At 34.4% G+C, this 40,391-nt stretch carries 28 protein-coding genes and 1 riboswitch; of the genes, 8 read left to right on the top strand and 20 right to left on the bottom strand.

Annotation, left to right across the window (positions count from 1 at the left end):
- Both B3C18_RS25985 and B3C18_RS25980 read left to right on the top strand, forming a co-directional pair.
- Positions 1-163 (top strand): HU family DNA-binding protein (locus tag B3C18_RS25985; protein WP_291153865.1); only part of this gene is annotated, 163 nt, incomplete at its 5' end.
- 388 nt (positions 164-551) lie between these two features.
- The gene (locus B3C18_RS25980; RefSeq protein WP_053470125.1) at positions 552-2,096 is read left to right on the top strand and encodes an Rne/Rng family ribonuclease; all 1,545 of its coding nucleotides are present in this window, start codon (positions 552-554) and stop codon (positions 2,094-2,096) included.
- A 290-nt stretch (positions 2,097-2,386) separates the two neighbouring features.
- Here B3C18_RS25980 and pbpC read toward each other — a convergent pair whose 3' ends face one another.
- From pbpC to B3C18_RS25965, 3 genes are all read right to left on the bottom strand, one after another.
- Positions 2,387-4,762 (bottom strand): penicillin-binding protein 1C, encoded by a 2,376-nt coding sequence (gene pbpC / locus B3C18_RS25975; protein ID WP_291153862.1) that lies wholly within the window; start codon positions 4,760-4,762, stop codon positions 2,387-2,389.
- A gap of 147 nt (positions 4,763-4,909) precedes the next feature.
- Positions 4,910-10,588 carry an alpha-2-macroglobulin family protein gene (locus tag B3C18_RS25970; RefSeq protein WP_291153859.1) on the bottom strand — a complete coding sequence of 1,893 codons (5,679 nt, stop codon included), beginning with the start codon at positions 10,586-10,588 and terminating at the stop codon, positions 4,910-4,912.
- Between the two features lie 170 nt (positions 10,589-10,758).
- Entirely contained in the window at positions 10,759-11,202 is a 444-nt protein-coding gene (locus tag B3C18_RS25965) for a nucleoside deaminase (RefSeq protein ID WP_291153856.1), read from the bottom strand.
- 61 nt (positions 11,203-11,263) lie between these two features.
- Here B3C18_RS25965 and B3C18_RS25960 point away from each other — a divergent pair, with 61 nt between their 5' ends.
- From B3C18_RS25960 to B3C18_RS25945, 4 genes are read left to right on the top strand one after another with little or no spacing between them, the layout of a single operon-like run.
- A complete protein-coding gene (locus B3C18_RS25960) occupies positions 11,264-12,097 on the top strand; it encodes an energy transducer TonB (RefSeq protein WP_291153854.1) in 834 nt (277 codons plus the stop codon).
- Positions 12,097-12,972: a hypothetical protein gene (locus B3C18_RS25955; RefSeq protein ID WP_291153851.1), complete on the top strand. Its 876-nt coding sequence runs from the start codon at positions 12,097-12,099 to the stop codon at positions 12,970-12,972. Before B3C18_RS25960 ends, B3C18_RS25955 begins: the two co-directional genes overlap by 1 nt.
- Before the next feature lie 52 nt (positions 12,973-13,024).
- Positions 13,025-14,815, top strand: a complete 1,791-nt coding sequence (locus B3C18_RS25950; protein ID WP_291153849.1) for a 1-deoxy-D-xylulose-5-phosphate synthase — start codon at positions 13,025-13,027, stop codon at positions 14,813-14,815.
- Between the two features lie 36 nt (positions 14,816-14,851).
- Positions 14,852-15,853: a DUF3078 domain-containing protein gene (locus B3C18_RS25945; protein WP_291153847.1), complete on the top strand. Its 1,002-nt coding sequence runs from the start codon at positions 14,852-14,854 to the stop codon at positions 15,851-15,853.
- 72 nt (positions 15,854-15,925) lie between these two features.
- On the opposite strand, the gene B3C18_RS25940 is transcribed toward B3C18_RS25945, so the two are convergent.
- Positions 15,926-17,272 carry a deoxyguanosinetriphosphate triphosphohydrolase gene (locus tag B3C18_RS25940; protein ID WP_256636835.1) on the bottom strand — a complete coding sequence of 449 codons (1,347 nt, stop codon included), beginning with the start codon at positions 17,270-17,272 and terminating at the stop codon, positions 15,926-15,928.
- A 267-nt stretch (positions 17,273-17,539) separates the two neighbouring features.
- Positions 17,540-18,001, bottom strand: a complete 462-nt coding sequence (locus B3C18_RS25935; RefSeq protein WP_029271860.1) for an Lrp/AsnC family transcriptional regulator — start codon at positions 17,999-18,001, stop codon at positions 17,540-17,542.
- 157 nt (positions 18,002-18,158) lie between these two features.
- Between B3C18_RS25935 and metE the strand changes: the two genes are divergently transcribed.
- Positions 18,159-20,483 carry a 5-methyltetrahydropteroyltriglutamate--homocysteine S-methyltransferase gene (gene metE / locus B3C18_RS25930; protein WP_291153830.1) on the top strand — a complete coding sequence of 775 codons (2,325 nt, stop codon included), beginning with the start codon at positions 18,159-18,161 and terminating at the stop codon, positions 20,481-20,483.
- 93 nt (positions 20,484-20,576) lie between these two features.
- Here the strand turns inward: metE and B3C18_RS25925 are convergent, their stop codons facing one another.
- The 3 genes from B3C18_RS25925 to B3C18_RS25915 form a co-directional block, all read right to left on the bottom strand.
- Positions 20,577-21,032, bottom strand: coding sequence for a hypothetical protein (locus B3C18_RS25925; protein WP_291153827.1), 456 nt, complete (start codon positions 21,030-21,032; stop codon positions 20,577-20,579).
- Positions 21,033-21,103: 71 nt separating this feature from the next.
- Complete coding sequence (locus tag B3C18_RS25920) at positions 21,104-21,688, bottom strand: porin family protein (RefSeq protein ID WP_291153820.1); 585 nt, start codon at positions 21,686-21,688, stop codon at positions 21,104-21,106.
- 184 nt (positions 21,689-21,872) lie between these two features.
- Positions 21,873-22,454, bottom strand: a complete 582-nt coding sequence (locus tag B3C18_RS25915; RefSeq protein WP_291153817.1) for an outer membrane beta-barrel protein — start codon at positions 22,452-22,454, stop codon at positions 21,873-21,875.
- A 148-nt stretch (positions 22,455-22,602) separates the two neighbouring features.
- On the opposite strand from B3C18_RS25915, the gene gldA reads away from it, so the two are divergent.
- Complete coding sequence (gene gldA, locus B3C18_RS25910; RefSeq protein WP_291153814.1) at positions 22,603-23,499, top strand: gliding motility-associated ABC transporter ATP-binding subunit GldA; 897 nt, start codon at positions 22,603-22,605, stop codon at positions 23,497-23,499.
- 654 nt (positions 23,500-24,153) lie between these two features.
- Here gldA and B3C18_RS25905 read toward each other — a convergent pair.
- The 12 genes from B3C18_RS25905 to B3C18_RS25850 all read right to left on the bottom strand — a co-directional run.
- The gene (locus B3C18_RS25905) at positions 24,154-25,395 is read right to left on the bottom strand and encodes a DUF4374 domain-containing protein (protein WP_291153811.1); all 1,242 of its coding nucleotides are present in this window, start codon (positions 25,393-25,395) and stop codon (positions 24,154-24,156) included.
- A 77-nt stretch (positions 25,396-25,472) separates the two neighbouring features.
- The gene (locus tag B3C18_RS25900) at positions 25,473-27,839 is read right to left on the bottom strand and encodes a TonB-dependent receptor (protein WP_291153808.1); all 2,367 of its coding nucleotides are present in this window, start codon (positions 27,837-27,839) and stop codon (positions 25,473-25,475) included.
- A 300-nt stretch (positions 27,840-28,139) separates the two neighbouring features.
- On the bottom strand, positions 28,140-29,534 hold the full coding sequence (locus B3C18_RS25895) for a pyridoxal phosphate-dependent decarboxylase family protein (RefSeq protein ID WP_291153805.1): 1,395 nt from the start codon (positions 29,532-29,534) through the stop codon (positions 28,140-28,142).
- Positions 29,535-29,654: 120 nt separating this feature from the next.
- Positions 29,655-30,878 (bottom strand): dicarboxylate/amino acid:cation symporter, encoded by a 1,224-nt coding sequence (locus B3C18_RS25890; protein WP_291153801.1) that lies wholly within the window; start codon positions 30,876-30,878, stop codon positions 29,655-29,657.
- A 136-nt stretch (positions 30,879-31,014) separates the two neighbouring features.
- On the bottom strand, positions 31,015-31,668 hold the full coding sequence (locus B3C18_RS25885; protein WP_291153798.1) for a class I SAM-dependent methyltransferase: 654 nt from the start codon (positions 31,666-31,668) through the stop codon (positions 31,015-31,017).
- Positions 31,669-31,897: 229 nt separating this feature from the next.
- A complete protein-coding gene (gene metF, locus B3C18_RS25880; protein ID WP_291153795.1) occupies positions 31,898-32,854 on the bottom strand; it encodes a methylenetetrahydrofolate reductase [NAD(P)H] in 957 nt (318 codons plus the stop codon).
- Positions 32,855-32,946: 92 nt separating this feature from the next.
- Entirely contained in the window at positions 32,947-35,622 is a 2,676-nt protein-coding gene (gene metH, locus B3C18_RS25875; RefSeq protein WP_291153792.1) for a methionine synthase, read from the bottom strand.
- Positions 35,623-35,906: 284 nt separating this feature from the next.
- Complete coding sequence (locus B3C18_RS25870) at positions 35,907-36,341, bottom strand: hypothetical protein (RefSeq protein ID WP_291153789.1); 435 nt, start codon at positions 36,339-36,341, stop codon at positions 35,907-35,909.
- Between the two features lie 158 nt (positions 36,342-36,499).
- Positions 36,500-36,943 (bottom strand): hypothetical protein, encoded by a 444-nt coding sequence (locus B3C18_RS25865; RefSeq protein ID WP_291153786.1) that lies wholly within the window; start codon positions 36,941-36,943, stop codon positions 36,500-36,502.
- Positions 36,944-36,985: 42 nt separating this feature from the next.
- On the bottom strand, positions 36,986-37,990 hold the full coding sequence (locus tag B3C18_RS25860) for a homocysteine S-methyltransferase family protein (protein ID WP_291153783.1): 1,005 nt from the start codon (positions 37,988-37,990) through the stop codon (positions 36,986-36,988).
- 341 nt (positions 37,991-38,331) lie between these two features.
- Positions 38,332-38,448: riboswitch (SAM riboswitch) on the bottom strand.
- A gap of 331 nt (positions 38,449-38,779) precedes the next feature.
- The gene (locus B3C18_RS25855) at positions 38,780-39,832 is read right to left on the bottom strand and encodes an NAD(P)/FAD-dependent oxidoreductase (protein WP_291153780.1); all 1,053 of its coding nucleotides are present in this window, start codon (positions 39,830-39,832) and stop codon (positions 38,780-38,782) included.
- Positions 39,833-40,024: 192 nt separating this feature from the next.
- Positions 40,025-40,391: precorrin-2 dehydrogenase/sirohydrochlorin ferrochelatase family protein (locus B3C18_RS25850; protein WP_291153777.1), on the bottom strand; the 367-nt coding region annotated here is incomplete at its 5' end.

Below are 40,391 nucleotides of genomic sequence, written 5' to 3'. Positions count from 1 at the left end.
CCTAAGAGGTTTTGGTAGTTTTATTGTAAAAACCAGAGCTGAAAAAACTGGTAGAAACATCTCAAAAAACACTACAATCAAAATTCCAGCACACAACATCCCTGCGTTTAAACCTGCAAAAGTATTTGTAGAAGGAGTTAAAACTAACAACGAAGCAAAATAATATTAATTAACATAAATCTGACACGATATGCCAAGTGGTAAAAAAAGAAAGAGACATAAGGTAGCTACTCACAAACGTAAGAAAAGAGCGAGAGCTAACCGTCACAAAAAGAAAAAGTAGTTTTAAACTACTTTTTTCTTTTTAAACGTTCATTGAAATTGAAAAAAGATGAAAGAGAAAAGAAAATAGAATATAGACGTAAAGTCTATTCTCTTTGCTCTATTCTCTACTAATCTTCTTTCCCCGGGTTCAATACCTGTTAAAATATTGTTTAATCCATCTGTAGATAAGATTTTAGATTTTAGATTCCAGATTTTAGATTTTTTATTAAGTCTATACTCTTCTCTCTATATTCTATTTTCTGAAAAAACAGATAAAAATTTACAGTGTGAATAAAGAATTAATCATTAGATCTAGTTCTGAAGCCGTAGATTTTGCCTTATTAAAAGATGGAAAACTAATTGAATTACACAAAGAAGAAGAGAAAAGCAACTTTCAGGTTGGTGATATTTTTATTGCCAAAATCAGAAAACCAGTTGCCGGACTTAATGCTGCTTTTGTAAATGTAGGCTTCGAAAAAGATGCCTTTTTACATTATCACGATTTAGGTCCAAACTTAGCTTCTCAGCTGAAATTCATAAAACTTGTAAGCGCAGGTAAAATAAAAGATTTCTCCCTAAAAACCTTTCAGTTTGAAAAAGAGATTGACAAAGATGGCATCATTACTGATATTTTAAGTGCCAATCAATCTGTTTTAGTTCAAGTAGTTAAAGAACCTATATCGACCAAAGGTCCAAGAATAAGTGCTGAGCTTTCTCTTGCCGGAAGATTTATCGTTCTAGTTCCTTTTTCTGATCGTGTTTCTATTTCTCAAAAAATAGAAGACAAAAAAGAAAAGGATCGTCTAAAAAAACTTGTTCTATCGATCAAACCTAAAGGATTTGGTGTTATTGTTCGTACAGTAGCCGAAGGCAAAAACGTAGCCGAATTAGAAAAAGATTTGCAGAACCTGCTTGGCAGATGGTCTGCAATGTGTAAAAAATTACCAACTGCTCATCATCCATCAAAAGTATTAGGAGAGCTTAACAGAGCTTCTTCAATATTAAGAGATGTATTTAATGATACCTTCAGCGGTATTCAAATAGATGATGAAGAGTTGTTCCACCAAACGAAGGAATATCTGCAAGAAATTGCACCTTCGAAACAATCGATTGTTAAGTTTTATCAATCAAATGACACTCCAATTTTTGAGAAATACAATATAGAGAGACAAATCAAAACTTCTTTTGGCAGAACCGTTTCTATGAGTAAAGGGGCTTACCTTATCATCGAACACACTGAAGCTCTTCACGTTATAGACGTAAACAGCGGAAACCGTTCGAATAAAGCTACCAACCAGGAAGACACCGCCATGGAAGTGAATATGATTGCCGCAGCAGAAATCGCCAGACAACTTCGTCTGAGAGATATGGGCGGAATTATCGTAGTTGATTTTATCGATATGTCTAATCCAGAAAACAGGAAAGTTTTGTTCGACTTCTTGCGAGAAGAAATGAGCGACGATAAAGCAAAGCATAAAATATTACCGCCGAGTAAATTTGGTTTAGTCCAGATTACAAGACAGCGAGTAAGACCAGAAGTTAATATAAAAACTAGAGAAGAAGATCCAAATAAAGTTAATGGTGAAATTGAAGCGCCAATATTAATAATTGACAAGATCACCTCTGACTTAGAAAGACTTTTAAAAACCCACAATAAAGTTGTGCTTAATACACATCCGTTTGTGGCTGCATACCTCAGCAAAGGTTTTCCATCATTACGTTCAAAATGGTTTTTTGAACATAAGAAATGGGTGAAAATCATACCTCGTGACGCTTACACGTACTTAGAATACCATTTCTATGATAAAAAAGGAAATGTTATTTCAGAATAAAAATCAAAACCGCCTTTCGTGAGATTGGCGGTTTTTTTGTGTCTTTTTTTTCGCCACGAATTACACGAATTTGCACGAATAAATTTGTCTCAATAGGTGTAATTCGTGGCGGAAATTTATGTTCAAAAACTATATTTCAAAAGTAATTTGAATACTAATGTCACCCTGAGCGAAGTCGAAGGGCGCTCCAATTGGCACGTGGGCTTCGACTTCGCTCAGCCTGACATACAATACCCATAGAAGCAAATTTTGGAATTTGGAATTTAAAAATTGGAATTTATTTTCAACATTTATTCTCTAACAATTTCTATTTTTCGTCTAATTTCATTTCCAGATGCATCTACAACCGTAATATAATGTATTCCTGTTGTTGGCATAATTGGCAGTTCATGAAAAGTTTTTGTGGTGGCTTTATAAACATCATCCACATACCAAAAAAGCTCTTTATCCCTTTCAGAATAAGCTACTTTTAAAATTACGGGCTGTACTTTACTGTTAAAGTCTTTAGTTAGGTAAATTTTGCTGTTGGCTTTCGGGTAAATAAAATCCATTGTTTTGGCTTGTGTTCCCTCGCAGCCTTCTTTAAATGGCGGTAGAGGAAGATATTCAATATGCTGGCTTTTGTAATACCAAGCCATTACCGGAGGTAATACAAACCAGTTTTTAGTAACAATATTTTCGATGCTTTCGCAGCTGCTGTTTACCTGAAATTGTTCTGTTTTATCTAAATGAATGGTTTTATGATACGGACAAACCGCAGTAGATTTTCCTTTTTTAGAAACCCATTGTTTTATTTTCGGGCAGTTTTCTTTTGCCAGATATCCGCTTAAACGACAAACCTCAACTTCTTCTAAATCTTTATACGGAATATCAAACCATCTTTGTCTTGGCAGTAAATTAAAAACGTCGAATAAAATTGGGGCAGCACTTGTAACTCCGGTTAAAGTCGGTCGTCCTTCTCCGGTTGCATTTCCAACCCAAATTCCCACTACATATCTTGAATTTGTTCCAATAGCCCACGCATCACGATTTCCGAAACTTGTTCCTGTTTTCCAGGCAATTTTTAACGAGCTGTCATAAAACTTCCAGGCTTCATCTCCTTCCGGCCTGTTCACTTCTTCCATCGCGTTATACGTTAACCAAATTGATCCCGCACCCAAAATATTCTTTTGATTGGTTTCTGAGCCAAAATCGGGCTTAAAATCATTTTTATAATTTAGCTCCGTGAATTCATTTGTTCGATATTTTCCGTTGTTTTTAGTATAATAATTAACCGTAGAAGAAAGATTTGCATACGTTCGGCATAAATCCCATAAATTACTTTCGGCACCGCCTAAAATGAGCGATAAACCATAATGATCAGGAGTTTTGTTTATGTCTTTTAATTTGAATTTTTGCAGTTCTTCATAAAATTTATTGACCGTAAATTCCTGAAGCATTAATACTGCCGGAATATTTAACGAACGTGACAAAGCACGATGCGCCGGAACAGCTCCATCAAATGTTAAATTGAAATTCTGCGGTGTATAACCTGAAATCTGCGTTGGAACATCAGCTACTAAAGTGTTTGGTAAAAGTTCCCCATCATCGAGCATTGCGCCATATAAAAGCGGTTTTAAAATACTTCCGGTACTTCGCGGAGCATCAATAATATCAACATCTTTTTGATGATCTTTATCTGTTGGGGAATTTCCAACATAACTCATTACATTTCTGTTTTGAACATCAATTACCAAAATCGCCAGATTATGAACTTCATTCTGTTTATATTGATTGTAATAATATCTTGCGATTTGATTTACCCTATTTTGCAAGGCATAATCAATGGTCGTTTTTACTCGTGTTCCTTCTTCACTTTTTGCTACTCTTTGCAGTAAATGTGGTGCAATTTGAGGCAGATCATACGGTTTTTGAGGTAAAGGTTCTTCTATCGAAAGTTCATACGTCTGTTTGTCGATTATTCCTTCCTGCTGCAATTTCAGTAACAGTCGGTTTCGTTTGTTTAGTAATTTTATCTGATTTTTTCCGGGATAAATTAAACTAGGCGCATTCGGTAAAACGGCTAAAACAGCATTTTCTGCCCAAGATAATTGATTCGACTGTACTCCAAAATAACGCCACGAAGCCATTTCTAATCCCACTACATTTCCTCCAAAAGGCGCATGAGCAGCATACATTTCGAGAATTTCATTTTTAGAATATCCTAATTCTAATCGGGTTGCGAGAATAATTTCGACAAGCTTTTCAAAATAAGTTCTGTTTTTTCCTTTTCGGGAAAGTCTTATTACTTGTTGTGTTAGTGTGCTTCCTCCTCTTACCACTTTACCCGCTTTTCGGTTTTGCTTAAACGCATTTACCATTGCTCCCGGATTAAATCCCGGATGTTTGTAGAAATACTCGTCTTCAAAATAAACAATACATTTTTTGAATTTGTCAGGAACGCTGTCCTGCGCCGGAAAACGCCATTGTCCGTCTCGGGCAATTTTTGCTCCAAGTAATTCTCCTTCTTTACTTTCAATAACGGTTGAATAGGGTTCTTTGAATAAAGTTCGGGGAAGGGAAAAATAGTAAATCAGCAAGAGCACAAATGCAATTGCTGATTTTATTTTATTTCTTTTAATCCAGTTTATGATGCGTTGGAAAAACGCTATAAGTTTATTTTTCAACGTAGTAATTATTTAACCGCAAAACCGCTAAGTTATCGCAAAGTTTTTTTGCCCACAGATTTTACGGATGAAACGGGTTTTCGCAGCGTAATTTAAAAGTATCCGTGTAAACCTGTTTCATCCGTAAAACCCGTGGGCTCTATAAATTTACTTCACAACCTCAACCCAGAATCCTTTTGTTCTTGCCAGGAATGTGTTGTCGTACATGGCTTCGCATTGCAGGCCTGGTAAATAATAATTTCCTAAATACGATGCGTTTAACAGAATTCTGAACACTTTCGTTTCTCTGGATTTCATTCCGAAGTAGAAATTGGTTCTGTCATCACGGATATCAATATAATCGGCAATATTATTTACTGCGTCTCCGTAATCGGTAAAACGTGTATTTACAATTTCGAATCCAGAAGGCAGAATTTGTGATAATGCGACATTTTGAACACTTTCATTTCTTTGGTTTTTAATGGTAACCTCAGCAATAAATTCTGTTCCCTGACTAATTCTTGAAACATCAATAGTACTTCCTTTTCTGTTTTTGAAAACAATACTTGCCGAAACATCACTTTGAACAGCATTTTCATGTCCGATTGGTAAAATTCCCGTATTCAATATTCGAACATAAACCGTATTATTTTTAAGGTTTTTTAAGGTGATGCTATTTGTTCCGCTGGCAGCAGACAAACTGCGATCTGCGATAGTTTTTTGCGTATTTATAGTTTCTCCTTTACCATTTTTACTAAACTGGATATTGATTCCTTTTGGACCGTTACTTATCGCAAATTTCGACATTGAATACAAGCAGTAAGCTGTTGTCTGCGTACTCATCCACTGATTTGCCGACATTTCTTTAGCTAATTTAGTCGCCATTGTAAATGCTTTTTGTTTTTGATCTAAAAGAAGCAGCGTTTCTAAAGCCATTGCTCTATTCCTTTCATCTGAACCATAATAGTAATAATTATAGTTGTCTGAACCGTCAATACTCGTTTGAAGCAGTAAATTCTGTCCAGCTGATTTTTGTCCGGCTAAAACATACGCTGCAGCCAAACGAAGTTTACTTTCATTCGAAATTGATTTTGTTTCACGCAATCTGTTCATTGACGACAAATCGGCATTTCCGGCTAAGGCTAGAGTATATAATCTATAAGACTGAGCCAGATCGTTTCCGTATTTCGGTTCAAAACGCCATTGTTTCGCTTCTTTCTGCTGATACGAAAGCCATTTTGATTTGAAATTAATTGGCAGTACGTATCCTTTTTTCTCTGCTTCAATCAAGAAATGTCCAGCGTATGAAGTTCCCCAATCGTCTGCAATTGTACCTCCTTGCCAGTAAGGTAATCCACCATTTGATAATTGGAAATTTCCTAATCTCTGAATTCCGGCTGCAATATTTTTTTGAATAATATCTTTACGTTTCGCATCAATATCGGCAACATCACTTAAGAATAATTGCGGGAAAACTGACGACGTTGTCTGTTCTACACAACCATGCGGATATTGAATTAAATATTGCATTCTTCCATTCAAATTCATCGATGGCATTGACGAAACTTCTAATCTCGCTTTATTGCTTCCGGCAACACCAAATGTTTTCCACGAAAGTGTTTTAGTACTGTTTGGAGTCAAAATAACATCTGTAAAAGTACTCGTAACCGGATTCGGGTTCGTCATATCAATTTCAACATCATAACTTGATTTCTCATTTCCTGATGTTGCAATTACCTGAACTTTTGCAATTCCGGTTGCAGAACCTACAACTAAATTGAAATACGCCATTTTTTCGTCTGGCTGTGCAAAACTTAGTTTTTGAACCGCACTTCCCACAACTTTTAATCCGTTGCTCGTTTTGATCTGAACAGAAACATTTTTGATGTTATTTTCTGTTGCAAAAACAGTAACCGGAATTGTCACTTTTTCTGAAGGTGAAATTTTTCTCGGTAATGAAGCCAAAACCATCAAAGGACTTTTAACCGGAGTTGCTTTTTCTACACTTCCGTAAGCACTTGTCGCAGCGTCACCGGCAACAATCATAGTTCTAACTGAACCAATGTATTTTGGAAGTTTTAATTGATGTGATTTTGTTTCTCCTTTTTCTAATTTAAACGGTCCGTAATACAACACAACTGGTTTAAAACGGTTTGCTTTTTTAGCTTTTCCGCCTCCTAAATCCTGATCTCCACCAATACTGAAAATCTGGTTTATTTTTCCGCCGTAAGCGCCAATTACATCATCGTAAACGTCCCATGTTTTTACACCTAATGCTTCACGTACATAGAAACTATCCCATGCATTTGGTGTTTTAAAACGAGTTAAATCCAGTAATCCTTCATCGACAACAGCGATCGTATACGTCATTTCTTTACCTGATTTTTCACCTACTTTAACTGTAAATGGCTGTTCTGGTTTTAAAACATCAGGCATATTAATGGTTGGTGCCAAAATCGTGTTTTTATCTACGACTTCAATTGGAACGATTCCGTACATACGAATTGGTGAATCGTTTTTAGTCGAAGCGTGCGGCTGTAATAACGTGATATTGAAATACACATTTGGCGCCATTGCTCCCGTAATTGGAACTTCGACTTTTGTTTCTCCGTTTTTAGTTTCAGCCCAAAGTGTTTGTACTACTCTTGATCCATTTTCTATAGAAATCAACGCACGTCCGCCTTCACTTGAAGGGAAAGATATTTGTGCTTTTTCTCCAACGGCATAATTCTTTTTATCGGTAGAAAAAACCAACATATTTGCTGTCGAAGCATCTCTGTTTCTGGTTTTTCCAGACCAGATTGGCCAGTCGATATTTACGGTTAAAGCTGTTGCATGTCCGTCGTTTGGATCTTCAACTCTGATTAAATAACGTCCCCATTCTTCATCGGTTAAAGCAAATTGAAAACTTCCACGTCCGCTAGAATCGGTATTAATTACCGTAGATTTATAAGATGTTGTAGAGTTCGATGAATTATAATTCGATAAGTTATCGCTTGAAGAATCCCACCACCATCTCCAATCGACTTTGTAAATTCTTACTTCAAGATTTCGAACTGCTTTTGGTCTTCCGTTTTCATCAACCGTAACTACTTCAAAACGATTATTCGTTCTGGTTTCAAGCATGTTATATTTGTTCAATTCAGGCGATTTTACTCCAACATAGGTTTTATATGGAGAATACGTTGTTGAAATAACATCGGTACTAAAATCACCGCCTTCTTCATACACTTTTGTTATGAATGAAGCACGAAGCATTCCTGGTGCCTGACCTTGTAATTTTGGCTGAATGTTTACCGAGGCTTTTCCACTTTCGTTTAATTTTCCAGAGAAAACATTTATTTCTTCTGTACTAAATTGACGAACCATATCGTCAAAACTATACTTTTCATAGCCTTTAAAAGTTGTCGTTTGCTGCGAGAATTTAGCCTGCATTTCTACATTTAAATTCTTAGCAATCGCACCATGAAGCCAAGTCACTTCCAGATTATCTGTGTTTGGATAAGATGATGAAAGTGTTTTTCTGCTAAAAGTATTTTTGATTTTTAAACGATTTGGTTTGATCGTTTCTATTTTAATACTCTTATAGAATTTCGCACCACCAACGCTTACCATGGCTTCCCAGTTTCCGGTTGGCGCATCCTGATTTGTTGGAACTATAAACGCATAATGATTTAAGTCATTCGTTTTTTGAACGGTTTGATAAACGGTTTTTCCATTCGGATCATTTAATCTGAATTTTATCGGATGTAATTTTGGAAGTTTGTTCGCAGCATCATTTAAAATGAAAGACAAATACAAATTATCTCCCGGACGCCACACACCTCTTTCTCCGTAAATAAATCCTTTTAAACCTTTTTGTAAAGTCTCGCCGGCAACATCAAAATTACTAACCGATAACGAAAGTCCATCGTCTAACTTCACGTAAGTAGATTGATCGCCTAATGTTACAATTGCAAAATAGGCGAATTTATCCAGCTGAAAAGATGCAATTCCTTCGCTGCTTGTTGCTTGTGTCGAAATTTTTTGCTGTTGAAAATTGTACAAATCAACTCTTGCGTTCGAAACTGGTTCGGTCGTCACAATATTATTTACAGCAAATAGATATGATTTATTTTCACCTCTTTTGGCAATAACTCCTAAATCTGAAGCCAGAATATTCGTTGCAATTTTCGCATTATAATAATACGATCCAGAGCAAGGATCTTGGCTTTCTCTCCATTCATAATCATCATAATAGTAATCGTCGTACGAGTTTCCACTGTAGTTTACATCATTTTCGTCAACTTCTTCTTCCTCTGCTTCATCTTGATTTCCATCAGATGTTTCACATTTATACAGGGCGTATTTCTTTTTATATTCAAACTCAACTCTATAAATTGCTCCCGGTTCCGGTTTAATAATTTTAGATAAATCTAAAGCATACGTATTCCATTTCGTTAGATTTACGAGTGTGCTTTCCCTTAAATTAAGCGTTGTTTTTGCAATAGGCTGCGCTACTTTCTTTAGGTTTTGCGCACCGTTTAATTCATTATATTGAAGAAACTGCAGAATATTGTTTTTGTAAATTTTATAAACTTTTACATCAACAGCACTTAAATTTACAGCTTCAAAATTCAGTTTCAAATTGTTTGAACTTGGCAGAATTGTCCCGTTTTTAACGAAACGAACGCTTGGTTTTATTTGGTCAAAAGAGATTTTTTCAGAATAATTGGCTTCCATTTTTTTACCGTACTGGCTTTCAATTCCCTGAAAAACTTCCAGAAGCAATTCTCCAGTAATCACTTGTTCCGGCTCTTCATCGGGAACAACTTCTACTATATCTTCTTCTACCGGAGCTTCAACAACTGCGGCGGCAGAATCGACAGCAACTGCTGCAGAATCAACGGTAACTTCAGCCGTTTCTTCCTGAACAACAACTGGTGCCGGTTCCTCTTTTTTAGGAGCATTTTCGTTTGTAAAATATACTTTCAGTAAATTCCCTTGTGTAGAAAACTTTAAGTTATTGGTATTCTGAATCGAAACTAATCCTTTAAAATCCTGTCCTTTTTCTAAAGGTTCAGAAAAATTAATTGAAACCGATTGATTGCTTCCGTCCGGAACTTCAACTTTTATAATTTTAAATTCGTTTATACTTGTAATCGGGAAGTCGATTTGTCCTTTTTGATCAATATCAAAATCATTTCCGTCATATATAATCTCCAAATTCGAAGCTTCAGAAAAACGCTGAATACTGTCAATTATAAAACGAAATTCTTTAGCAGGACCAGTCGTTTTTTCAAATTTAATTTTAAGATTGCTTCCTTTTTGTTTGGCTTCAACCAATTTTTGAGCCGTTTCAAGATCAATTTTATCTGCTGTTTTTAAAACGCAGTTTAAATATTGATATTCTTTACTGTACGACTGAATATCGCCGGTATTTATGGTAAAATCCTGCTTAACTGTTTTAACCGTAAAGTTGAATTTAGAAAGGTCTTTTTCCTTTTCTTTTGGAATTGCTGTCAGCTTATCTAAGTTTAAAGTAACCTGATATTCTGTTCCCGGATTTAATTTTTTCTCAGGAATAAAAGCAATGGTATTGGTAGAAAGTGCTACCACTTTTCCGTGAACGTTTGGCGAAATATCAAACAAATCGTCGTCTAATTCCTGATTGGGTTTCCAATCATTTTTATCGAAGGCCAAAACGACTCGGATATCGGAATCGGAAGAAACGATTCCGCTGGTAAAGCTGGTTATGTACTCTTTAAATAATGAAAAATCTGAATTGAAATCTGCAGCCGATTTTCTGCCGCAAGATTGAAAAATAAAAAACACAAAAAATACGAGAACTAAACCTTTTGCTTTCACTTTTATTTAGAGTTAATTGGTTAACAAGTTAGTAATTTAACATGATTTGCTGTTTAAAGTCTTAACAGCAAAACGCAAATTAAATTACAATAAAAGTAAAGTATTTTTTGATTCTTTAAGAAGAAAATTCTTTAGTAATAATTATTTAACTTTTGTTGAAGTTTAATCTATTATTTACGCCTTTGCAGAAAAAACCGCTTCATTAAATCTGCGGCTTCATTAGCCATTACTCCAGAAACTACAGTTGTTTTTGGATGCAGTTTTGTTCCCATACTTATAAAACCTCGTTGTTCGTCGCGTGCGCCAAAAACGATTTTCGAAATCTGACTCCAATATAAAGCACCCGCACACATTTGGCAAGGTTCAAGCGTTACATAAAGTGTGCAGTCTTTTAAATATTTTCCTCCAAGGAAATTGGCTGCTGCGGTTATAGACTGCATTTCAGCATGAGCTGTAACATCATTTAATAATTCAGTCAAATTATGGCTTCTTGCAATTACTTTATCAGCCACAACAATAATAGCTCCAACAGGAATTTCGCCTTTAGCAAAAGCTTCTTCGGCTTCCTGCAGGGCTTTTTTCATGAAATATTCGTCGGTGAAAGGGTTTATCATAATTGCAAAAATAGGATTTTAGAACTTATTTTTTATTACATTTATTTTTTGATATTTGAATATGGAAGAAAAAAACAAAATAACGATTCCCAAACCTTGTGGTGAAAACTGGAACAAAATGACGCCAAATGAAAATGGTCGATTTTGTTTGAGTTGTTCTAAAACGGTTGTTGATTTTACTTCCATGCTTCCTGATGAAATTCAGCATTTTTTCATTCAAAATCAAAACGAAAGAATTTGCGGAAGATTTAAAAATTCGCAATTAGAAACCATTACAATTCAAATTCCGAGTCGGGTTTTATACACACAAACAAAATATCATAAAATGTTTTTGCTGGCTTTGTTTATCGCAATGGGAACTACTTTGTTTAGTTGTGCAGATAAAGATGGCAACAAAAACAGAATTGATAAGATCGAAATTGTTGACAATACCGCACAAAATCAAGATGAAAACGAGGATGTTTCCTCCTGTTATGGGCATGAAATCGAAGCTAAAAAAACAAAACCAAAAAAAGCCAGAGAGAGAATTACAATGGGAGCTATGATTCCTCCAAATTCTATTCAAACAGGAAGTTTTCATTATCATAGTATCTATAATTCGACCGATTTAGATGTTTCACCTGCTCCAGAAAACGGGATGAAAAAATTCCATGAGTTTTTTGCCAAAAATTATGTCGCCCCAAACAAAACAGAAAAGTTTAAGGGAAAAATATCTATCTTATTTGTTATAGAAGAAGATGGCAGTTTGAGTAATTTCAACATCGTTAATAATACTCCGAAAGAAATTGGAGAAGAAGCTATTAGAGTTTTAAAAACAGCTCCAAATTGGATACCGGGAAAACGAAATAATGCCATTGTTCGTTCGTCTTATACTTTACCAATTACAATTAAATAATGGAAAGAAAACATAAAATTACAATTCCTGAACCTTGCCATGAAGACTGGAACAAAATGACTCCAAGTGAAAATGGTCGTTTCTGTTTAAGCTGCTCTAAAACTGTAGTTGATTTTACATCAATGCTTCCTGACGAAATTCAGCATTTTTTCGTTCAAAATCAAAGTAACAAAATCTGTGGAAGATTTAGAAAATCGCAATTAGATTCTGTTACAATTCAAATTCCGAGTCGGGTTTTATATGCACAAACTAATTATTATAAAATCTTTTTGCTTGCTTTATTTGTAGCTATGGGAACTACTTTATTTAGCTGCGCAGATAAAGAAGGAAATAAGAAAAAAATTGATAAAGTTGAAGTTGTAAAAGATACCGTTACTAAAGAACGAGTTATGGTTGGAGACGTTCCAATTAATCCGAATGATTCTCATCATAACCCTTTACCGCCGCCACCTCCTCCGCCAAAAGTTGATCAGGTTAAATTTGTAAAAAATCCTGTAAATAATACTAAAAAAGAAAAATCTATAAAGATCAATTGTAAAAAGGCTGTGGAAGAAGAGGATAATTCAACATTTGTTACTGGTGCTGTTATGCAGACAAATGCAGAATTCCCTGGTGGAATTGATCAATTTTACACATTTTTTGCAAAAGAATTTAAAAAGCCAGAAGGCTCAAATATTGGAAAAACGAAAATCATTCTTGCATTTGCAGTAGAAAAAAACGGCTCTGTATCTTATCTTCAATCTCAACCTGCTGTCGACCAGCCTTTGGAGAAAGAACTTATTCGGGTTTTAAGTTTATGTCCAAAATGGGAACCTGGAGAATCGAATGGCAAAAAAATTAAAATGCAGTATTCTTTACCAATTGTATTGCAGTAGATCTCACTTATAAAATTAAATTTAAAACCGTAAATTTGCTTTTTACCTTACAATGAAAAGCAATTTACTTTCGAACATATACAATCCTGCCGATTTACGTCTTTTAAAAGAAGAGCAGCTTACTGAGGTTGCTCAGGAATTACGTCAGTTTATTATTGATGTTGTTTCTGTAAAAGAAGGGCATTTGGGTGCCAGTTTAGGTGTAATCGAACTGACAATTGCTTTGCATTATGTTTTTAATACGCCCGAAGATTTATTGGTTTGGGATGTTGGACATCAGGCTTACGGACATAAAATTTTAACCGAAAGACGAGAATTTTTCCATACTAACAGACAAATTGGAGGAATTTCGGGTTTCCCAAAAAGAGCAGAAAGCGTTTATGATACTTTTGGAGTTGGGCATTCTTCTACTTCTATTTCTGCAGCGCTCGGAATGGCGATTGCTTCTAAATTAAAAGGCGATTTCGATAAACAACATATTGCTGTTATTGGCGATGCTTCTATCGCAAGCGGAATGGCTTTTGAGGGTTTAAACCATGCCGGAGTTACCGATGCTAATATTCTTGTAATTTTAAACGATAACGCGATTGGAATTGATCCAAGTGTTGGTGCTTTAAAAAAATATCTGACTGCGGTTAAAAACGGAAAAAATCCGAAACAGAATAACATTATAAAATCGCTGAATTTTGATTATTCCGGTCCAATCGACGGACATGATTTTCCAACTTTAATCAAAGAATTAAATCGATTAAAAAAGATAAAAGGTCCAAAGTTTCTTCATATTGTAACCACTAAAGGAAAAGGTTTACAGCAAGCTGAGGAGAATCAGGTAAAATATCATGCACCCGGAAAATTTGATGCTTCAACGGGAGAAATTCATTCAAAATCTGAAGAAAATCTTCCACCAAAATATCAGGATGTTTTTGGTTTGACTATTTTAGATTTAGCCAAAAAGAACGAAAAAATAATAGGAATCACACCCGCAATGCCATCCGGAAGTTCTTTAAAATTCATGATGGATGAACTGCCGGAACGTGCTTTTGATGTGGGAATTGCAGAACAACATGCCGTAACGCTTGCTGCCGGAATGGCAACTCAGGGAATGATGGTGTATTGCAATATTTATTCTACTTTTTTACAGCGCGCTTACGATCAGGTTATTCATGATGTGGCTTTGCAAAATTTACCCGTTATTTTTTGTTTGGACAGAGCTGGTTTAGTTGGCGAAGACGGTGCAACGCATCACGGTGTTTTTGACATTGCTTATCTGCGTTCTATCCCTAACATGATTATTTATGCGCCAATTAATGAAATTGCGCTGCAAAACATTTTATACACGGCTCAATTAGGCATATTAAATCATCCTATTGCGATTCGATATCCTAGAGGACGCGGAGTCTTACAAAACTGGGAAGTAGAAAATTTCGGACATTACGAAAAAATTAATATTGGCGAAGGAAACTGCTTAAAAAAGGGCACAAAAACGGCTGTTTTATCTACAGGGGCAATTGGAAATAATGTTATTGAAGCTATAAATCAGTGTTCGAATTCAGATGAGATTGCGCATTATGACTTTTCATTTATTAAACCACTCGATATCAGTTTGTTAAATACTATTTTTTCATCTTTTAAAAATATAATTACAATTGAAGACGGAGTAAAAAAAGGCGGATTTGGAAGTGCTGTTTTGGAGTTTGCAGCAGCAAATAATTTCAAAAATGATGTCAAAATTTTGGGTATCCCTGACGAGTTTATTGAGCATGGAAGCGTGCTGCAACTACAACAATTGTGTGAAATTGACGTTAAATCTTTAATAAATCTTTTTTCAAACGGTGTAAAATAATTATTTTGCAACACCAAAAATACAAAAATAAGCCTAATGAAATTATTACGTTCTACCCTTTTGCTTCTGTTGCTTCTCTGTTCTTCAAAAAACTTTGCGCAGCTTATACAAACGACTTTAGATCCAAATCAAGTACCTAAACTGCCTTCAAACTGGACTAAAAAAAATCAAGTGGGTTTTGATATTTCAGAGATCGCTTTTGTGAATTGGAGTGCCGGGGGAACAAGTTCTATTTCTGGTTTATTTAAGGGTGAATTTGGACGAACTTTTGTAAAAGGAAATCATAAGTGGGTTAACGAACTTATTGTTAAATATGGTTTAAATAAACAAGACGGGACTGAACTTAGAAAAACAGATGATGCTGTTTTATTAAACTCAACATACGGATTTAGAAAAGATACGGTTTCAAACTGGTATTATTCTGCTAAGTTTAACTTCAATACACAATTTACAGACGGTTACAATTATCCAAACCGAGATATTGCAATTTCCAGACCTTTTGCTCCAGCTTATATATTTCTGGGAGCGGGAGCTGAGAATTCAGACAAAAAGAAAAACAGAACTTTTTACTTCTCTCCTATTACGTTAAAAACTACTTTGGTATTAGATCAATACTTGGCAAATCAAGGTTCTTTTGGTGTGAAAAAAGCGGTTTATGCACCAGATCCTTTAGATCCTAATAATCAAATTTTAATTGAAGAAGGACAAAAAGTAAAGGCGGAGTTTGGTATTCTTTTTACGGCATACATGAAAAGCGAAATCTTTAAAAACATTTTTTACGAAAACAGATTAAGTTTATATACCGATTATCTAAACAGATTTGGAAATGTCGATGTCGATTACGACACTCGTTTAGATCTTGTTGTAAATGCTTATGTGAAAGCGAATATTGGCGTTCATTTAGTTTACGATGATGATATTAAAACTAAAAAAGATGTTGTTGATCCTGTAACCGGAAGTACTTCGCAGGTTAACGACGGACCAAGAGCGCAGTTACGTCAGGTTCTTGGAGTTGGCTTAGTTTATGCTTTTCAATAAATAATAAAATTCATTCTATAAAAAAAGTGCCTGTAATATTACAGGCACTTTTTTTATAGTATAATTTGAACATTAATTCTTTTTTCTTCCCTGAATCATTTCGTATAATTCTAATGCATTTCCGTCTGTTAAAAGAGAAACGTAATGGCAGATATGAAGCAGACGCTCATATAAATTGCCTTTTTCTAAATTATGTTTTTCAGGCAGCATTTTCAAAATCAATTTATCGTAATTTGATGCTGTTCCTTCGTATTTATTATTGAATGCTGTGATAAACTTATCAAGCAACGTTTGAATAATTTGATACCCAACAATTTCTTTTTCAATAACTTCTCGGCTTTGATAGATTTTTTCAACACTTAAGTTGATAATATCATTCATTTGCGCTTTGTATTTACTTTTATCTGTTAAAGCAAAAGGGAAATTTCCGGCTAGAATTGCTTCTTCATTTTCTACAAAAACATCAACAGCATCATTAATTAAGGCTCCAATTGCTAAAGCACGCAAATAACTAATTCTGTCTTCTTTTGTTTCTAATAATTTATATTTGGCAACTCCAATATTGTCTTTTACCAATTTGATTAAGTATTCTAAAGCATAATCTTCAGAAACTAAACCAAGATTTATTCCGTCTTCAAAATCAATAATCGTGTAACAAATATCATCTGCAGCTTCAACTAAATAAGCCAGCGGATGTCTTTCAAAACCAATGTCGCCGTCTTCTTTATTTGGGATCATTCCCATATCTTCGGCAACTTCTTCAAAAAAAGCTTTATCAGACTGGAAGAAACCATATTTTTTATCAGCAATATTATTGGTTGGTTTTTTCGGAAGACTTTCTTTCGGATATTTCATAAAAGCACCTAATGTTGCGTATGAAATCCTAAGTCCGCCTTCAATTCCCGGACGGCTTGCCGTTAGTACCGAAAATCCATTGGCATTTCCTTCAAAATCAATTAAATCCTGCCATTGTTTTGCTGTTAATTTATCTTTGTATTTTAATCCTTTTCCGGTAGAGAAATATTCGCCAATTGCTTTTTCTCCTGAATGCCCAAAAGGTGGATTCCCAATATCATGCGCTAATGAAGCTGCGGCTACAATTGCCCCAAAATCATTCATATGATAACCGTGAATTTCTTTTAAATAAGGATATTTTTCGATGATTTTTTTACCTACCAAACGCCCTAAGGATCTTCCCACAACAGAAACTTCTAAACTGTGCGTTAATCTGGTATGTACGAAATCTGTTTTAGAAAGCGGAATTACCTGGGTTTTATCTTGCAGAGAACGAAATGCAGCCGAGAAAATAATTCGGTCATAATCGACTTCAAAACCTAATCGTGTATCATCTTGTTCTACACGTAATCTTTTGCTTGTATCTCCCTGACGTTTTAATGATAAAAGTTGTTCCCAGTTCATTTTTCTATTTTAGATTGTAGATTATTGATTTTAGATTGAGGATCTAAACGTCAAAAATACATTTTATTTTAGGATAATATTAAATAAAAATAGGCCGCAGATTAATTTGATTTAAAAGATTCGATGTTTTTGTTTGCCACGAATTTCACGAATTAACACAAATCAGTGCGCTTAAATTAATTCGTGAAAATTCGTGAAATTCGTGGCAAAAAACCTAACCATCAATCCTAAAAAATCATTATAATCTTTTTAATCTGTGGCAAAACATTAAAACTCTAATGCGGTGCTATGCTTTATTTCTCCCATTACAAAAATACTGTTCGTATTTCCGATGTTTTCTATTGTCGATAATTTATTCATTACAAAATCCTGATAACTAGCCATATCCTGTACCAAAATTTTCAGCATAAAATCGTAATCGCCCGCAATATTATAGCATTCTATAATTTCAGGAAGCGCTACAATATCTTTTACAAAATTACTACCCACATTTTTGGCGTGTTCTTTTAAACGAACATTGCAAAAAACCGTCATGCCGCGGTTCATTTTTTTTCTGTCAAGTAATGCCACATACTTTGTTATAAATCCGTCTCTTTCTAATCTTTTTATACGCTCATAAACTGGTGTTACGGTAAGAAATAATTTACTGGCGAGGTCTTTTGTGTTGATATTTGAGTTTTCCTGAAGATGTTTCAGGATCAGCAAATCGGTTTTATCGAGGTTTTCCATAGTTTTTTTTACGGCTAAAGGTTCATTTAAAAGATATTCACAGTAATAAAATCTTTTTAAAATCACTTTTAAAATACATTTTACTGAAATAAACATCAAATATAAGTTATAAAATCTAATACAATAAATTTGTTCAGTAAAAAACACTGAAACTAAAATGAAGACAAATAATTTAGGTTATCCAAGAATTGGAAGTAACAGAGAATTAAAAAAAGCCAGTGAATTGTATTGGGCAGGAAAAATTTCGGTAAATGAACTTATCGATGCCGGAAAAGAAATTCGTATCAAAAACTGGCATTTACAATCACAAGCCGGAGTTGATTTGATTCCGTCTAACGATTTTTCTTTTTATGATCAGGTTTTGGATTTGACTTTAACAGTTGGTGCAATTCCTCAGCGTTACCACGGATTCGCAAGAAAAAATTCAGCTCTTGACTTGTATTTTGCAATGGCAAGAGGTGCACAAAAAGAAGGCCAGGATGTTGTAGCAATGGAAATGACAAAATGGTTCGACACCAACTATCATTATATTGTTCCTGAATTTACAAAGAACCAAAAATTTGAATTGTTTTCAGAAAAAATAATCAATGAATTTAAAGAAGCAAATGCTTTAGGAATTACAACAAAACCAGTTTTAATTGGGCCAATTTCGTATTTACTTTTAGGAAAAGAAAAGGAAGAAGGTTTTAACCGAATTGATCTTATTGATGCTTTGCTTCCTGTTTACTTCGAAATTTTCGAAAAATTACAAGCAGAAAATGCAGAATATATTCAGCTTGACGAACCTTTTTTAGCTTTAAATTTAACGGATAAAGAAAGAAATACATTTACGCAGGTTTACAACGAAATCAACATTCGTTTTCCAAAGCTTAAAATCATTCTAGCAAATTATTTTGACTGTTTTGGAGAAAATTTGGAAACGGCTTTGGCTCTTCCAGTTGATACTTTCCATTTAGATTTAGTTCGTTGTCCGCTTCAATTAGATGATATTTTAGAATCCGGGAAACTGGCTTCAAACGTAAATCTTTCTTTGGGAGTTGTTGACGGGAGAAATATCTGGAAAAATGATTTCAAAAAGTCTTTAGAAATAATCAAAAAAGCTGTTGATGCTTTAGGCGAAAGCCGAATTTTAGTAGCGCCTTCTTGTTCTTTAATTCACAGTCCGTGCGACTTAGATTTAGAAACAAATGACGAAACTTTAACACCAGAAATCAAACAATGGCTTGCTTTTGCGAAGCAAAAAATCAATGAAGTTGTAGTTTTAAAACAATTGTCGGCTTCAAACGAAATTGACATTAAAAACTCAATTGATTACGAAAGAAATATAATCGCAAATGAAAACCGTAAAACTTCAAAATTAATTCATAACAACGATGTTAAAGCGCGTGTTGCCGGAATTACAGCTTCTGATGACAAGCGTAAAAGTGCTTTTACAACAAGAAGAAAAAGCCAGATTGAAGCTTTAAATCTTCCGTTATTCCCAACCACAACAATTGGTTCTTTCCCTCAAACGACTGAAGTGAGAAGCTGGAGAGCGAAATTCAAAAAAGGGGAACTAACTACGGAGCAATACAATGCTTTAATCGAAAAAGAAACCGAAGCTACGATTCGTTTTCAGGAAGAAACCGGAATTGATGTTCTGGTTCACGGAGAATTCGAACGTAATGATATGGTGGAATATTTCGGGGAACAATTGGCCGGATTTACTTTTACAAAAAATGGCTGGGTTCAAAGTTACGGAAGCCGATGTGTGAAACCTCCGGTTATTTATGGTGACGTTTCAAGACCAAACCCAATGACGGTAAAATGGTCGAAATATGCGCAGTCTTTAACTCCAAAATGGGTAAAAGGAATGCTTACCGGGCCTGTAACAATTTTACAATGGTCGTTTGTACGTAACGATCAGCCTCGTTCTGAAACTTGTACGCAAATCGCTTTAGCTATTCGTGATGAAGTTGTGGATTTAGAAAAAGCCGGAATCAAAATTATTCAAATTGATGAGCCTGCCATTCGTGAAGGTTTACCTTTAAGAAAAGAAGAATGGGCGAAATATTTAGACTGGGCTGTAAAAGCTTTTAGAATTTCTGCAAGCGGTGTAAATGATGATACACAAATTCATACACATATGTGTTACAGCGAATTCAACGACATTATTCAAAATATTGCCGACATGGATGCCGATGTTATTACAATTGAATGTTCTCGTTCGCAAATGGAGCTTTTAGATGCTTTTGCCAATTTTAAATATCCAAACGAAATTGGACCAGGAGTATATGATATTCACTCACCGCGTGTGCCTTCGAGTGCAGAAATGGTTCGTTTGTTAGAAAAAGCTTCGGCTGTAATTCCTGTAGATCAATTATGGGTAAATCCCGATTGTGGTTTAAAAACACGTCATTGGGATGAAACTAAAAAAGCTTTAATCGAAATGGTTGCAGCGGCTCAGGAAATGAGAGCTGCGGTTGAAAATCCTATAAATTAATAGTTTCCTTTTAGATATATTTTTGTTTTTTATGTCAGCTTAGTGGAGTCGAGAATTAGTTATGATTTAGTTTCGACTTCACTTTTGCGGGCATTAGTTTTTTAGATTAAACTTTTCTTTTGCATTTCCTGAAATTTCAACAACATACCAATTAACGGCTATTAGATAGTCCATTTTTTCATTCGATAAAAAATATTCCATTCCAAAACTATCCGCTATAATCTCTCCCAATTTTCTAACATCTACTATCTTAATAACTGTTGTCTTTCCTTCAGAATTATACTGATCAAAAAAAACATAACCGCTTTCCTGATCTAAATTTTCAGAATACGAAAATTCATTGTCTTCTAATGGTATTGAAATGGAATTATCTCCAATTCCTAAATGACCTGTTACCCTAAAGGGTTTAAAAGAATCTAAAACTTTCTCAATATATTTTTGAGAATCTTCTTTGTTCAATAATTCAACTTCTATATTTAACCTATTGGCAGTTTCTATAAATTCTTTAGCTTCGCTTGGTAATAATCTTAATGCCATTTTATTTATCATAAATATCTTCTTTCAAAAATATAAAAAAGCACCCCAATTGGAGTGCTTTCCTATTTATATAAAATCTAATACTAGAAATTCTTTGAAATTCCTACAGAGAATGCCTGACCTAAAGTAAATGAGAAGTTTTTAATATCTCTTCCTCCATTATCATAATTAAAAGTATCATAACCCAAACCACCAATGTTGAAGTTTAAACCAAAACCTTTATTAATATTAATAAAAATAGCTGGAGTAACGGCTGCATAAATTCCATCAGCTTTTTGAATATTTATTACATCTGCCGGATTTTCTGTTCTTTCTTTTTGATTTTGAAAACCTAAACCTAAATCAGTATAAAATGAAAAGGTTTCATTTAATGGTTTTGTATAACGAACAAAACCTCCAATCTTTAAATTATTGTTTTTTTGCAGCATCAAATCTCCATCTTTACTTTGATAAGTTCCTACAGCACCTTCGATACCTGCTGTCCAGTTTTCATGAAACTGATAACCTACTTTTGGAGCAAAAGAAAAGTAATGCTGTTTATTATCACCTGCATTATAAGAAGTTGTTTGAGAATTGTAAGCAACACTTCCCATAACTAAAACTGACCCTTTTTGGGCATTCGCAAAGCTAAACATAGCCAATGCAGTAATAACTAGAATTTTTTTCATGTGTGATATTTGTTAAATTTTGAAAGATATTTAACAATAAGAATGCCACAACTTTATTTTATACAATTTCTTAACAAATCCATTAAAATATAACATATTGTAAGTGAATAATTTCAGAGTGTTTTATACAAAAAAAGCACCCCAAATTGGAGTGCTTTTCTGAAATTGAATATGTAACTTAAGATTAGAAGTTTTTAGAAACTCCAATGTTAAATGTTTGTCCAAAGTTGAAGTAGAATTTGCTAACATCAGCACCATTATTATCGTAGCTTAATGTTTCGTATCCTAAACCACCAATACTAAAGTTAAGACCAAATCCTTTTTTCATGTTAATGAAAAGAGCTGGAGTTACACCAACGTACATTCCATCTGCTTTAGATTTTGATTCAAGTAATCCATTATCATAATTTTTTACTTTTTGATTTTGGAAACCAGCTCCCATATCAGCAAAAATAGCAAAAGTCTGGTTCAATGGAACTGAGTAACGAACGAAAGCTCCAGCTCTGAAAGCATTTACTTTTTGTTCCTCACCAATAAAACCATTTTTTGAAGAAGAAACTGTAAATTCACCTCCAACTGTCCAGTTGTCGTGAAATTGGTAACCTACTTTAGGAGAAAAGCTAAATTCATTTGATTTTGATTCAGTAAATCTGTATTCTGCTTTTTCAGAAGAATATCCGATGTTTCCACCTACTAAGATTGTTCCTTTTTGAGCGTTTGCAAAACTGCAGATAGCCAATGCAGCCATCACTAGAATTTTTTTCATAATTTGGGGTATATTTTAATTTTAGCATTCCTTTAACAATAACAATGCCGTGAATACTGGGCTCATCAATTTTTTTTATAATTACTTTAAAAGATAATTTTTAGCAATCGAGACTATTTCTGTTTACTTTTGTAGCAAATAAAAAGTCATGTCGATAGAAGTAAACAGTATATCAAAAAGTTACGGAGAGCAAAAAGCTTTAAATGAAATTTCGTTTAAAATTGAGAAGGGAGAAATCGTAGGATTTCTTGGTCCCAACGGAGCCGGAAAATCTACTTTAATGAAAATTTTGACCACTTATTTACTTGCCGACAGCGGCTCAGCCCTTGTAAATAGCCACGATGTCATGACAAACGCTAAAGCAGTGCAGCAGTCGATAGGATATTTACCAGAGCATAATCCGTTATATTTGGATTTGTATGTTCGTGAGTATTTGGCTTTTAATGCCGATGTTTATAAGGTGCCAAAGTCAAGAATTGAAGAGGTAATTCAACTGACAGGACTGACACCGGAAAGCCATAAAAAAATCAGTCAGCTATCAAAAGGATACCGCCAGCGCGTTGGGTTAGCGAATGCTTTATTGCACAATCCTGATGTTTTGATTTTGGATGAACCAACTACAGGTCTGGATCCTAATCAGTTAATGGAAATTAGAAATGTAATTAAAAATATTGGTAAGGATAAGACCATTTTTTTATCAACACACATTATGCAAGAAGTTGAAGCAATTTGCGATCGTGTCATAATTATTGACAAAGGACAAATCGTTGCCGACAATAAATTAGACCATTTGGTTGCGGCAAACAAAGAGCAAGTTATTGAGGTAGAGTTTGATTACAAGGTAGAAGAGCAACTTTTAGCCAAATTAGAAAACATTTCTTCATACAAAAACACGCATGACATGACTTGGGAACTGACTTTTGTTACAGAAAAAGATATGCGTCCGGCAATTTTTGACTTCGCTACTGAAAATGGTTTAAAAACATTACAGTTAAATCAAAAAAATAAAAACCTGGAGGCTGTTTTTAGAGAAATTACTAAGTAAGTTTTCAGTCGCAGTCGTGGTTTTCAGTCGCAGATTATAGAAAAACCGATTTATTCTTAGGGATAAATCGGTTTTTCTATTCTAAGAATCTCTGTTTCTCTTCATAATTTCCTTCTCTTTCAAACATTATTTACTTGTTATCAAACGTTTGATAATTTATTATGTAATTTTTAATTATTTTTATTTAGACTTGTTATAAATAGTATTATATTTGCCGATATAAAATTATAATATCAGCACTATGTCATTTCTATACTCCTATATAAAAAGTTTTTTCATTTCAATTTTAAATCAAACAGAAAGCTTTTTAGAAAAACTTTCTCATAAAATTGAACAAATTGTTTTGCAATAAAATATAAGCCTATTTACACATTTAAAAGCCCAGAATGAAATGAATGTATCAGCCTTTACATATAGAATTTAAATCCCTTGAACTTGTTTTTTTGTTTTTTATTTTTTTTTGAAAGAAAAGAGCCTGCTAATTTTAGACAGGCTCTTTTTATTTTACTGAAATGATATTTGATTTTAGTATTTTGAAGTAATAATAGATATAAAATGAAATTGTTATTACAAAAAAACCATATAATCAAGTCCGTAAAAGATATTGATTATATGGTTATATGAAATTAAAGCGGAAAGTTTTAACCTATTTTATTATTGAGCGGTATACGTTAATTTAGTAATAGCCGAAATATCAGTTCCACCCCCAGTTACTTTTGCACCAGCAGTTGCAACTCCAGTTTCTAAATTAATTTTGTAAATACGAACTTCATCATTCGTTACAAAAGCTTTATAAGCATTTCCATTTTCAACAAATAAACTTCCTATACCAAAATAGTTATCACCAGCGTGTCCAGGTAATCCTGTTACTGCAGTTATTTTTTTAGTTGGTAAATCGATAATTGCAGATTTAAATTTAAATGTATAATGACGTAAGAACCCCCATTCTACCGTATCGTCTGCAGCAGGAAGATAAACGATGTATGCTTTTTCTCCTCCAATTGGGTAAGCTGCAAGTACTTTTCCGTTAAGAGTGCTTTCCTGAAGATCGAAGAAATAAGAAGCATCAAAATCTGTTTGTCCTTTATTAATACGAAGAATTCCAGAGTGAGAATCTTCTTTTACAGTATAACCTCCAGCTTTAGCATTTGAAGAGAAAGTATAAACATTTCCTGAATCTGTGCGTATAATACCCGTGTTAGTGTAATACATCCCAACTGCAGTTGTACGAGGATCGGCAATTCTTTTTACAAAAGTTAAAGATGGGTAATCATAAACTCTAATGTAAGCTTGTTTTTGATCTATCTGCCAATCATCACTTGCATCTCTGTTAAATACAGATACAAACACTTTATCTCCAACTACTGTTACACCTGTTGGGAAATCAAAACGACCTGTAGTAGTTCCGAAATCGTTAAATTTACGGCTTGTAATAAATTGTTTTACAGGATCATAAACAATTAATTCATTGTTTGAACTCGCACCTTCCCATGAAGCGCCAACAATTAATAATTTATTATCTTCAGTAACACCATAAGCATACGGAGATTCGATAAAAACACGGCTTCCGGCAACTAATGCTCCGGCAGCATTTAATGAAAATGGTGCAGAACCTTCAGCCTCACTATCCATTGCAAACATAGTATTAGCAATTGGAATGTATGAACCGCCTTGTTCAATTCCTTTTCCATTCATGTCTATAGTCCCGGTCATTAACTGATCTATTGAACTAAAGCTCCACATGTAGTTTTCATTCCAGGTATCAGTTTGGTAACCAATAACATATTTACTTAATGTTACGGGTTCATCTGTATTAGAATCGTCACTGCTACATGAAAATATAGTAACTGACATTAGCATAACTGCTAATAGATTTTTAATTTTAAGTGTTTTCATAATTATTTAAATTTAGTTTAGTTGTACCAATAACTTCAACTGTTTCTGGCATTAATTTTTATATAGTATTAGAAAGCTTACATGAAGAAATAACGAAGTTTTAATGTAAATGATCGCCCGGGTTTTTGCACATTAAAATAATCGTAAAGTTTAACGTCTGTAATATCAAAACACTCTAATGCAATGTTATAGCGTCCGTTTTTAAGTGAATAAGCTACAGATGCGGAATAATAAAGCTGTTCAGGAATTTCTTTTTTTCCCGTTTCTCCAAGATTTGGATTTCTTAAATAATAACTGCTTGAGTAATTTGTCAATAAATTAATAGTAAGGAAGTCGTCTTCAAACCCAATTTTTTTGAAATTAAATCCTAGGTTGGCATTTCCGTATAAAATTGGAACGTTTGCTAATTGTTTATTATACAAATAATTAACCTGATTAGTACCCGGAGAAACCGTAGCATCTTTATTAACTGTTTTTTGATACGTTGCGTTTAAATCTAAAACCAGCCAGTCTTTGTAGCCATAATGCAAAACTCCATCAACACCTGTTACTTGTATATTTTTAAAATTAATCGCTTTACTTTTTGACGGATTACTTTGATCTTGCCTGTCTTGTATAAAGTCATCTGCTTTTCTGTAGATAAAATTTGCTTCTGCTCCATAAGAATGTACCGCAGCAGCATTTTTATAAGAAAATCCAAAATTAAAATTATCACTAGATTCCGGCTGAAGATTTGGACTTGGACTTACTCTAAGACCATCTCCTAATAATTGAAGTGCTGAAGGCATTCTGTAAGCATGCTCAAAAGATGCTTTGACCTGTAACGTTTCGGGAATTAAAAAATAAGCTGCGGCACTGCCATAACCAAAATTGTTAAAGGAAGGCTTGACTATCTTTTCTGAAGTTGTACCCGGATCTGTTGTTACTTCTCCTTTTAAATCAAGCATTTTTCCAAAAGCTGTAAAAGACAATCTTTTTTCAAGCGCCGATAAACTATATGAAAAACCTACAATGTTTTTATTCAAAAATGGTTTTGTTGGTTTGTCCGTAGTTATATATTCATTATCCTCTGTACGCTTATATCCTACATAAGTATAATTTAGAGCAAATGTGTTATTCTCATCTAATTCATATTTTAAATTAGCATTACTTTGAAGAGATTTTACATCGTAAACCATTAAAGTTTTAACGGTATTAATTTCTCCTGAACTATTGTAAGCCGGCACATCTGTTCGTACTCCTCTCCATGTAAATCTTCTCGATGAAGTATCAACCTTGCGTTCTTCTGCTATGTTGTAAGATGCTGCCCAAGTTGCGGTCAACCCTTTAGTAAACAAGTTTGATTTCTTGTACTTTAATGAAGTAACAAAATTATGGCTGTCTTCAAAAGCATCACCAACAACTCTAAACATAGTCGGTCCTTGTTGTACTTCCTTTTTATTTGCACTACCGGTAACACCAACTAATAAGTAATCTGCATATTTTTTGTCTTTTACTCCTACTTCTGCTATAATAGTTGCTTGTTTGTAACCATCATGAAAGTGTTTCAGTTCTTCCAGTGGCCCAAAAAGCCCTGTTACAGGATCTGGAACCTGAGCTTCGACTTTATAACTATTATCAGAATAATTAAGAAAAGCATTAAGATTGGTCACAAATCCATTTTTACTCGTAAAACGTGTATTTAATGCCGCCTTATGAGTATTAAAAGATCCATAACTGTATGATGCATCAATATATCTGTTTACATTTTTATTGGTTACAATATTTACTGCACCTCCTAAAGCGTCACCTCCTAATTCAATTGGCACAACCCCTTTATAAACATCAATTCTTTCCGCCATATTTGTTGGAATATTATTCAATGTAAAAGATGGCCCATAATTATCTAATGGAATTCCGTCCATAAAAAATTTAACCTGATCTCCGGAAAAACCATTCAATGAAAAATTAAAAGCAGAACCCATTCCTCCTGTTTCTCTTACACGAACTCCGGTAGTTCTATTTAAAACCTGATTTAAATCGGCAGAAGTATTATAAAGCTGTTTCAAATCAACTGCAGTAATATTAAAGGCTTCTTCGCGAACGCGCTGTACTTTAGATTTTCCTTTAACCTGAACTTCTTCTAAAGCTGCCATATCCTCTTCGATAGTAATTGTAGGAAGTGTTTTAGACTGATCAAGATTTATTTTAGTCGTTTTAGTTTTATAACCAACATAAGTAATTGATAAAGTATAGTTACCTGGCACGGCACTAATTTCAAACTCTCCTTTTTCGTTTGTTAAAGTTGAATAAGATGTGCCTTTTAATGCAACCGAAACACCTTCGGCAGGTTTTCCATTATCTCCTAAAACGACACCGCTTAAGTTTACTTTGCTATTTTGTGAGAAACCCTGAAGCGAAGTGAAGAACAATAAAATCAGGATTAACAGTCTATTTATTTGCATTATATTAATTTGGTTTAAATTAAATTTGGCACAAAATTAACATACAAATACAATTAAAAGCAAATTTATTTTTATTTATTCTAAATAAGAACAAAATTAACCATTAAAATAAAATATCAATAAAAAAATCTGTCAATTCTTAAGATTTAATTAAGATTGATTTAAGTTTTTATTAAATAAAATTGAAAATAAGTTAAAATTACAATGTTTAAATTCATTAAAAACCTTACAAACCGCATAAAAAAAGTCCTGCTAACCGTAGTTAGCAGGACTTGTAAAAAAGTTTTTTATTGTTTTTTTTTAGATAAGTAGTTTCATTTCATCTAAAACTATTTTAATATCATCTTTTGTTGTTCGCCAATTTACAAATGAAGCCCGGATTCCTTTTTTATTTTGATAAACAGTCGGCGTCATAAAAACGGTTCCCGTATCATTTAATTTGGTTAAAAACTCGCTCACTTTATCTTGATTTTCGTCTCCTTTTAAAGTAAAACAAACATTATTTAATCGAATTGGAGCCAAAAGTTCAAAGTTGCCATCTTCGATAAGAGCATTTCCAAAATGAAGCGCTAATGAAGTACTTTTTTCGATAATATCACAAAACCCTTCTTTCCCATAAGCCACTAAAGAAAACCAAACCGGCAATGCTCTTAAACGACGTGAATTTTCAGGAAGAACATTTAAATAATTAAAATTCTCCAGCGGATTTCCTAAATATGGCGCATTCGAATTTTGAAACGTTTCAATCTGCAGGTTTACATGATCTTTTTTAATTAAATAAAAGGCACTTTCATAAGGGACATTCAGCCATTTATGGCAATCAATTGTAATACTGTCTGCTCCTTCCCAGCCTTTTACAAGATGTTTGTATTTTTCTGAAGTTGCAGCAAACCCTCCAAAAGCACCATCGACATGCCACCAGAAATTGTATTTTTCTTTTAGATTTGAAATAGCTTCAAAATCATCAAAATCTGCAGTATTTACAGTTCCGGCACTTGAAATTAGTATAAAAGGTTTTCCGTTTAAATCTTTAATTTTCAATTCTAAATCAGCAATATCAATTGCTTCACGATTGCCTTCAACTGTTTTTACTACGGTGTAATTCTGACTTCCGATTCCTAACATCGATAATGATTTTATGGAAGAAGAATGCGGCGTTGCAGTTAAAATAGGTATGGTTTCTGAAATTCCGTTTTTAGCGAAATCCTTTCCAAGTTGTTTTCCAAACCATTGTCTGGCAACCGCTAAACTGGTGAAATTTGACATTGTTGCTCCCGTTACAAATCCGCCTAAAAAAGAGTCCGGAAGTTCTAGTAATTGTAATAATAGATTAATAGTTTCAAATTCTATTAATGCCGAATTTCCGCCCTGCGAATTTATCGATTGTGTATTTTGGTCGTAAACCGTTGCCAGCCAATCGCCAACAATAGAAGCCGGAGTTGACCCGCCGGTTACAAATCCCCAATAACGCGGCCCTGGAGACGAAACTAATAAAGGCGCTAGTCTTTCATTAAATTCTTTTAAAGCTTTTTCTGAACCTAAACCTAACTCGTTTAAATCTCGTTTGGGATCAATTTTATTATTATTGGATGTTGGAATATTTTCAAGATTATTAAGAAAATCAATCCCTTGTTGTTTTGCTTTTTCTAAGATATTTTCTAAATCGTTTAGATCGTGTTGTAGTGTTGTGTTCATATTTATATAGTATTTGATCTCACCCCAATTGTCAGGCTGAGCGAAGTCGAAGCCTTAACACAAGGTGAATAAAAGTAAATTTTAGAATTATTTTTAAGAATGGAATATTTTATAATGAAGCTACCACTTGGTCTTTTCCGAGAATCTCGAAACCATCATCGAGCAGATTACATCGCCGTTTGCGTTTAGTAAAGTGGCAATTGGATCAACCAGAGTTCCTAAAATCATAGCGACTGGCAGTGCTTGTTCCATCGGAAAACCATAAACGGTAATGGCTAAAATTTCGCCTATATAACCTCCGTTTGGAATTCCACCTTCGACAATTGAGACAATTACAGTGATTCCTAAAGCCAGAAGAATGGTCATTGGATCTGTAAAATCTTTTCCAAACATGGCAAACAAAAAGGTTATTTTTAAAATGGATGACATACTCGAACCGTCTTTGTGTAAAGGCCCTCCAAGTGGAATTACCAAATTACGAACATGCGACGGAATTCCCATTTTTTGTGCCGCATCAAGATTTGCCGGAATGGTTGCAATACTACTGCAGGTTCCAACAGCTGTTAATGACGGCGTGATATTATTGCTCCAAAAAACTTTAAAAGCTCTTTTCCCGCCAGCGACAAATGCGTATAAACTAAAAAATACAAAGAAATAGAATATACAGGCGGCATAATAAACGGCCATAGGTTTTGCGTAAACTCCAAATAACTGCGGTCCGAAAATACCAACCTGATAAGCAAAATAAGCTCCTAAACCAATTGGTGCGAATTTCATTATGATGTTTAATAACTGCTTCATAACCTCGTTTCCTGAATCCAAAAAACTTTTGAAACCATTTCCTTTTTCTCCAGACTGTAATGTTGAAAAACCAATTAAAAAAGAAAAAATAATCAACGCCAACATGCTTTTTCTGGACAATAATTCGAAAAAATCATTTGCTGTAAGCAGTTTCACAATTTGGTCTCCCGCTGATCCTGATTCAATATTTTCAACTTGAACGCTGGAAATCTTAATATACTCGTGAATTGGGAAGAGATATACAGCACAAATCATTACAATGGCCGAAATAAGGATTGTCGCCAAAAAAACCAAAATCATAATAACAAACAGTTTTCCTAGTTTTTCTGTTCTCTCCAAATTAGCAATTGAAGAAGCAATTGTGAAAAATATAAGAGGAATAATGGCTGTAAAAAGTAAGTTTAGGAAAATGTCGCCAAGTGGCTTTATTACTAAAACTTTTTCTCCAAAAACTAATCCAAAAATACTCCCTATTATAATACCGCCAATAAGCAAAAGTATGCTGCTGTAATTCTGTAAAAAATTGATTTTTTTAACTTCCATAATTTAATAAGGATTATAATTCAGAAAGATTAATAATAAACAATGAAAGTACTTAAAAAACTGCTAGAATTAATTATTTTTTTTGCCACAGATTAAAAAGATTTAAAAGGATTTTTTAATCTCTGGCAAAATATTTCTATTTTTCCAGAACAATCGTTGTGTAATCTCTGTCGGTCAATTCTCCAGTTTTGCTTTTTACTTTTTCTGTCTGCGTTTCTGTGTAAACAATTTTAAAAGGCGTTTTCTTAATTAGATTTTGCACTTTTTCTGTGCTGTATAATTCGAATTCAAATTGTGTAAAAGGTAATTGCTTCATGAAATCTTCCTGAGCAAATGTTACACAGAAATTTCCATTTGATTGCAGAACTCTGTAAATTTCTAAAAGTAACTTTTCTGGTTCCTGCCAAAAATAAATGGTATTTACGGTAAATATTTTATCGAAAGATTCATCTTCAAACGGAATCTTGTTTCCGTCATAAAGTGAAAAGAAAGCTTGTTTTTGAGAGACAAAATTTCTGTTGATCTGACGCGCTTCCTGAAACATCAGTTTCGACATTTCCAGTCCGTAATATTTCAGATTTTCTGCTTGTTCGAATAGAAATTCTACGTGTCCGGCATTTCCGTGACCCAATTCCAGAATTTTATTTTCTTTGAATATATTGAGATTTTGAATCGAATGACGCGTCATATTGATGTTCGTTTCGTTCATCATATTCCCCATTTCGATTCCTTTTTCTCCCGATGGATGTTTTAATTGAGAGGCTATGGCTTGTAATTCTTCTTGTTTCATGGTAGTAAAATTAAATTCCAAAATTTAAAATCCAAATTCCAAGCCTCGTTTGTCATTGCGAGGAACGAAGCAACCGCACTAATGATTACAAAGTCATCTTTGTCATTCCGAGGAACGAGGAATCTCCACAAGTAGCTCTACAAAGATTGTCGATTCTGATTGTGGAGTTTCTCGCGAAGATTTCTCCTTCGTCGAAATGACAAACTTGTGTGTTATATCAGGCCGAAAATTAAAAAACCTGACTCGCGATCTGGCGAATATTCTCCGATTTCCCCATTGAATAATAATGCAAAAACGGAACTCCGGCAGCTTTTAATTCTAATGACTGCTGAATCGCCCATTCGATTCCAACTTGTTTGATTTCAACATTATTTTTGCATTTATCCACAGCATCAATTAAATCTTCCGGCAAATCGATTCTGAAAATCTGTGGTAAAACTTGTAAATGTCTTTGAACTGCGATTGGTTTAATTCCAGGAATAATAGGAATTGTGATCCCCATTTCTCTTGCTTTAGCCACAAAATTAAAATATTTCGAGTTGTCAAAAAACATTTGTGTTACCACATAATCTGCGCCTGCGTCAACTTTTTCTTTTAATCTTTTTAAATCTGATTGTAAAGATGGTGATTCTAAATGTTTTTCAGGATAACCTGCAACACCAATACAAAAATCAGCTTTATTGTCGATATCCATCACTTCGTGCAAGTATTTTCCGCAGTTTAGATCGTTGATTTGTCGCACTAAATCAATTGCATAATGATTTCCGCCAGCTTTTGGCACAAAAGATTGTTCGTCTTTCATAGCGTCTCCACGAAGCGCCATTACATTGTTGATTCCCAAATACTGGCAATCTACCAGCATATATTCTGTTTCTTCTTGTGTAAATCCGCCGCAAAGCAAATGCGGAACGGTATCTACATTGTATTTATGTTTTATAGAAGCGCAAATTCCCAGCGTTCCCGGACGCATACGAGTCAATTTTTTATCCAAAAGTCCATTGCCTTTATCAATATAAATATACTCTTCGCGAGAAGTCGTTACGTCAATAAACGGCGGTTTAAACTCCATTAACGGATCGATATTATCGTATAATTCCTGAATACTTTTCCCTTTTTGAGGCGGAATAATTTCAAATGAGAATAATGTTTTTCCTTTGGCGTTTTCTATATGCTCTGTTACTTTCATTAATTTGTTTTTTGTTTCAAGTTTCAGATTTCAGGTTTCAAGTTCTCTACAGCAACTTGAAACCTGAAACCTGAAACAAAAATAACTTTTCGTTAATCTGCTATATTAGGATTTAACCATTTCATGGCATAATCTGTTGGAACGTTGCGTCGTTTGGCATAATCTACAACCTGATCTTCTTTTATTTTTCCTAGTCCAAAATACCTGCTTTTTGGATTTCCGAAATAATATCCCGAAACAGATGAAGCCGGCCACATCGCCATACTTTCTGTTAAGGTCACTCCAATTTCTTCGGCTACATTTAAAAGCTTCCAAATCGTTGGTTTTTCCAAGTGATCTGGACAAGCTGGATAACCCGGCGCCGGACGAATTCCTTTATAATTCTCTTTAATCAATTCTTCATTAGTTAAAGATTCTTCTCTGTCATAACCCCAGAAATCTTTACGAACTCTCTCATGAAGATATTCGGCGAAAGCCTCAGCAAAACGATCTGCAAGCGCTTTCACCATAATCGAATTATAATCGTCTAAATTCTTTTCAAATTCCGCAGCCCATTCATCTACACCAAAACCGGTTGTAACACAAAAAGCTCCCATATAATCTTCTATCCCGCTTTCTTTTGGTAAAATAAAATCCGATAAAGCAATATTCGGAGCACCTTTTGTTTTTTGTGACTGCTGACGAAGCGTTAAAAATTTCTCCAAGACTTTTCCGTTTTCATCACGCAATTCGATATCGTCATCGTCAACTTGATTCGCAGGGAAAATTCCGAAAATACCTTTTGCCTTTAGTTTTTTCTCTTCTAAAATAACTTTCAACATTGCCTGAGCATCTGCAAAAACAGAAGTAGCTTGTTCGCCCACAACCTCATCCGTTAAAATCGCAGGATATTTTCCGTACAACTCCCAAGTTTGAAAAAATGGTGTCCAGTCGATATACGGAACCAAAACATCCAGTTCTATTTCGATGGTTTGCGCTCCAATCACTTTTGGTTTAGTTGGCGTGTATTCGCTCCAATCCAATGGTAATTTATTTCTACGAGCGTCTTCAATACTTAAGAAATTCTTATCTCTCGAACGATTCAAAAACGTTTCTCTAAAAGCATCATATTCTGCACGAATATCACTTGCATATATTTTTCGGTTATGATCTAAAAGATTTCCTGCAACGGTAACAGCTCTCGAAGCATCGTTTACGTGAATTACAGTTTCTCTATATTGTGGCGCAATTTTCACGGCGGTATGCGCGCGAGAAGTTGTTGCCCCACCAATCATAATCGGGATTTTAATTCCTTGTTTGTCTAATTCTTTGGCCAAATACACCATTTCGTCAAGCGAAGGTGTGATCAATCCGCTTAAACCAATAATATCGACATTATGTTCGATCGCAGCGGCAATAATTTTTTCCGGAGGCACCATAACGCCAAGATCTACAATCTCGTAGTTATTACAAGCCAAAACCACCGAAACGATGTTTTTACCAATATCGTGAACGTCACCTTTTACGGTTGCCATTAAGATTTTTCCGTTTCCTTGTTTGTCTCCGGCTTGTTTACTGGCTTCGATATAAGGCAACAAATACGCAACCGCTTTTTTCATTACACGAGCCGATTTTACAACCTGAGGCAGGAACATTTTCCCGCTTCCAAATAAATCTCCAACGACATTCATTCCCGTCATCAAATTGATTTCGATAACTTCAATTGGTTTTGTTGCTGCTAAACGTGCTTCTTCTACATCTTCTTCAATAAAAGCATCAATTCCTTTTACTAACGAATGCGTAATACGCTCCTGAACCGTTCCAAAACGCCATTCCTGAACTGCTTTTTCATCGCTTTTTACTTCTCCTTTTACATTTTCTGCAAAATCCAAAAGTCGTTCTGTAGCATCGTCACGTCTATCTAAAATTACGTCTTCAACGTGTTCTAATAAATCTTTCGGAATATCATCATAAATCGTCAACATTTCGGGATTTACGATTCCCATCGTCATTCCGTTTTTAATGGCGTGATATAAAAACACTGAGTGCATCGCTTCACGAACGGTATCGTTTCCTCTAAAAGAGAACGAAACGTTACTTACTCCACCGCTGATGTGCGCGTGAGGCAGGTTTTCACGAACCCATTTTGTTCCTCTAAAAAAGTCCAAAGCATTTAAGCGATGTTCTTCCATTCCCGTTGCAACCGGGAAAATATTCAAATCGAAAATAATATCCTGTGGAGGAAACCCTACTTTGTTCACCAAAATATCATACGAACGCTGACAAATCTCCACTCGACGATCGTAATTATCGGCCTGACCTACTTCGTCAAATGCCATGATAATTGCTGCCGCACCGTAACGTTTGATTAATCTAGCGTGGTGAATAAAAGCTTCTTCACCTTCTTTTAACGAAATCGAGTTTACAACGCTTTTTCCTTGTACTACTTTTAGACCTGCTTCGATAATTTCCCATTTCGAACTGTCAATCATAATCGGCACTCTGGAAATATCGGGTTCTGCAGCAATTAAATTCAAAAATTTAGTCATTGCATTTACACCGTCAAGCATTCCTTCATCCATATTAATATCGATGATCTGTGCTCCACCTTCTACCTGCTGTCTTGCAATATCAAGCGCCTCGTCATATTTCTCTTCCTTGATTAATCTTAGGAATTTTCTTGAACCTGTTACGTTTGTACGCTCGCCAACATTCACGAAAACACTTTCAGGCGTAATAATTAATGGTTCTAATCCTGCTAATACAAGGTCTCTTCTTTTTTCTGTCATTTTCTTCAATTTTCAACGGAATAAATTCCGTTGCTACAATATGTTTCGTTCCTCCGGAACTTTTATTCAACGTCTTGCTTGTCTTTGCGAGGAACGAAGCAATCTCACTCTTATTTTCAAATCCTAAAAATTCATAAATCTTAGGTCATTAATAATCTTAATTTGGGCGTGTCCCTCCGGGCCGGGCTATCCGCTTTTAGTCCTCGCTCTTCCTTCGTCAGGCTGTGGGCTAACCGCTTCTATCCCTCACGCAGTGCTACCAACCATTTGTTCCTACGGAACATTTATTTCCACCTTGAATGCTCTATATATTTGCAAGTTACTCCTGCATCATATATGTAATATTTAGTTTTAGTAAATCCTGCTTTAACTAATGAAATTGAATCAGGTTCTAATTCTTCTTCTAAAACTATATAGTTTTTTTCTGGGTTGTCTAAATCGTATTTTACTTTATAAAACTTATTTACATGTCCATAATCACTAGAAACCTCAGCTAAAACTTTTTTATTTGTGTAAAAATAATATCTCAAAGACCTAGTTTTTCTGTGGTATTTGACTCTAGTTGTAAGGCCTATTGTTTCTCCTTTTAAATTTTTATCGTATTCATCATACTTCTTTTCATTCTCATTCGAAAAAATACTAAACAAAAATATTAGTGCAAGCAGAGCTATTCCTACAACTCCTTTGATTTTATCTAAATCTCTTTTGTTTTCTTCCACTTTTTAATTTTCAATCAAGTAAATTCCATTTCTACAAAATATATCATTCTTACGGATTTTCTTCTTTTTGCTAGCGCGAGCGTCACGCTCGTGCACATTATAAATTCTTATAACAATCTTTACTCGACGAGCTAGAAGCTCGCGTTAAATGGAAAATTTCATATACTGTCTTCTCCCTTAATTTTTAAAAATCTCGATTTTATTATCCTTAAATCATTCTCAGACATCACAGATAAAGATGATTTAGGAAATTTACCTGATTTAAAATATTTCATCATCCAATAAAAAGAATATAAAAACGAATAAATATTAGATGCGATAAATAGATTTAAAAACTGTAAAACATCTTTATAACCAGTTTCAAATAGAAATAATAATACAATATAAAAACAAAAAACAATTGCCAAACCAACATATAAAAACGAAACTAAAAAATCTAAAAAAACATTTTTAATATTAAAAATACTAGAAACAATATCACAATTTTTAAAAATTACCAAATAGAAATATTTGGTGAAAATCATAATTAATATAAAGTATATTAAAAACCCAAAATATTTAATTATTTCAAATAACTCTATGTTTTTTCCTATTTCTTCCATTGAATTATCTTTAAAATACTAGCATCAAAAACTTAAAAATATTTAAAGCAATTCAGGCGCAACTCTCGGCTTATAATCCTTCGCAACCTCAGCTATTAATCGAATATGATCTGGAGTTGTTCCGCAGCAGCCACCAATTATGTTGATTAAATTATCATCTAAATATTCTTTAATGAATGCCTGAGTTTGTTCTGGTGTTTCATCGTATTGTCCGAAAGCATTTGGTAATCCTGCATTTGGATGTGCTGAAACATTAAAACTTGTATTGTGCGCTAATGTTTTTAAATACGGTTTCAACAAATCGGCTCCAAGAGCACAATTGAATCCTACGCTCAATAACGGAATATGGGAAACTGAAATCAAAAACGCCTCAACAGTCTGCCCAGAAAGCGTTCTTCCTGAAGCATCTGTAATCGTTCCTGAAACCATAATTGGAATATCAAGATTACGTTCTTCTTTTACTTCTTCGATCGCGAAAAGTGCTGCTTTTGCATTTAAAGTATCGAAGATGGTTTCTACCAAAAGTAAATCGCAACCGCCATCCATTAAAGCTTCTACTTGTTCTTTGTAGGCGATTCGTAAATCATCAAACGTTACGGCTCTGTATCCCGGATCGTTTACATCTGGCGACATACTTGCTGTACGGTTTGTCGGTCCGATTGAACCCGCTACAAAACGAGGTTTTTCCGGATTTTTTGCGGTAAACTCATCGGCTACTTGTCTTGCGATTTTTGCCGATTCGTAGTTTAACTCGTAAACCAATTCTTCAAGAAAATAATCGGCCATACCGATTGTGGTTCCTGAAAAGGTATTGGTTTCTACAATGTCTGCACCAGCTTCATAATACGCGGCATGAACATCGCGGATCGCTTGTGGTTGTGTTAAGGATAGTAAATCGTTGTTCCCTTTTAACGGATGCGGAAAATCCTTGAAACGCTCTCCTCTAAAATCTTCTTCGGAGAAATTATAGCGCTGCAACATGGTTCCCATTGCTCCGTCAAGGATTAGGATATTTTTTTTTATTGCTTCTTGTATTGTAATTGCCATATTTTTTTGTTTTAGCTACTAAGACGCTAAGGTTCTAAGATGCTAAGTTTTTTTATTATGATTGTGAAGGTTCTTTTAAACCTGATAGGTTTCTGAAACCTGTCGGGTTTAACCTTCGATATTTTTTTTACATTAATTCCAAAAGTGCACTATTGCCAGCTCATTAGCCCCGATGGAAGCAAATATCCTTTTATTCTGGGGTTCAGAATAAAAGATATTTGTGTACAGCGGGAACTGTTGACTGCAAAAATGCGCCAATGATTCGCTCCTGATACAGAATCTGTTTCAGTAAATATTATATGCTATCAGGAAAAGTTTGGAGAAATACGAGTAATGTATTTGTGTTATCTATCTTTAATACTGGAAAATGTCGTATAAAGTAGAATTTAGCACCTTCTTTATGATAAAGGGTTGCTAAGGTTTCATCGGGTCTATCCCTCCGCCTTTCGTGATAACTGACAATAATTTTAAGAACAGTGCAAAGGTATGAAATAGGCTTTCGATTTGCAAATGTTTTTTTTAAGGTTCTGAGATGCTAAGGTTCTGAGGGACTAAGTTTAAAGTTTGGCTTTGTTTTTCAAATATAGCCCGCGGTTTCAACCACGGGAAACGTATTGTGATTATGCGCTGTGTCTATTCGTTGTGTTCCAGTGGTTGAAACCACTGGCTATGTTTTAAATAAAATGAGATTGTTATTTGTTTAAAAAACAAAAAAGCCCAAACTAAAAATTTGAGCTTTCTATATAAAAATCTTAGAAACTTAGTCCCTTAGAAGCTTAGCATCTTAAATTAGACAATCGCCTTCACAACCGCTTTTGGAGCTTCTTTACGAGTTCCGTCGAAACCGTCTACACCAGAAACTGTTGTATATTTCAATACGTATTTTTTACCTGGATTGATGATTTGGTATGCTGCCTGACACATTAAAGTTGCTTCGTGGAAACCACAAAGAATCAATTTTAATTTTCCAGGGTATGTATTAACGTCTCCAATAGCAAAGATTCCCGGAATATTAGTCTGGTAATCTAATGCGTTGTTTACTTTAATCGCATTTTTCTCGATTTCTAATCCCCAGTCTCCAATTGGGCCTAATTTTGGTGTTAATCCGAAAAGTGGGATAAAGAAATCTGTTTCGATTTTACGGTGTGCACCGTTTTCTTCGATATCTAATGATTCAACGTGCTCAGCACCATTGATTCCGATAACTTCTGCTGGTGTAATTAATTTAATTTTTCCGGCAGTTTTTAATTCCTGTACTTTTTCTACTGAATCAAGAGCTCCTCTAAATTCATTTCTACGGTGAATTAAAGTTACTTCTGAAGCTACATTTGCTAAAAAGATACTCCAGTCTAATGCTGAATCTCCTCCTCCTGCAATTACAACTCTTTTATCTCTGAATTTTTCAGGATTTTTGATGAAGTATTTTACTCCTTTATCTTCATAAAACTCGATATCTTCGATAAGTGGTTTACGAGGCTCAAAACTTCCTAAACCTCCTGCGATAGCAATAACAGGTGCGTGAAATTTAGTTCCTTTATTTGAGGTTACGATAAAACTTCCGTCTTCTTGTTTATCGATCGTTTCAGCACGCTCTCCTAATGTATAACCTGGCTCAAATTGTTTAATTTGTTCTTGTAGGTTATCAATTAAATCTCCTGCTAAAACTTCCGGGAAACCAGGAATATCATAAATAGGTTTTTTAGGATACAATTCAGAAAGTTGTCCTCCTGCTTGTGGCAAAGCATCTAGGATATGACATTTTAATTTTAATAATCCTGCCTCAAAAACGGCAAATAAACCTGTTGGTCCTGCTCCAATTATAAGTATATCTGTTTTAATCATTATGTTGTTGTTTATAATCATTCTTAATAATACAAAGAAACGAATAATATATTCTAATGTCAAATGATTTTTATCATTGATTTCCTTGCGAAATTTTTTACTCTTTATTTTTTAATGAAGCGGTAATCTTGTTCATCCATCGGGTTAAAACCTGACGCTACAATATAAATCGTTCCTTCGGAACCTCTTTTCTTACCCTTTATTTTTCAATGAATCGGTAATTTCGTTCATTCTTTTAACCTTGTCTTCAAAATTACCTTTTAAAGTTTTCCTGTATTCATTGAGGTTTTCTACCATTTTATTGATATCCTCGGGGATAACTTCTTCGAAAAATTCCCGTAACCTTTTGGCGGTTGTTGGTGATTTTCCGTTAGTTGAAATCGCAATTTTCACATTTCCTTTTGTTACGATTCCGCCTAAATAGTAATCACATAAATCTGGCGTATCGGCAATATTGCAAATCAAATAACGCTTTCGGGATAAATCATATACCTTTTTATTGACTTTTAAATCATCGGTACAGGCAATAACCATATGACGTTTTTTGAGCATTTTCTTT

Origin of the sequence: Flavobacterium sp. UBA7680 (assembly GCF_002482975.1) — a bacterium.
Lineage (GTDB): Bacteria > Bacteroidota > Bacteroidia > Flavobacteriales > Flavobacteriaceae > Flavobacterium.
This window is presented reverse-complemented; position numbering and strand designations above follow the sequence as displayed.

Excerpts from the sequence above, each read along its gene's own strand:
- B3C18_RS25965 (WP_291153856.1), bottom strand. The coding sequence starts at position 11,202 with ATGATAAACCCTTTCACCGACGAATATTTCATGAAAAAAGCCCTGCAG.
- B3C18_RS25960 (WP_291153854.1), top strand. The coding sequence starts at position 11,264 with ATGGAAGAAAAAAACAAAATAACGATTCCCAAACCTTGTGGTGAAAAC.
- B3C18_RS25955 (WP_291153851.1), top strand. The coding sequence starts at position 12,097 with ATGGAAAGAAAACATAAAATTACAATTCCTGAACCTTGCCATGAAGAC.
- B3C18_RS25950 (WP_291153849.1), top strand. The coding sequence starts at position 13,025 with ATGAAAAGCAATTTACTTTCGAACATATACAATCCTGCCGATTTACGT.
- B3C18_RS25945 (WP_291153847.1), top strand. The coding sequence starts at position 14,852 with ATGAAATTATTACGTTCTACCCTTTTGCTTCTGTTGCTTCTCTGTTCT.
- B3C18_RS25940 (WP_256636835.1), bottom strand. The coding sequence starts at position 17,272 with ATGAACTGGGAACAACTTTTATCATTAAAACGTCAGGGAGATACAAGC.
- B3C18_RS25935 (WP_029271860.1), bottom strand. The coding sequence starts at position 18,001 with ATGGAAAACCTCGATAAAACCGATTTGCTGATCCTGAAACATCTTCAG.
- metE (WP_291153830.1), top strand. The coding sequence starts at position 18,159 with ATGAAGACAAATAATTTAGGTTATCCAAGAATTGGAAGTAACAGAGAA.
- B3C18_RS25925 (WP_291153827.1), bottom strand. The coding sequence starts at position 21,032 with ATGATAAATAAAATGGCATTAAGATTATTACCAAGCGAAGCTAAAGAA.
- B3C18_RS25920 (WP_291153820.1), bottom strand. The coding sequence starts at position 21,688 with ATGAAAAAAATTCTAGTTATTACTGCATTGGCTATGTTTAGCTTTGCG.
- B3C18_RS25915 (WP_291153817.1), bottom strand. The coding sequence starts at position 22,454 with ATGAAAAAAATTCTAGTGATGGCTGCATTGGCTATCTGCAGTTTTGCA.
- gldA (WP_291153814.1), top strand. The coding sequence starts at position 22,603 with ATGTCGATAGAAGTAAACAGTATATCAAAAAGTTACGGAGAGCAAAAA.
- B3C18_RS25905 (WP_291153811.1), bottom strand. The coding sequence starts at position 25,395 with ATGAAAACACTTAAAATTAAAAATCTATTAGCAGTTATGCTAATGTCA.
- B3C18_RS25900 (WP_291153808.1), bottom strand. The coding sequence starts at position 27,839 with ATGCAAATAAATAGACTGTTAATCCTGATTTTATTGTTCTTCACTTCG.
- B3C18_RS25895 (WP_291153805.1), bottom strand. The coding sequence starts at position 29,534 with ATGAACACAACACTACAACACGATCTAAACGATTTAGAAAATATCTTA.
- B3C18_RS25890 (WP_291153801.1), bottom strand. The coding sequence starts at position 30,878 with ATGGAAGTTAAAAAAATCAATTTTTTACAGAATTACAGCAGCATACTT.
- B3C18_RS25885 (WP_291153798.1), bottom strand. The coding sequence starts at position 31,668 with ATGAAACAAGAAGAATTACAAGCCATAGCCTCTCAATTAAAACATCCA.
- metF (WP_291153795.1), bottom strand. The coding sequence starts at position 32,854 with ATGAAAGTAACAGAGCATATAGAAAACGCCAAAGGAAAAACATTATTC.
- metH (WP_291153792.1), bottom strand. The coding sequence starts at position 35,622 with ATGACAGAAAAAAGAAGAGACCTTGTATTAGCAGGATTAGAACCATTA.
- B3C18_RS25865 (WP_291153786.1), bottom strand. The coding sequence starts at position 36,943 with ATGGAAGAAATAGGAAAAAACATAGAGTTATTTGAAATAATTAAATAT.
- B3C18_RS25860 (WP_291153783.1), bottom strand. The coding sequence starts at position 37,990 with ATGGCAATTACAATACAAGAAGCAATAAAAAAAAATATCCTAATCCTT.
- B3C18_RS25855 (WP_291153780.1), bottom strand. The coding sequence starts at position 39,832 with ATGATTAAAACAGATATACTTATAATTGGAGCAGGACCAACAGGTTTA.